At 30.7% G+C, this 57,671-nt stretch carries 51 protein-coding genes, 1 rRNA gene, 1 pseudogene and 1 riboswitch (1 of these 54 running past the window's edge); of the genes and pseudogenes, 43 read left to right on the top strand and 10 right to left on the bottom strand.

Going from position 1 to position 57,671, the window contains the following annotated elements:
- The 12 genes from CLCOS_RS15650 to CLCOS_RS15600 all read left to right on the top strand — a co-directional run.
- On the top strand, positions 1 to 326 hold the 3' portion of the coding sequence (locus tag CLCOS_RS15650) for a hypothetical protein (protein ID WP_063601390.1). Its footprint begins 322 nt before the window's first position; only the last 326 of its 648 coding nucleotides appear in the window; the start codon falls outside the window, past its left edge; its stop codon occupies positions 324 to 326.
- 168 nt (positions 327 to 494) lie between these two features.
- Positions 495 to 662 (top strand): hypothetical protein, encoded by a 168-nt coding sequence (locus CLCOS_RS22515; RefSeq protein ID WP_023162780.1) that lies wholly within the window; start codon positions 495 to 497, stop codon positions 660 to 662.
- Between the two features lie 212 nt (positions 663 to 874).
- Positions 875 to 1,387: a hypothetical protein gene (locus tag CLCOS_RS15645; protein WP_013237257.1), complete on the top strand. Its 513-nt coding sequence runs from the start codon at positions 875 to 877 to the stop codon at positions 1,385 to 1,387.
- A gap of 169 nt (positions 1,388 to 1,556) precedes the next feature.
- Positions 1,557 to 2,030 carry an NUDIX hydrolase gene (locus tag CLCOS_RS15640; RefSeq protein WP_063601391.1) on the top strand — a complete coding sequence of 158 codons (474 nt, stop codon included), beginning with the start codon at positions 1,557 to 1,559 and terminating at the stop codon, positions 2,028 to 2,030.
- Positions 2,031 to 2,119: 89 nt separating this feature from the next.
- Positions 2,120 to 2,470, top strand: a complete 351-nt coding sequence (locus tag CLCOS_RS15635; protein WP_013237258.1) for a hypothetical protein — start codon at positions 2,120 to 2,122, stop codon at positions 2,468 to 2,470.
- Positions 2,471 to 2,808: 338 nt separating this feature from the next.
- Positions 2,809 to 3,297, top strand: coding sequence for a hypothetical protein (locus CLCOS_RS15630; RefSeq protein ID WP_063601392.1), 489 nt, complete (start codon positions 2,809 to 2,811; stop codon positions 3,295 to 3,297).
- A gap of 185 nt (positions 3,298 to 3,482) precedes the next feature.
- Positions 3,483 to 4,757, top strand: coding sequence for a TRAFAC clade GTPase domain-containing protein (locus CLCOS_RS15625; protein WP_063601393.1), 1,275 nt, complete (start codon positions 3,483 to 3,485; stop codon positions 4,755 to 4,757).
- 2 nt (positions 4,758 to 4,759) lie between these two features.
- Positions 4,760 to 5,815 carry a hypothetical protein gene (locus CLCOS_RS15620; protein ID WP_063601394.1) on the top strand — a complete coding sequence of 352 codons (1,056 nt, stop codon included), beginning with the start codon at positions 4,760 to 4,762 and terminating at the stop codon, positions 5,813 to 5,815.
- Between the two features lie 13 nt (positions 5,816 to 5,828).
- Positions 5,829 to 6,611: a YARHG domain-containing protein gene (locus CLCOS_RS15615; RefSeq protein WP_063601395.1), complete on the top strand. Its 783-nt coding sequence runs from the start codon at positions 5,829 to 5,831 to the stop codon at positions 6,609 to 6,611.
- A 94-nt stretch (positions 6,612 to 6,705) separates the two neighbouring features.
- Positions 6,706 to 6,884: riboswitch (cobalamin riboswitch) on the top strand.
- Positions 6,885 to 6,983: 99 nt separating this feature from the next.
- Entirely contained in the window at positions 6,984 to 7,931 is a 948-nt protein-coding gene (locus CLCOS_RS15610; protein ID WP_063601396.1) for an ABC transporter substrate-binding protein, read from the top strand.
- A 25-nt stretch (positions 7,932 to 7,956) separates the two neighbouring features.
- A complete protein-coding gene (locus CLCOS_RS15605; RefSeq protein ID WP_063601397.1) occupies positions 7,957 to 9,006 on the top strand; it encodes a FecCD family ABC transporter permease in 1,050 nt (349 codons plus the stop codon).
- Positions 9,006 to 9,836, top strand: a complete 831-nt coding sequence (locus CLCOS_RS15600) for a heme ABC transporter ATP-binding protein (protein WP_063601398.1) — start codon at positions 9,006 to 9,008, stop codon at positions 9,834 to 9,836. Before CLCOS_RS15605 ends, CLCOS_RS15600 begins: the two co-directional genes overlap by 1 nt.
- On the opposite strand, the gene ytaF is transcribed toward CLCOS_RS15600, so the two are convergent.
- The gene (ytaF, locus tag CLCOS_RS15595) at positions 9,825 to 10,448 is read right to left on the bottom strand and encodes a sporulation membrane protein YtaF (RefSeq protein ID WP_063601399.1); all 624 of its coding nucleotides are present in this window, start codon (positions 10,446 to 10,448) and stop codon (positions 9,825 to 9,827) included. The two genes, CLCOS_RS15600 and ytaF, sit on opposite strands and share 12 nt — an antisense overlap.
- Before the next feature lie 258 nt (positions 10,449 to 10,706).
- On the opposite strand from ytaF, the gene CLCOS_RS15590 reads away from it, so the two are divergent.
- From CLCOS_RS15590 to CLCOS_RS15565, 6 genes are all read left to right on the top strand, one after another.
- Positions 10,707 to 12,227: an Ig-like domain-containing protein gene (locus CLCOS_RS15590; RefSeq protein WP_063601400.1), complete on the top strand. Its 1,521-nt coding sequence runs from the start codon at positions 10,707 to 10,709 to the stop codon at positions 12,225 to 12,227.
- An 830-nt stretch (positions 12,228 to 13,057) separates the two neighbouring features.
- On the top strand, positions 13,058 to 14,008 hold the full coding sequence (locus CLCOS_RS15585) for an MTP-1 family protein (protein ID WP_063601401.1): 951 nt from the start codon (positions 13,058 to 13,060) through the stop codon (positions 14,006 to 14,008).
- 8 nt (positions 14,009 to 14,016) lie between these two features.
- Positions 14,017 to 15,069: a glycoside hydrolase family 130 protein gene (locus tag CLCOS_RS15580; RefSeq protein WP_063601402.1), complete on the top strand. Its 1,053-nt coding sequence runs from the start codon at positions 14,017 to 14,019 to the stop codon at positions 15,067 to 15,069.
- A 40-nt stretch (positions 15,070 to 15,109) separates the two neighbouring features.
- Positions 15,110 to 15,901, top strand: coding sequence for a potassium channel family protein (locus tag CLCOS_RS15575; RefSeq protein WP_013237271.1), 792 nt, complete (start codon positions 15,110 to 15,112; stop codon positions 15,899 to 15,901).
- 226 nt (positions 15,902 to 16,127) lie between these two features.
- Complete coding sequence (locus tag CLCOS_RS15570) at positions 16,128 to 16,319, top strand: DUF2442 domain-containing protein (protein WP_023162790.1); 192 nt, start codon at positions 16,128 to 16,130, stop codon at positions 16,317 to 16,319.
- Positions 16,320 to 16,400: 81 nt separating this feature from the next.
- Positions 16,401 to 19,742 carry a cell wall-binding repeat-containing protein gene (locus CLCOS_RS15565; protein WP_063601403.1) on the top strand — a complete coding sequence of 1,114 codons (3,342 nt, stop codon included), beginning with the start codon at positions 16,401 to 16,403 and terminating at the stop codon, positions 19,740 to 19,742.
- An 80-nt stretch (positions 19,743 to 19,822) separates the two neighbouring features.
- Here the strand turns inward: CLCOS_RS15565 and CLCOS_RS15560 are convergent, their stop codons facing one another.
- Both CLCOS_RS15560 and CLCOS_RS15555 read right to left on the bottom strand, forming a co-directional pair.
- Positions 19,823 to 21,205: an FAD-binding oxidoreductase gene (locus tag CLCOS_RS15560; protein WP_023162793.1), complete on the bottom strand. Its 1,383-nt coding sequence runs from the start codon at positions 21,203 to 21,205 to the stop codon at positions 19,823 to 19,825.
- Positions 21,206 to 21,235: 30 nt separating this feature from the next.
- Positions 21,236 to 22,333: an Ldh family oxidoreductase gene (locus CLCOS_RS15555; RefSeq protein WP_023162794.1), complete on the bottom strand. Its 1,098-nt coding sequence runs from the start codon at positions 22,331 to 22,333 to the stop codon at positions 21,236 to 21,238.
- A gap of 144 nt (positions 22,334 to 22,477) precedes the next feature.
- On the opposite strand from CLCOS_RS15555, the gene CLCOS_RS15550 reads away from it, so the two are divergent.
- Positions 22,478 to 23,038, top strand: coding sequence for a VanZ family protein (locus CLCOS_RS15550; RefSeq protein ID WP_029170080.1), 561 nt, complete (start codon positions 22,478 to 22,480; stop codon positions 23,036 to 23,038).
- On the opposite strand, the gene CLCOS_RS15545 is transcribed toward CLCOS_RS15550, so the two are convergent.
- Entirely contained in the window at positions 23,027 to 23,569 is a 543-nt protein-coding gene (locus CLCOS_RS15545) for a macro domain-containing protein (protein WP_023162796.1), read from the bottom strand. The genes CLCOS_RS15550 and CLCOS_RS15545 overlap by 12 nt on opposite strands.
- A gap of 315 nt (positions 23,570 to 23,884) precedes the next feature.
- On the opposite strand from CLCOS_RS15545, the gene CLCOS_RS15540 reads away from it, so the two are divergent.
- Together CLCOS_RS15540 and CLCOS_RS15535 are read left to right on the top strand one after the other, a co-directional pair.
- Positions 23,885 to 24,679, top strand: coding sequence for an efflux RND transporter periplasmic adaptor subunit (locus CLCOS_RS15540; RefSeq protein ID WP_013237277.1), 795 nt, complete (start codon positions 23,885 to 23,887; stop codon positions 24,677 to 24,679).
- Positions 24,680 to 24,698: 19 nt separating this feature from the next.
- Entirely contained in the window at positions 24,699 to 25,370 is a 672-nt protein-coding gene (locus CLCOS_RS15535) for an HlyD family secretion protein (RefSeq protein WP_023162797.1), read from the top strand.
- Between the two features lie 159 nt (positions 25,371 to 25,529).
- Here the strand turns inward: CLCOS_RS15535 and CLCOS_RS15530 are convergent, their stop codons facing one another.
- Both CLCOS_RS15530 and CLCOS_RS22850 read right to left on the bottom strand, forming a co-directional pair.
- Positions 25,530 to 26,231 carry a metallophosphoesterase family protein gene (locus CLCOS_RS15530; RefSeq protein ID WP_242832275.1) on the bottom strand — a complete coding sequence of 234 codons (702 nt, stop codon included), beginning with the start codon at positions 26,229 to 26,231 and terminating at the stop codon, positions 25,530 to 25,532.
- Positions 26,123 to 26,557 (bottom strand): fibronectin type III domain-containing protein, encoded by a 435-nt coding sequence (locus CLCOS_RS22850; RefSeq protein WP_023162799.1) that lies wholly within the window; start codon positions 26,555 to 26,557, stop codon positions 26,123 to 26,125. Before CLCOS_RS22850 ends, CLCOS_RS15530 begins: the two co-directional genes overlap by 109 nt.
- Before the next feature lie 155 nt (positions 26,558 to 26,712).
- Here CLCOS_RS22850 and lepB point away from each other — a divergent pair, with 155 nt between their 5' ends.
- The 10 genes from lepB (at position 26,713) to CLCOS_RS15480 (ending at position 38,142) form a co-directional block, all read left to right on the top strand.
- The gene (lepB, locus tag CLCOS_RS15525) at positions 26,713 to 27,243 is read left to right on the top strand and encodes a signal peptidase I (RefSeq protein ID WP_013237280.1); all 531 of its coding nucleotides are present in this window, start codon (positions 26,713 to 26,715) and stop codon (positions 27,241 to 27,243) included.
- A 147-nt stretch (positions 27,244 to 27,390) separates the two neighbouring features.
- Positions 27,391 to 28,191, top strand: a complete 801-nt coding sequence (gene proB / locus CLCOS_RS15520; protein WP_013237281.1) for a glutamate 5-kinase — start codon at positions 27,391 to 27,393, stop codon at positions 28,189 to 28,191.
- Positions 28,192 to 28,207: 16 nt separating this feature from the next.
- Entirely contained in the window at positions 28,208 to 29,464 is a 1,257-nt protein-coding gene (locus CLCOS_RS15515) for a glutamate-5-semialdehyde dehydrogenase (protein ID WP_023162800.1), read from the top strand.
- Positions 29,465 to 29,654: 190 nt separating this feature from the next.
- Entirely contained in the window at positions 29,655 to 29,879 is a 225-nt protein-coding gene (locus CLCOS_RS15510) for a YdbC family protein (protein ID WP_063601404.1), read from the top strand.
- Positions 29,880 to 29,891: 12 nt separating this feature from the next.
- Positions 29,892 to 31,907 (top strand): penicillin-binding transpeptidase domain-containing protein, encoded by a 2,016-nt coding sequence (locus CLCOS_RS15505; RefSeq protein WP_023162801.1) that lies wholly within the window; start codon positions 29,892 to 29,894, stop codon positions 31,905 to 31,907.
- 451 nt (positions 31,908 to 32,358) lie between these two features.
- A complete protein-coding gene (locus CLCOS_RS15500) occupies positions 32,359 to 34,062 on the top strand; it encodes a methyl-accepting chemotaxis protein (protein ID WP_013237285.1) in 1,704 nt (567 codons plus the stop codon).
- Between the two features lie 649 nt (positions 34,063 to 34,711).
- Positions 34,712 to 36,316: a S41 family peptidase gene (locus tag CLCOS_RS15495; RefSeq protein WP_013237286.1), complete on the top strand. Its 1,605-nt coding sequence runs from the start codon at positions 34,712 to 34,714 to the stop codon at positions 36,314 to 36,316.
- Between the two features lie 13 nt (positions 36,317 to 36,329).
- Positions 36,330 to 37,058 carry a M48 family metallopeptidase gene (locus CLCOS_RS15490; protein WP_013237287.1) on the top strand — a complete coding sequence of 243 codons (729 nt, stop codon included), beginning with the start codon at positions 36,330 to 36,332 and terminating at the stop codon, positions 37,056 to 37,058.
- A gap of 80 nt (positions 37,059 to 37,138) precedes the next feature.
- Positions 37,139 to 37,693 (top strand): manganese efflux pump MntP family protein, encoded by a 555-nt coding sequence (locus CLCOS_RS15485; protein WP_013237288.1) that lies wholly within the window; start codon positions 37,139 to 37,141, stop codon positions 37,691 to 37,693.
- Between the two features lie 17 nt (positions 37,694 to 37,710).
- A complete protein-coding gene (locus tag CLCOS_RS15480) occupies positions 37,711 to 38,142 on the top strand; it encodes a Fur family transcriptional regulator (RefSeq protein WP_013237289.1) in 432 nt (143 codons plus the stop codon).
- Positions 38,143 to 38,148: 6 nt separating this feature from the next.
- Here the strand turns inward: CLCOS_RS15480 and CLCOS_RS15475 are convergent, their stop codons facing one another.
- Positions 38,149 to 38,472: a hypothetical protein gene (locus CLCOS_RS15475; RefSeq protein ID WP_013237290.1), complete on the bottom strand. Its 324-nt coding sequence runs from the start codon at positions 38,470 to 38,472 to the stop codon at positions 38,149 to 38,151.
- Between the two features lie 223 nt (positions 38,473 to 38,695).
- Here CLCOS_RS15475 and CLCOS_RS15470 point away from each other — a divergent pair, with 223 nt between their 5' ends.
- Together CLCOS_RS15470 and CLCOS_RS15465 are read left to right on the top strand one after the other, a co-directional pair.
- Positions 38,696 to 39,754 (top strand): HD-GYP domain-containing protein, encoded by a 1,059-nt coding sequence (locus CLCOS_RS15470; RefSeq protein WP_013237291.1) that lies wholly within the window; start codon positions 38,696 to 38,698, stop codon positions 39,752 to 39,754.
- Between the two features lie 98 nt (positions 39,755 to 39,852).
- Positions 39,853 to 40,866 carry a rhomboid family intramembrane serine protease gene (locus CLCOS_RS15465; protein ID WP_063601405.1) on the top strand — a complete coding sequence of 338 codons (1,014 nt, stop codon included), beginning with the start codon at positions 39,853 to 39,855 and terminating at the stop codon, positions 40,864 to 40,866.
- A gap of 8 nt (positions 40,867 to 40,874) precedes the next feature.
- Here the strand turns inward: CLCOS_RS15465 and CLCOS_RS15460 are convergent, their stop codons facing one another.
- Positions 40,875 to 42,620 carry an ATP-dependent metallopeptidase FtsH/Yme1/Tma family protein gene (locus CLCOS_RS15460; RefSeq protein ID WP_063601406.1) on the bottom strand — a complete coding sequence of 582 codons (1,746 nt, stop codon included), beginning with the start codon at positions 42,618 to 42,620 and terminating at the stop codon, positions 40,875 to 40,877.
- A 281-nt stretch (positions 42,621 to 42,901) separates the two neighbouring features.
- On the opposite strand from CLCOS_RS15460, the gene CLCOS_RS15455 reads away from it, so the two are divergent.
- From CLCOS_RS15455 to CLCOS_RS15430, 7 genes and pseudogenes are all read left to right on the top strand, one after another.
- Complete coding sequence (locus CLCOS_RS15455) at positions 42,902 to 43,858, top strand: YkvA family protein (RefSeq protein WP_063601407.1); 957 nt, start codon at positions 42,902 to 42,904, stop codon at positions 43,856 to 43,858.
- Positions 43,859 to 43,884: 26 nt separating this feature from the next.
- Positions 43,885 to 44,637 (top strand): annotated as a pseudogene (locus tag CLCOS_RS15450) (ribonuclease H family protein); the annotation flags it as partial.
- Between the two features lie 122 nt (positions 44,638 to 44,759).
- A complete protein-coding gene (locus tag CLCOS_RS22070) occupies positions 44,760 to 44,924 on the top strand; it encodes a YtxH domain-containing protein (protein ID WP_013237296.1) in 165 nt (54 codons plus the stop codon).
- Positions 44,925 to 45,293: 369 nt separating this feature from the next.
- Positions 45,294 to 46,598, top strand: a complete 1,305-nt coding sequence (locus tag CLCOS_RS15445) for a helix-turn-helix transcriptional regulator (RefSeq protein WP_041705024.1) — start codon at positions 45,294 to 45,296, stop codon at positions 46,596 to 46,598.
- A gap of 18 nt (positions 46,599 to 46,616) precedes the next feature.
- On the top strand, positions 46,617 to 47,879 hold the full coding sequence (locus CLCOS_RS15440) for a helix-turn-helix domain-containing protein (RefSeq protein ID WP_013237298.1): 1,263 nt from the start codon (positions 46,617 to 46,619) through the stop codon (positions 47,877 to 47,879).
- 250 nt (positions 47,880 to 48,129) lie between these two features.
- Positions 48,130 to 50,727, top strand: coding sequence for an ATP-dependent chaperone ClpB (gene clpB, locus CLCOS_RS15435; RefSeq protein WP_063601409.1), 2,598 nt, complete (start codon positions 48,130 to 48,132; stop codon positions 50,725 to 50,727).
- 60 nt (positions 50,728 to 50,787) lie between these two features.
- A complete protein-coding gene (locus tag CLCOS_RS15430) occupies positions 50,788 to 51,594 on the top strand; it encodes a polysaccharide deacetylase family protein (protein WP_063601410.1) in 807 nt (268 codons plus the stop codon).
- Positions 51,595 to 51,870: 276 nt separating this feature from the next.
- Here CLCOS_RS15430 and CLCOS_RS15425 read toward each other — a convergent pair whose 3' ends face one another.
- Together CLCOS_RS15425 and CLCOS_RS15420 are read right to left on the bottom strand one after the other, a co-directional pair.
- Positions 51,871 to 52,605, bottom strand: a complete 735-nt coding sequence (locus CLCOS_RS15425; protein WP_063555345.1) for a type 1 glutamine amidotransferase — start codon at positions 52,603 to 52,605, stop codon at positions 51,871 to 51,873.
- 30 nt (positions 52,606 to 52,635) lie between these two features.
- Complete coding sequence (locus CLCOS_RS15420; RefSeq protein ID WP_153042948.1) at positions 52,636 to 53,994, bottom strand: Mur ligase family protein; 1,359 nt, start codon at positions 53,992 to 53,994, stop codon at positions 52,636 to 52,638.
- Between the two features lie 569 nt (positions 53,995 to 54,563).
- Between CLCOS_RS15420 and pckA the strand changes: the two genes are divergently transcribed.
- From pckA to CLCOS_RS15405, 3 genes are all read left to right on the top strand, one after another.
- Positions 54,564 to 56,132, top strand: a complete 1,569-nt coding sequence (gene pckA / locus CLCOS_RS15415) for a phosphoenolpyruvate carboxykinase (ATP) (protein WP_063601411.1) — start codon at positions 54,564 to 54,566, stop codon at positions 56,130 to 56,132.
- 234 nt (positions 56,133 to 56,366) lie between these two features.
- Positions 56,367 to 57,200 carry an undecaprenyl-diphosphate phosphatase gene (locus CLCOS_RS15410; RefSeq protein WP_013237304.1) on the top strand — a complete coding sequence of 278 codons (834 nt, stop codon included), beginning with the start codon at positions 56,367 to 56,369 and terminating at the stop codon, positions 57,198 to 57,200.
- A 395-nt stretch (positions 57,201 to 57,595) separates the two neighbouring features.
- Positions 57,596 to 57,671, top strand: a 16S ribosomal RNA gene (locus CLCOS_RS15405); the annotation flags it as partial.

Genomic DNA, 57,671 nt, shown 5'->3' with positions numbered 1-57,671 from the left:
AAATTGTAGTGAGTACAGGGAAACCTGACATATATTATGACATAAAAGAAGTAAAATCTCTAAAAGGGTTATTTTCCAAGGATAAAAAATTACAGATAACTATAAAGTCAGAAATTCCTCTCCATAAGGATGTATTGTGCTATGTAAAAAAGAGAGATTCTTATCCTGTGAACAATAAGGATGGTATAAGTTTTGATTTTATCTGTGATATTCATGTGGGCATAAATGAGATGCCAGAAATAACAGTAAAAAAAGATGAATATGTAAAAGTATTTATAAAGAATGTTGATAAATACGGTGGTAGTTATAGATTAAAACAGATATAGCTTTGTAGGTTGTAAGTAAAATTTTACTTATTCTCTGGATATTTTACAACCTTCAGCCCGTTAAATATTTTGATAAGTCTAAGTAAAAAATTCTAGAAAATCTAAGAGCTTTATAAGAGAACTCACATTTGTAAGATATTATTAATAATGGATGATAGGTGGTAAAACATGAAAAAGAATAAATTATTTGCATTAATAAATTTCTTAATTATTTTCTTAACATTTTTTATAGGATTTGAGGTTATCAAACTAAAAAGTAATCTAATTAATTATATTATACTTGGAATAGTAGATGGATGTCTATTGTACTTATACCCGAAACTATTTGATAATTAGCAATATTTGAATTTAAAATGAGTAATCTTTGTTAGAAAGGGGAAAAAAATAAAATTTTCCACTTTCAATTCTCAAGTACTCTAAGACATTTTTATTAGCGATTTATGAGAGAGTTCACATTTGTAAAATATTACGAACGATGCAAGAGGAAATGTTAATACTCTGAGACAATTTTGAAGGAATTATAACTGTCAGTAATGGGGGCATGGTAAATGTACAAGACAATAAATAATTTACTCAGTTTTTTTACTATCATAGTTTGTATTGGATTTGGGATGCCGTTCATGGGCTTGCTAAAAGGTAGGAGAGGTACAGACTCTCTTTTTCATTATAACAAAACTATGTATTTCAGGGTTTCATTAATTGGAATAGTTATAGCGATACTATTCATAGTTATCTGCATTGTCTTAAAAAAGAAAATTAGGGCTATGGAATGTAAAATAAAATACCTACCTTCTTATACTGCACCTGTAGTTAAATATACACTATTTAAAAGCAAATATTCAGTTGTCTTTAGTATAGATGGTAAGAAATATAGACATAAATTTGAAGCAATAGGAGTTAAGAAAGTTTATGACTTTAAGCAAGGTTCTTATGTAAGATATAGGATTTATAAGGATGAAATTATTCCTGAAAAATTTTATTTAGCAATTCCTAAGTATGAGAAAGGTATTAAAAACAAGTGGACTTATTTAAGCAAAAATCAATATAGAAAACAATGCTAAGTCACATTAATATTAATTTTTAACTTACAACATTCATAAAAAATTTTAGTACACAAAGGGGATAATTAATTGATTAAAAGATACTTTGACTTAGTTCATAATATTCTTATTATGTGACTTAAAAGTAAATTATGATGAACTAAAATTGGTAATCTTATAGGGGGATAATATGTTTATAAGGAAATCAGCTCGAGCCGCATTAATTAGTAGTGAAAATAAAATATTGTTATTCAAATTTAAATTCCCTAAAATTCAAAGCGAGAAGGTTTTATGGGTAACTCCTGGTGGTAGAGTTGAGGAAGGCGAAAACTTTGAACAAGCATTAAAAAGAGAATTATTTGAAGAGACAGGCTTGGTATTCGATTCAATAGGACCTTGGATATGGACAAAAGAAGTAGTCTTTAATGGCAAAAAAGGAGATTTTGTTAGTTATGAGAGGTATTATCTTATTAGATTAGAGAATACAGATATATCCTTTAAAAACATGACACTCAATGAGGTAAGAACTTTAAAAGATTATAGATGGTGGAGCCTAGATGAGATAGTATCATCGAACGAAGAATTTTTCACGCCACAAATTGGTAATCTTCTTTTGGAGATTATTGCTGGAAATATACTCAATAGTCCAATAAACATTTATTAAATAATATAAATGTGTAATATTCTTTTATTATTGAACAATGGTAAAATATCGTGAACTGAAGATTATTTGAATTTGGGGGAAAATGGTTTATGGAATATAACATAGAATTTTGGAATGTATTAGATAGTCTTGTGCAAGAATCGGAGGTTGTTATTGATAGGCCCAAGGGAACAGTTCATCCCAAATATCCAGATTTCCTTTATGAAATAGATTATGGTTATCTAAGAGGTACTTCATCAATGGATGGTAGTGGAATTGATATTTGGAAAGGAACAGACAAGGAACAAAAAATAGATGCGATAATGTGTACTATAGATTTAATAAAAAAGGATTCAGAAATTAAAATATTAATTGGATGTACTGAGGAAGAAAAAGAAAAGATTTATCATATTCATAATGATTCAGCAAATATGAAAGGTGTCTTAATTAGAAGGTTTTAAATTCAATACAAAGTAAGATATGAATTAAAATTTATTTTTTTTACTGGTGAATAAATAGGAGGATTAGGTTCCAGACATTATTATAAATTCTATATATGTTCTTTGTTATTTTTAAAAGCTTTGTAGGTTGTAAAATATCTTTGCGTATAAGTTCAAATTTTACTTAAAATCACATATAGATCGTAAAGTTTATAACTGAATTTATGTTTTAGAGAATTTAATTCACACTCGTAAAATTATATGTCTAAATTAGTGTGCTTTAATTAAATAGTATAAAATAGTTGTAAAATTAAAGTGGATAAAAAGTGGTAAACACTTTAAAGTGGAGGATTAGTAAAATGAGAAAGAAGAAAAAATTAAATATTTTTGCCTTAATAGTTATAATAATTGGAGGAGGAATGGCATTATATAATAATTATTTCCATAATATTGACTCAAATAGGTATTTATCAAGCATAAATGAAGATAAGAGCATTGACTATAATGGAACTCACAAAAGTGATAAAAATAGTGAAAGTTTTGATTTCAAAAAATTTGATGGAAAGTGGTCTTTAATGCAGTTTACATCTAACAAAGGTAATAAAATAAGTATTAATGATGATACAAAAATCAGTGAAGGAAAATTTTACATTGTTATTTTAGATTCAAAATATAATATTATAGCGAAAAAAAATGAATTAAAAGACAAAGGTAATATAAATTTTACTACGCCTAATGATGGAAAATATTCTATTAGAATTATCGGGGCAAATGCAAGTGGTAATTTTGCCATAAACGTAAGTGCCAGTAATAATATAGATATTTCTCATAAGGATTTTTTTGATTAATCAATAGAATAGAGGTACTAAAGTGATGGATGAAGAAGGAAATTTGAAAGAAGAATTTTCAATAGAAGGTATACATATGTGGCCAAATGGATATTCGGTTATTCTTGAAAATATGAAAAAATATTTATAGTAAGCACTATGTGTTTATTCTCAATTTAGGAGATTTAATATGGAGGAGTGAGAGTATGGGAATCTTTAAATTTTTCAGGAGTGGTAATAGTGAATCTAGAAATACTTATGAGAAGGCAACTTATGAAAGAGGACCTTTTATGATAACATGTCCTTTTTGCTTTAAAAAATTTAAATCAGATCATGTGGTATTCAGGGCTTCTCACTCGGAAAAGGGCGATCCTGAATATGAAAAGGTAGAGGATGAGCTTCTTAATAGATACTATAAAAAGATAGGAAAAGGAACTTTAGGACCAATGAATCCCGTTGTTAAGGCCCAAGTGCTTCCTGAAAGAAATAAGACTAGAGTGGACAAAGTACTGATTGAAATAAAGGATAAATATGATGTAAGTACAGATGAAAGATTATGTCCTTACTGTCATAATGATTTGCCCATAACTTCAGGAAGAGGACCTTCTAAAATTATATCTGTTATAGGAGCTTCTCAAGTAGGGAAGTCCGTATATATGACAACTCTTCTTTATGTTATTGAAAAGTATACTTGTGAAAGAATAGGGGCATCTCTTATTGCAGGAAACTCTGGTTACAATGATGAGATAAGAGAAAATCAAGAGAGAATTTTTGAAAAAAATTTAATGCTCGATCCTACTCCCAAACAGCATGTAGAACCTTTAATAGAAAATTTAAAATTTAAAGAAGATAAAATTCCACCTTTGACTCTTATTTTTTACGATATACCAGGTGAGGGTATGACAGATAAGGCCTATATGGAAAATCATGCAGAACATATAAAAAATTCAGATGGAATAATATTTCTTGTGGATCCACTTCAAATGAGGACTTTGAGGAAAAAGTTAAGTATTGTGAATAGGGAAAAAGGTGACTTTACGGAAAAGTATCAGGAACCGAAGGATATAATAGTGTATTTGTTTGAAAATTTTATATCCAAGGAATCTAAAGAAAAAACGCACATACCTACGGCAGTAGTAGTTACTAAAAGTGATATGCTTAAGAATTTAAAGGATGAAGAATATATAGGAGAGAACAGTAATATATTTAAAAATTACAATCATGAGGGATTTTTTAATTTAAATGAATTTGAAAATATTGATGGTGAAGTTAGAAAGTTTTTATTGAAAGCTGATGCCCCATTTAAAGGTGCCGTGGATGCTTGCTTTAAAACTGCAGGTTATTTTGCAGTATCTTCCCTGGGTTCTAATTCCAATCATCTTGAAATAGATAGAAGCAGCAGTATAAATCCTATTAGAGTGGATGAGCCTTTTTTGTGGCTGCTTTATAAAATGAATTATTTGGATGGGGGCAGGGAATAGATATGATAGAGCAGCAGTATTATACTAGGGAAAAAAGAGGAATATTTAGCAGTACTCCAGGTTATGATACTATTGCAAAAAGCAGTGGACTTGAGGATGAATTCATAAAAGACACTATTCACAGTTTATGCTCTTATACTGCTCCTGCATTTTTAGCCGGAGAAAAAGATTTAAGTAAATATCCAAAGGCACTTTTTTATGCAAATACTGGAGATGGAAAAATTATAATAGGGCAATCAGTTTTTGCAGGGGAGGACTATACCTTAAAAAGAAACAGGTATTTTACTCACTGCTATGTAATATCTGAGAATGAGAGAAAGTTATACATAGAAAATCCTGAAAAAATAATATATGCCTCAGGATTTGTAGAAAATTATGATATGGAAAAGGGAAATTCTATAGAAAGTTTGAGAGAAGTGAAAGTTGATAGAGTCTGTGATGTGTTTAACTCTATAGAAGATTTGTTTTTAGCTGCTTCTATAGATAAAAATACGTTTATAAATATGGTAAAAGCTTGTTTTGATGCAGCTGCTTTTAATAAAAAGATATATATTGTGGTTCCTTATGATGAAAATATGGATAAAGTTATAAAAGGAATACTAAAATACCTGTATAGGGCACTTCCTTTTGCAGTAAGGAGAAAGGTTGGTTTCACAACTTATGTGAAGCAGCCTGAAATAAAGGAGTTTATAAATATTGAATTTCTACTTGAAGGAAGCATAAAAAGGCTTACTCAAGATGTAAAAGCAGGATATGTTTTTGATATAGCAGATAATAATTTTTATCTTGAAGGAATTGATGAAAGATATCATATTTTTATAGACTTTGTTATGAATAATATAGAAAATGAGCAGGCTTTAAATGAATTCTTTATTCAGGCAGATAATGTTTGCTCTAGAGAAAAATTTACCATTGATATGTATGATAATATTTTATGCCCATCTTCTAAAAATGAAGAAGTTAAAGAAAGTACTATGTGTATGGAGGAAAATGAACAAGTTGAACATAAACATAATCTAGTGTATTTTTTAAAGAAGTTATTTTTAAATAAAGATTAGAGGTGACAAGTAGATGCCTAAATGTAGAGAATGTGGTACAGAGCTGGATGAAAATGATAAGTTTTGTGTATACTGCGGTGCAAAACAGGAAAAGGAACGTGAAAGAGAAGAGGATAAAAATGATGATACAAAGTATTATGGAAAAGAAAATAATGACTATAAAAAAGAAGATAAAAAGCATGAGGATAGCTTAAAGAACAGCGATACTTTTGATTTTAGTTCATCTCATGAAACAAAAAAGACAGATAGAAAAGATAAAGATGAATTTACCAGAGAGATAGATGACACTCAACTTAAAGATAAGCGGCCATTTAATTTCAAAATGATAGGTATAACTATTTTAACTATAATTGTATTTGTTGTTGCCTTTAAGATGATATCCTCACTTATAAATAAAGGTCCCGGCAAAAATGTTTCAAATGTGGAATCCAAGCAAAACGTTTCTTCTGATTTGAATAACAATGATGAAAATGATTCAGATAATAATTCAGGAGAATACGTGATACCTTACAGCAATACAAGGGCACTTACTAGTAATGACCTGAAAGGTATGAGTAAAAAGCAGCTGGCACTTGCTAGAAATGAAATATTTGCAAGGCATGGCTACACATTTCCTACAGAACCATATAAGAGTTATTTTGCAAGTAAGTCCTGGTATAAGCCTAATCCTAATTATACCAATGATGGCAAGGAACTTTCTGCTCTTGAGAGACATAATGTAAAGGTGATATTAACAGCAGAAGGCCGTGGGAAATATGTGTCACCTGGATATGATGCAGATTATTATAAGAAGTAAGCTAGAATACTGACTAGTTATTTCTTTGAAAATGCATAGGGTATAAAAAGTAGAATTTGATATAAAATAGGAGAAATGATATACTTATTCTATAATTTAATATTGAATTTTAGGTACTTGATTTTTAAGTTTAAAAGGGAAATAAGTGAAGAGCTTATGCGGTCCCGCCACTGTAATGAGGAGTATATTTATGAAATTGCCACTTGGAAACAGGGAAGGTGTAAATATACAATGAATCAGAGCCAGGAGACCTGCCTAAAATTTACGGATAGCTTACGTGGATAGGCTTTAGAGTAAATTAATTTACTTAAAAACTGTTATCTATGGGTAATAGTTTTTTTAGTTTATTGAATTAATTGGAGGGAGTAACTAATGTTTAAGAGTAGCAAAAAATTTGTTTTACTAATTATGATTACGATTACTGTATTTTTGGCGGGATGTGGAGCATCTAATACAAGCAATTCTACTACAGACAGCAGCAAAAGTGAATCTGTTAAAAATACTACTTATCCTTTAAAGTTAAAAGATTCAACTAATACGGAAATTACAATTCAAAGTGAGCCTAAAAGGGTGGTATCCTTATCACCTAATGTTACAGAAACAATTTATGCATTAAACAAACAAAATATTTTGGTAGGTAGAACTGATTTTTGCACGTACCCTACACAAGCTTCTAAAATACCATCTGTGGGTACTGTAACTGACCCAAGTGTTGAAAAAATTGTTGAACTTAAACCTGATGTTGTAATAGCGTCTAATTTAACTAAACCGGACATTTTAAAAAAGCTGCAGCAGCTTAATATAAAGGTTTTAACTATTTCAAAAAATGAAAGCTTCGAAAATACTTATAATAATATAGAAAATATAGGAAAAATAGTGAATGCTAATAAAAAGGCATATAGTATAGTTTCAAATATGAAAGAAAAAGTTAAAGTTGTACAGGAAAAGGTAAAAGGAAAGAGCACCCCTACAGTATATTATGTAGTAAGCTATGGTACAAGCGGCGATTTTACTGCGGGAAAAGACACTTTTGTAGGCAAGATGATTGAAATGGCAGGAGGCAAAAATGCTGCTTCTGATGTTACAGGCTGGAATTACAGTCTCGAAAAACTTGTTGAAAAAAATCCTGATATACTTATATGTTCCAATAAATTTAATAGCAAAAATGGCATTAAGTCTACAAAGGGTTATAAAGATTTGGATGCTGTAAAGAAAAATAAACTTTTCGAAATTGATGAAGATATTATAAGCAGACAGGGACCTAGACTTGCAGATGGGTTAGAAGCTCTGGCAAAGATAATTCATCCTGAAGCATTTTAAGTATATATAAGAGAGGAATATGCTTATGAAATTTTCCCGAAAAAAACATTTTAAGTTGTTTTTTTGCATTTGCATAGTAATATTATTTTTTTCGGCAGTAATATCAGCTATGCTGGGTTCTGCAGATATATCCTTCAAGGAAACACTGTATGTGATACTAAGTAAAATACCTATTGTGGGAAGTTTAGTTTCTACAGCAAGTATGTCACAAAATCACATGCTCATAATATTACAGATACGTTTACCAAGGATAATAACTTCAGCATTAGTTGGAATGGGATTATCAGTAGTAGGTGCATCCTTTCAGGCAATATTTAAAAATCCAATGGCAGATCCTTACGTACTTGGAGTATCTTCAGGAGCTGCTCTTGGAGCTGCAATTGGATTTATGCTGCAGCTGGATACTTTGCTTTTAGGATCTACAGCTATTACTATGATGGCTTTTGTAGGATCTATTGCAACTACTGTTTTGGTTTATAACATAGCCAGGGTAAAAAACAAGATACCACCAACTACACTGCTTCTGGCAGGTGTTTCTGTGAGCTTTCTTCTATCTTCAATAATATCTATAATAATGGTATTCAACAGGCAGCAGGTTGAAAAAATTGTTTTTTGGACAATGGGAAGTGTTTCTGCAGCAACCTATAATCAAATATTGATGCTGATGCCTTTCATATTCTTGGGTGTAATTATAATACTTTTATTTTCAAGAGATCTAAATATAATGCTTACAGGGGATGATACTGCTAAAAGTTTAGGCATAGAAGTTGAAAATGTAAAAAAAATAGTACTTGCTGTTTCCTCGATAATTGTTGCAGCTTGTGTGTCTATAAGTGGTGTAATAGGGTTTGTAGGACTAATAATTCCCCATGCAGTACGTATGGTATTTGGACCTGACCATAGGGTGCTATTGCCTTTCTCATTGATAATTGGAGCTGTGTTTATGATTATTTGCGATACAGTGGCAAGAACTGTAGCTGCCCCTTCTGAAATACCTGTGGGTGCTGTAACTGCTTTATTTGGATCTCCATACTTTATTTATCTTTTAATAAAATCTAAAAAGAGAGTGATATAATGAATAATTCAAATTTGTGTGCAATTGAAGTTAAAAATTTAAATTACAGTTTTGATGAAGTTGATATACTTCATGATATAAACATAGATTTTAAAAAAAATAAATTTTATTCGATTATAGGGCCTAATGGTTCTGGTAAAACTACTTTACTAAAAAATATTGCTAAAACCTTGAAGCCTTATAAGAGCACAGTTTTTATAAAAGATAAGGATATACTGGATTTAAAAAGTAAGGCACTGGCAAGAAAACTTGCGGTAGTTCCCCAAAATAGCAACTTGGATATGGATTTTTCCGTACAGGATATAGTTTTGATGGGAAGGGCGCCTTATTTTTCGAAACTTCAAAGTGAATCAGAAAGTGATTATAATATTGCTAAACAGGCTATGGAGGTTACTAATACCTGGAGATTCCGTGACAAGTTTATAAATCAGTTAAGCGGTGGTGAAAAACAAAGAGTTCTTATAGCACGGGCACTTACCCAAGATACGGATATAATACTACTGGATGAACCCATATCTAATCTTGACATATACCATCAGATTGAAATTTTGGATAATGTTAAATCACTCAGCAAAAAGATAACAGTTATAATGGTACTTCACGATTTAAATTTTGCAGCACAGTACAGTGACCATGTGATACTTGTAAATAGTGGAAGAGTTGTAATGCAGGGAACTCCTCGGGAAGTACTCACAGAAAAAAACATAAAAAAGGTGTATAAAATAAATGTATGCATAATAAAAAATCCAGTTACCGGCAAGCCATATATAATACCTATAGGACAGGAAAGGGACTGCCCCAATATGAAAAACGGAAATTTAGATGATTAGTTCATAGATACCTAAAATTATAATACTAATGCCAGATACAAAAGGAGCATATTTACCGAAAAATTTAGACAAACAGCTGCTGCCTATAACACATCCTGCAACTAGGCCTGTTGTACTGAGAATGAAGGTAAATATAGTGGCAAGTAATATATTGATACCAGTTATACTTGCGCCTATACCTACTCCAACATTATTTATTGTGAGAGCTAAGGCTAGAAATATAGATTCTTTAACATCTATATAGCCTGAATTATCAGCGTCGGCTATTTCTGGATTGTCCAAAAGATTTTTATAGGGTAAAAGATTATTTTCAGCATTACACAGTTTTTTATTTTCATTACAGTGATCTTTTATAACAGCGTCAATTATAAACCATATGCCCATTAATATCAAAAAACCGCTTCCAATGATATTGGCTATATTTTCAGACATAAACTTAATTAGAAATTTACCTAGAACCATAGATAGAAATGTTCCTGCAGTAGCAATTAAAGCTATTAGAATAGTACTTAATGGACTAATTTTCATTTTTTTAATACCATAGGATATTCCTACAGTGAAACTGTCTATATTTGCGGATAAGGCAAATAAAAATGAAGGCAATAAGTGCATTATGTTCCTCCTATAGTATGGTTACTTCTATAGTATATTCATAATAAGATACAATGCTACCACTATTTACTTTTGCTTTGAAGATGTATCTAATTATGTATTTGTAAAGATAATATGGAACAGATGGAATAATGTACATCGCCCACCTATTGTTGATTTTGGGGAGATAATATGGTAATATACTGGTATATTAAAAGTCAATAGAAATTTGCAAAAAATAGAAAATATTTTTTAGCTTATGTGAAGGGAGAGAAAAAATTGATTAAAAATTTAAAGAATCTTTTAATGTTTGCATCAATTGTTGTAATGTATCAGCTAAATCCGTGTAATATTGTATTAGCGAGTGATGTTTCTACTAATACAACCAAACCCCAGACTCAAGTAGTATCAACTCAAGACAATTCAAAGTCCCAAACATTACAAGACACATCCAAAATTTTAGCATCACAAGAGGAATCTAAATACATATCGGAAAGTAATTCTAGTTCTTCAGTAAGTGAAAGCAGTGGTAATCTCTTGCCAGCAAATGCAGATAATGTGGACAACGTTCCTGTGGATAAAAACTGGATAATTCACTTTAACCAACCTATAGATTTGTCTTCAGCTAAAGAAAATGTAAAAATTATAAACAAAAAAACTAATGCAGAAGTGCCGATAAATATATCTTTAAGTAATTACGATAGTTATATGACTGTATCTACAGTTTCAGCTTATGACCCTGAAAGTTATTATATATTGAAAATTGATAATAACCTAATGGGTAGATATAATAAAGTTTTAAAAACTGCTCTTACCATGAATTTTAAAACTGGGGCAAAAATAGAGAATATAGATGATATCAGTGTGTCAATAAACCAAGGTGATAGTTATAAGCTGCCTGATGAGGTAACAGCAGTTATGTCTGATGGAGGAAAAGTGCAGGTAGGAGTTGAATGGAATGAGAAAGTAAATACTTTAGCTTCACCAGGAAAGTATGTTTATCAAGGACAGGTAAAAGGATATAGTAAGGAAGTTGATTTGTCCTTAACTATAAACCCTTCCACTAAAGATGTGGATAGTATAGCTTCTACTTCCATGTGGATATGGGAACTTCAAAATCAAGTGGATGCTTATGGAGGCATAGATAATTTAATAGCAAAATTAAAATCTATGGGTATAAACAATGTGTGTATTAAATACAACGAAGGTTCCAGTCCTTCAGGTGGAGGCACCAATTTTAGAGATGATTTTTTAAAGTATGTTGGATATTTCAAAGAGGCAGGATTTAAAGTAGGAACATGGGGTTACAATCATTTTGATGATGTTCAAGGTGAGGGTAATTTAATTATAGAAGCATTAAATAACAGTGATTACTATGTATTTGATGCAGAAGATGCTGTAGAAAATAAAGCTGAGCAGACAGAGGAAATATGTGAGCTTATAAGAAGCCAGTGCCCTAATGCAATAATTGGGTATACATCTTTTCCAATAGCCAGTTATCATCAGAATATAGCTTATTCAGTTTTTAACAAATACTGTGACTTTTCAGCACCTCAATGTTATTGGGGAGAAATGCAGTGGTCCGTAAATAGATGTTTGGATCAAATGGCTACAGATTATAAAGCATATGGATTGGACAAGCCAATATATCCTATAATACAAACTTACAGTATAAATTATGAAGATTATACTGCATATAGTAAATATGGCTATAAAGCTACAGGTCTTTGGTCTTTGGATGATATAGGACAAACCTTTGTCCAATATATAAATGATATGGGAAGCAAATTTAATAATTAACTTATAGAGTTTCTAAACGAAAAATAAACTTATGCTCCGAATATTTTTACAACCACAAGCACGGTTAAATATTTTGATAAGTCTAAGCAGAAAATTTAAGAAAACCTAAGGGCTTTTGAAAACTCGTACCTCAGACAATTCAAAAGTCCTAAGTTTTTTCATAAATTTTCAACTAAGACTTATATACAAAATATTTAAATGTGCTTGCTTATTGTAAAATATTTCTACGCATAAGTTTATTTTTTAGTTAGAAAATCATGATTTCTAAAAGATTAAATTTGAAAAAGATATATTATATACTCAACTTTTGCAGTTTAAAAATATTGTGAAGCAATTTTTTTGAGAGGACAGAGGACAATTGACATAGGACAGTGAAGGAGTATTTTTCTCCGATACACTACGAAAAATCTTTAATTTAAAAGAAACTCATGTTTTTTTGTTTCTAAGAAGTACTTTCTGAGCAAGCAATTATCTGAAGATCACAGATTTTAGAGCCTGATTAAGCGATGTTTTGCATTAGCAAAACAAGCTTAAAAATAAATTAGTTTTATGACGTAAGGAAGAAAACTCACCTTCATTGTCCTCTGTCCTCTGTCAATTGTCCTCTTGAAAAAGTTGCTTCGCAATTTGCTTATTATATTAAGTTAAAATTTTGTATGTGGTAAAGTATGAGTTATATACTAATAAAATTAGGTAAAAGTTGCAAACGAAAAAAATAAAGCCAGGAAGTGAAATTATGCTTTCTGGTTTTATTTTGGTAAAAATATAGAAAATTGAAAAAATAAGAATTATAATATAATTAGGTTAATTAAAACTAAGAAGGTGAAAGTATGCGTGTTACTTGCGATAAATTATTGAAGGAGTATGATAATAAAAAATCAACTAAAATAGCTAAGAGAGTTAAATTTATAGGAATATTTAACAAGGATGTCTATAATATAACAGCACCCTTTTTAAGCAATGGTAGAACAGTAATAGCTGGTAGAGTTGAATCAAAGAGAAGCAGCGATTCCATGGTTCTTTTTTTTGAAAAATATGAAGATGCATGGTGTCATATAATAGAATCACCTATTATGAATTTGGAAGACCCATTTTTCACAAAGATAGGTAATGAAATGGTAGTAGGCGGAGTTGAAGTGTTTAATGATATAAATGATCCTAATAATCTTATATGGAGAACTATGATATATAAAGGTAAGGACATTTTTCATCTTAAGCTTTTTTTTGTAGGACCTGAAGGAATGAAGGATTTACGCATAACTGAGCTAAAAGATGGTACCATAGGTGTATTAACCCGTCCTCAAGGAGCTAAAGGTGGAAGAGGAAAGATAGGATTTGCAAAGATTAAAAGATTAAATGATTTGAGCATGGGAGTTATTGAAGATGCTCCTATTTTAAATGATTTTTTTAATGATGATGAATGGGGAGGAATCAACAGCATATATCCTATTGATCAAAATAATATAGGACTTTTAGGGCATATAGCAAAAGTAGACGAGAAGGGAATGAAGCACTATTATTCCATGACTTTTGTACTTGATATAAATTCTATGGCATATAAAGACGTACAGATAATTGCAAGCAGAAATGATTTCTTGCCGGGACCTAGTAAAAATGAAACGCTTTATGATGTAGTCTTTAGTGGAGGACTCACATTTAAGGGTAAGAAAGCCATTTTGTATGCAGGAATAAGTGACATTGAAGCACAGACACTTGAAATAGATAATCCATTTTATGATTATATGAATAAAAATCCAGAATTATACTTCGATAATTTATAGGAGGAAAAATGGATATAAGAAGATATAAATATAATCCAATTATAGCCTGCAGTGATATAACTCCCTCTAGTAAAGACTTTCAGGTTATAGGGGTGTTTAATCCAGGGGCAGCAGAGTGTAATGGAGAAGTGGTTTTAGCTTTGAGAATAGCTGAAAGAGTTGAGCAGGAAACGGAAGATTATATGAGAGTCCCCCTTTTAGATGAAAATAATAAGCTTAAATTTGTCACAATAAATAAAAAAGATGAAAACTATGATTTTAGTGATTCAAGAGTTATAAAAAAGGTAGGCAGCAATGTTGATTTTGACTATCTTACTTCTATGTCACATATAAGAATTGCAAGAAGCTGCGATGGTGTAAACTTTAAAATAGATGAGGTTCCTTTTATTTTCCCGGAAAATAAATATGAAAGTTTTGGAGTTGAAGATCCAAGAATAACTAAAATAGACGATAATTATTATATGACTTATAGCGCAGTATCCAAGTATGGTATTGTAGTGGAGTTAGCTGTAACTAATGATTTTAAAAGTTATAAAAAATTAGGTAATATTTTTAATACTGAAAATAAAGACGCAGTGATTTTTCCAGAAAAAATAGGTGAAAAGTATTTTGCACTAAATAGGCCGGTATCAAAGAGTACCGGCAATCCTGTAATATGGATATCTGAATCGGATAACTTGATCAACTGGGGGAATCATAAAATATTGGCATGTACTAGAGAAAGCTCCTGGGACTCTTCTAAAGTAGGGGCAGGTATACCTCCTATAAAAACAGATGAAGGATGGCTTGAATTATACCATGGGGTAGATGATATGGAACATTATTCTATGGGAGCACTTTTACTTGATACAAATTGCCCGGAAAAAGTTATTGGACGAAGTAAAGAGCCCATTCTTAGACCTGAAGAAAATTATGAAAAATCGGGGTTCTTTTCAGATGTTATTTTCCCTTGTGGATCTGTTTTGCGGGAAGATGAATTATATATATATTATGGAATATGTGATAATTCTATTGGACTTGCGATAGTAAAAATAAAGGATATTTTGAATACACTGGATTAAAAATATTTTTACAGAAGAGAAACTTATCTGGGGGAAAGTTATGATCCATAAAATTTCTAAAAAAAGCTTAAAATTAATTTACAATGTTTTTATAGGAATACTGTCTTTAAGCATTATAATTATACTTATATTTGAAGATGCAGGGAATCTTACAGCTAGAGACCTGGATACAGTTCACAAAATAGATAATATAATATGGATGATTTTTGTAGTCGACTATTTTACACGACTTATAATTTCAGACAATAAAAAGACTTTCATAAAGAAAAATATTATAGACTTAATTGCCATAATACCATTTAATATGATATTTCAAAGTTTAAGGATAGTTGAAAGTACAAAATTATTTAAAACTTTAAAATTAATAAATTTTTTAAGATCTTTACGGGCTCTGGCATTCTTCTTTAAGTTTCAAAAATGTTTAAATGAATTTATAAAAACTAATAAATTTAATTATATACTTCAACTTACCATAGTCACTATACTTATGGGAGGAGTGGGGATGCATTTTGCAGAAGGCAGGACACTTGGAGATTCAATTTGGCTGAGTTTTGTAACTACAACTACAGTGGGATACGGTGATATTTCTCCCTCAACCACAGCAGGAAGGATAATAGCATCCATTTTAATGCTTACGGGTATAGGATTTATAGGAACGCTTACAAGTACCATTTCTGCATACTTTATAGATAGGAAGGCTAAAAAGGTACGTAAAAATTTTAAATACAAGGTTTTGGATACCATTAAGGAAGAGTTAGATGACTTTGATAGTTTGTCTAATGAAGATATAAACAACATCTGCAAAACATTGATAGGCTTGAAAAATAAATAGCATAATATAAAGAAGGTTATACATGATTAATGCAATATGTATAACCTTTTGCATATGCAATTAATGTAGATATTATACATAAAATTGATAAAATCTATATAAAAAATACGCCAAAAGGAGTATATGCAAAAAAAAATTACCTGCTACAATCGGAGTTGTATGGAGAATTTCTTCATAGTTTTGTAAAATATTTGGATTAAAAATGAAATGAAAGGAGGAACATCAGGTGAGCAGTATAGTAAATGTGATTCTAAATAATGATTACACACTTCTCATAGAATTGGAACACGGCAATAAAATTCTGTTTAATATGCAGAGGATAATAAAAACAATGCTTTACTCAAGTCTAAAAGATATTGAACGCTTTAAAAATATAAAAGTGGAGGACAAAATAATTTTATGCCAGCCTGTATATTAATTATCACGCAGCCTATAATGATTTTTGCTACAGTTTCTCCATCGGAAAATTTCTAAACAAACTCAATAAAGGGGAGGAAAAATGAATAAAATAAAGAATTTGATTTTTGGTATGCTATGTATTTTAGTTATAATGTGGATAAGAAGTTCATCACTAGTTTATGCAGCTGATGTAAGTGTAACTTTACGATTTAATAGTGATGGTATTTTAACACAACCTCAACAAGTAATGATTTCAAACAGTGGAGATTTTTTTAACAATGAAACAGGCATTCAGAATAGGGGAAATAGCAATGATGGAAAGTGGATAAATTATACATTAGTATCAGGACATAACTATATGGAAGTTGATAATTGGAAGTTAGCTGATGGCAATTGGATAAGTGATAATAACTGGGATCATAGTAGTAATCTAAGACGTGTATATATTAAATTTAAAGATTCGTCAGGAAAGGAATCTGGCGGTGTTTCCCAGACAATAGATAGTACTGGTACAGAAATTATTGACTATACAAAGATAAATGGGGGAGATATGTATACCAATAGTCAAAATGTAACAGTTAATTTTAAAGGAGATAGCATGTATGGATATAATATCGATGGAATAGAAAATGTTAAATGTGGACCTGTTAGTCTTTCTACTGATGGCGGACAAACATGGGGTCAGCAAGAAAATTACAGTGCATCAGACTGGAGTACTCCATGTACTTTACCCATAGGTGATGGAATCAAATATATAAATATATATGGATCTATCTCTACTGTTAGTGCAGGAGATCTAATAATAGCTACAACAATATCCATAATATTGGACAAAACTCCCCCGAGTATTAAAAATGTAAGTGTTACGCCGCAAGCATGGACTAATCAGGCTATAGTAACAGCTAATTTCTCAGATGCAACTAGCGGTGTAGCAAAAAAGCTTTATGCCCCGGGAATGAAGGATATAAGCTATTTTAAAACTGCAGGAGCTGCAGTGCAAACTATTAATGGAAATAGTTTTTCTGTGAATGCAAATGGAGAATATTCAATTTATGCTGAGGATGGAGCAGGAAATGGAACGGTTCAGGTTGTTGATGTAAATGGTATAGGTATGGCTATGGTGAAGTTTTTAGGGGGAAATGGAAGCGAAAATGTAAATGTAAATGTTAATAATTTAGTTATAAACTCATATGGGTCAAGTGGATACGAGTTTAAACTTCCCAATACAGTAAAAGACAATATAGTAAAAGCAGTAAATGATACAAAAGCTAGTGAGGCAGTCATAAGTGTAGAAAGTAAAAGCATTGATGTAACATTTCCTGAAATCTCAAGTATAACTGATGCAGATCTGGAAAATGGGATAACAGTTTTAGTCACTGTGGGAGCAAATAACAATATCAGCCCAGGACAATATATAGCAATTTTAAAAATGACACCAGGCAGTACAGACAGTAATTTTGATTTAACCTTTTCAAACATAAATCCAACAGTTGCAAGTTTTGACAAATATACTAGTTCATCAAATTACAAGGACATTCCAGTAACCATGACACTAAATGGAGGTACATTGAGCAGTATATATAATGGGTTAGCAAAGCTTACTTCAGGGACAGACTATACAGTAAGCGGGGATACAGTAACCATAAGCAAAGCTTATCTTGCAAAACAAACAGCAGGAACAACAGTATTAACCTTTAACTTCAGTGCAGGAAATTCACAGACGCTGTCCATAACAGTGGAAGATACGACTCCGGTAGAAACAAAGGGGACAGGTACTGTAGTAGATGAAACAGGGAAAGCAGTTAAGACGATAGATACTGAAATAACTACTGAAGCTGATAAAACCAGGATGCTTTCTGTGAAAGCACAGGATATTTTACTTGTAAAGGAACCTGATGGAACAGAAAGTCCGATAAGTGATTTATCAAAGATTGGCTTTTCTTCTGAAGGAAATGCAAGGGTTTCAATTTCTCAAGATGGAACCATTAAAATAACAAATTTGAAAGACAGCACGGATTCAAAAATTGATGTAACCTTTGACATGGGCAATGGCCAGAAAATAATAATTGGAACCATTGATATTAAGGTTTCTCAAAATGGAGATGTAAGTCTTGCAAGCAGTCTTATTGATCCTTATGGAATTATAACAGATGTTTCTACGGGAAAAGTTATTTCAGGTGCAAATGTAACTTTGTATTATGCTGACACTGCAAGAAACAAGGCTTCTGGAAAAACTCCTGGTACTGCAGTAAAACTTCCAGTTATAGCTGGATTTAAGCCTGCAGATAACAGCAATCCACAGACAAGTGATTCAAATGGTGCCTATGGATTTATGGTGTATCCTGATACAGATTACTATATAGAAGCAGACAAAAGTGGATATGACAAATATACAAGTACTACCATATCTGTAGATAAGACAATTGTAAAATACAGCTTTAGAATGAATGCAGCTTCATCCAGCTCAAGCGGCGGCTCTGGAGGCAGTGGCGGTGGAACACCATCCCCTGCAAAGGAAGACATAGAAAGGCTGTGGGGACAGAGCAGAATAGATACTTCTCTTGCAATTGCAAAGGCAGCCTACAAGGATAAAGTATCAAAAGTTATAATAGCATCAGGAGACAACTATCCAGATGCACTTTCAGGAAGTATACTTTCTTATAAATTCAAGGGTCCAGTAGTCCTTGTCAGAAATAATGAAGACGATGAAGATAAAGTACTTCAGTACATTAAGTCAAATATGAATAAGGATGGAACTGTATATATTCTCGGGGGAAGTTCTTCTGTAGAGGATGGCATGGAAGAAAAGATAGTTAATGCAGGTTTTAAAAATATAAACAGGCTAAAGGGCAGTGACAGATATGAAACAGCAGCAAAAATAGTAGATGAAGCTGGAGTAAAAGAAGGAACTCCGGTAATCATAGCATCAGGTGAAAATTATGCAGATGCACTTTCTATAAGCAGTGCAGCAGCAATTAAGCAGTATCCTGTACTTATGGTAAAGAAAGATGAAATACCGGATGCTATAAAGAATGAAATCTCAACAATAAAACCTACTAAGGTATTTATAATGGGAATGGAAGGAGCTGTAAGTGAAAAAGTTCAGGATGATATTTCAAAGCTAGCTAAAATAGACAGCAAAGATATTGTACGAATAGGCGGGCAGAATAGATTTGATACATCCCTTAAAGCAGCACAGTATTTTAACTCCCAGGGAAACAAGGTATGTATAGCATCGGGAAATGACTTTGCAGATGCACTTTCAGGAAGCAGTTATGCAGCAAATATGGGCGAACCTATAATACTTGTAAATAACAGTTTAACAGATGATGAAAAATCATTTTTACAGGGTATGAAACTAAATGGTGCCTCTATTTTAGGAGGAACAGGTGCTGTAAGCAGTGAAATTGAAGATGAAGTTTCCAAACTTATAAGTAAATAAAGAAAAGAGAAATTCTCCATATGTTGCATGGAGAATTTCTTGGTTTATTTGGAAATGTATATAGATTTATTCCATAATTCTTAATCTACTATAGTACCTGGATTTAAAATTCCATTAGGATCAAATGCTTTCTTAATGCCTTCCATAATTTGAATTTCTCTTTTGGTAAATTGAAGAGGCATATATTCTTTTCTGGTTTTTCCAGTTCCATGTTCTGCAGTTATTGTTCCACCATATTTCAATGCAATTTTGTACATTTCCTGTTTAAATTCTTCATAGTAAGAAGGCAATTTACCATTGTCACTTAGTATGAAATTATGAATATTCCCATCGCCTATATGGCCAACTGCTGGGATTTCAGTATGGTATTTTTCAGATAAAGCAGATATATCGTCAAAGAAATCAGGCACTGCGGATGGTGGAACTGCCATGTCAAGTCCATCAGCTACATGGTCTTTAAAAGGAGTGTAGGCATTGCTCCTTATGGCTAAGATTTCCTTCTGATCCTTTGAAGTTTCAGCTATAATGCTGTCTACTGCATTATGTTCCTCACATATTCCTACGATTTGTTCACTAGTATCATAAAGTTCATCTTCAGTTTTAGCGTCCAGCATGAGCATTAAATCCACAGAGCCTTTGGTTGCAGGCCATTTAGTACCAAGGTGCTCTGCAGCTTTTTCTGAAATAGGTCTGTCCATGTATTCAATAGCTAAAGGTGTAATTCCTTCTTGAAGTATTTTAGGAACGCAGTCGCAGGCATCCCTTCTTGAATCAAAGGAAACTATGAGTGTACCTGTGTATTTATTTTTTGCATACAATTTTAAAGTTACTTTTGTAATCACACCAAGAGTCCCTTCGCTCCCAATCATCATCTGAAGCAAATCATAACCCATGTTGTTTTTTATTAATTTTCCACCTAAAGTGGCTATTTCTCCTGTAGGAAGAACTACTTCTAAAGCTTTAACATGATTTCGCATAATTCCATGTTTTACAGCCTTTGTACCTCCTGCATTTACAGCTACCATTCCTCCAATTTGTGCCCCTTCATCGCCGGGATGTATTGGGAAGAATAACTTATCCTGTTTATTTAATTCTTCAAGTAAATTTGCTAAAGTTACGCCAGACTCCACTGTAATCATTAGATTCTTTTTATCAAATTCCACGATCTTATTTAATCTTTCCAGAGATAAGATTATACTTGGTTTTATGGGAACTGCTGCACCACATACACCTGTACCACCGCCCCTAGCAATTACAGGTATCATGATTTCATTTGCATATGTTAGTATTTTGGATATTTCTTCTGGTGAACTGGGTTTAACTACTACACAATCTTTTGAGGATTCAACGCGAATTAAAGCTTCTGTTTCATCCTGCAAGTAACTTTGCATCTGAGATAGATCATCCGTAACCCAGTCTGCTCCGGTAATTTTTTTTAGATTTTCAACTATTTGTGAATTCAAAAATATTGCCCCCTTTTTAATAATTTACAATTATACTACTTTAGTTACATAGTCACTAGCTTTTATGCTAAAGTAGTCACATATGTCGTATATTTCTTTAAGAGTAGTGTCGTTTACTGGAATTCCATTTTTCATTTTATCCTTATAGGATTCTACTTCTTTCTCACCATGAGTATATATTCTTGTGGCGCCTTTTGCTTTCTTTGAATTTCTAAGTTCATTTAGGTAGCTGGAAAAGTTCTCTTCAATGGATTGTTTATCCCCAAATATACCATAATCCACTGCAAAGAAATAATGACATGTTCCAGATCCATTTTCCCTATCTAAGCTAACTTTATTTGCAGTAAATCCTCCAGATAAAATTGCTGTAAACATTTCAACTGCAAGTGCAAATCCATAACCTTTATGTCCTCCAGTTGATTCTTTTGATCCTCCAAGAGGAAGCAGTCCTCCTCCAGAATTTTTTCGTACATTAAGAAGTACATCTAAGGGATCTGTAGTATCTTCACCATCACTATTTAAAGCTAGACCAAGGGGAAGAGGTTCATGCCTTTTGTTATAAACTTCAATTTTTCCCCTAGTAACTACGCTAGTAGCCATATCCATTAAAAATGGGTAGGGTTTAGCTGGAAAAGATATGGCAATAGGATTTGTGCCAAGCATAGCATCTTTTCCAAAGGTTGGTACCATTACAGCTGGAGAGTTGGTCATTGAAATTCCAAGAAGTCCTTCCTCCTCAGCCATTTTGGCATAGTAGCCTGCAATACCATAGTGATTTGAATTTCTAACCACTACCATACTCATTCCTGAAGTTTTAGCTTTTTTAATTGCCAGATTCATAGCTTTTTTACCAATTAGCTGTCCCATACCGCCCATGCCATCTATTGTTGCAGATACAGGTGTTTCCTTTACTATTTTTATTTTAGAATTGATATTTATAAGACCACTTTTTATTTCACTGTAGTACTTTACCAGCCTTTGAATACCATGGGATTCAATTCCATATAGATCTGATAAAAGCAAAACGCTAGTTATGGTTTCACTATCTTCCCGGTTGAATCCAAATTTCTCAAAGACCAAATTACACAGCTTTTTTATATCTTCATATTTAACTTTGGTGTATGACATATTATTCCTCCATTTAGCAAATTTACTTTAATACATAATAGTGTTACTATAGCAAATTATACCTCATTTAAATATAAAATAGAAGGTGCTTGTTACCTAAATTTGAGGTATAATAATTGCATTAAAACAAAGAAGGTGACAAGTATTAAAAAGATAATTTTGATTATTTTATGTATTCTTTGGATGGGATTTATATTTTATAACTCATCAAATAATGGTGATATCTCTAACCAAAGAAGTTATAACATATTAGACAATTTAAGAAAAGAGTACAGACAAATCAAGGAAAACAAAATTGTAAGTAAGGATGTAAATGGCAATGTTCAAATTAAAATTCAAAAAGGGCAAGTTAAAAGTACATATGTGAATCCTACAGGAAATAGAGAAGAGAAACTGAATTTAATTATAAGGAAAAATGCTCATGCATTTGAGTACTTTATACTTGCTATTTTAGTCAGTGGAGTGTTATTTGAATTTAATGTAAAAGGGGCAAAAGCTTTAATATACATAATGTTTGTATGTCTTTTTTATGCTGTTACGGATGAATTTCACCAAGCGTTTGTGCCTGGTAGAAGTTCTCTTGTAAGTGATGTACTCATAGATTTTTTGGGAAGCTTGATTGGAATTTTTATTTTTTACACAATTTATTACTTGGTTCATAAAATAAAATCAAGACAAAAAGGAAGCCTAATTTCATTTAAGTAGGTATTTTTTTGATTTTTCAAGGAAAATGTTATAGGTTTTTTCGTCGAAATTGCACATTACAACTTTATTTAAACTCGTATCTTTATTTGTGAAAAACTTTATGGTAGTTTCAAGAAGTATTTCTGCACATTTATCTTTTGGAAAGCCGAATATACCGGAACTTATGGCGGGCATGGATATAGAATGTAAATTATAGCACTCTGCCAGATTGAGCACACTTGTTACAGCTTTTTTAAGCTTCTCATTTTCATTGCCTTCACCCATTACAGGGCCTACAGTGTGTATAACAAATTTAGCAGGTAACTTATGTCCATATGTTATGACTGCTTTTCCAGTAGGAACACTTCCAATTATTGACATAAGTTTATTGCTATCATTTTGTATTTCAAATCCACCAGCAGAGACTATGGCTAGAGCTGCCCCGCCTCCATGTTGTAATTTGCTGTTTGCAGGATTTACAATGGCATCACTGTGTTCTTTTGTTATATCTCCTTTTTTGATTTCAATTGTGTTATTACCTATTTTAATCATATACTAATCCCCTTTCAGAAATTTTTTGAGTAGTATATATGAAATTGTATAGTTCTGTTGATACAATTATATACCTTACTCTACAATTAGCAATTTAACGAGCTGAAGGTTGTAAAAACATTCGAAGTATAAGTTGATTTTTTACTTAGAAACCCTCATATAAATAAAGTTGAAGATTTTCTGGATATTGGAGGAAATGCTTACTAAATTTATTTTAAAGTTTTAGACTAAAGTCCTTTATTTTAAACAACATTAAGCTTATAATAAAAATGTTAAAAAGTTATTTTACAGTGCCTACATAAGAGGAGGATGGAAATGAAAAAAATTATTTTAGTTTGTTTAGTAGTTATGGGAGTGTTTTTAGGTGGCTGTAGTTATAATAAAAATTCAGCTCCTACCAAGACGATTACAAATTCCAATGAGCAGAATGATAAAGGTTCATTTATAATGGGAGGAAAGATTGCAACAAATGAAGATACTCAAATAACTTCAAACATTTCAGCAAGGGTTTCAGAAGTATCTGTAGACATAGGGACAAAAGTAACAGATGGACAAGTTGTTATAAAATTGGATACCCAAGATCTTCAGAATCAAGTTGATCAAGCACAAAATGCATTAAATGCTGCAAATTCAAATTTAACTAGTGCACAAAGTAGTACGTATAATAGTACAAGCTTAACAGGTAGTTCTACATCGTCCAATATAAGTACTTATCAAAGTCAGGTAAATCAGGCACAGGCTGCATTAAAATCTGCTCAAAATTCGCTTAATAATGCTACTATTACATCGCCTATTGCAGGAACAGTTAGTGCTAAAAATGTAAATGTTGGAGATATGGCTTATCCAGGTAAACCGCTTATCTCAATAGTTAATTCTGATAAATTATATGTAAATGCATATGCACCATCTTACATTTTAAATAAGATTAACGTTGGTCAAAATGTAATTATTAGAGTACCTGACCTTCCAGATCAGGATTTTCAAGGAAAAGTAACTGTCATAAATTCTAAGGTAGAGCCGCAAAGTTCAGATATTTTAGTACAGGTTAGTATAAATGGTAAAAATCCATCTTTGAAACCAGGTATGTTTGCGGAAATAGGATTAGAGTAGTGAAAAGGGGGGATACAGCGTGGTTAATAAAATAGTTAGTATAATCAAGAAATATAAAATAGCAGCTATTGGAATATTAGTAGGAATTGCAGTAATATTGTGCGGTATAATATCTTATTTCTGGTATGAAAACACTTATTATATTTCAACAAATGATGCAGTAGTGGGTGCAGATGTAGTTAATGTAAATACTCAAATTCAAGGTAAATTACTAGAGTTTGATATAAATGAGGGCGATGAAGTTAATAAAGATGAGATATTGGCCAGACAGGAAGTTACAAATACCCCGGATTCAAGTATAGATTCATCTTTAGTGAGAGCTCCTATAAGTGGTATAGTTGTGAAAAAGCAGAGTACTCAGGGAGAATTTAAATTAGCTGGTCAAACTATAGCTACTGTAGCAGATGAAGATAATGTTTATGTAACTGCAAATATAGATGAAAAAGAAATTCAAAATGTGAAAGTTGGTCAAGCTGTTACTGTTAAGTTGGATGAATTTAATGGTAAAAAGTTTAATGGAAAAGTAAAATCCATTGGATTAGTATCACAAAATGGTTTAAATCAATCTTCTAAAGATAAAAATGGTGAGTTTAAAAAAGTAAATCAAAAAGTGCCAGTTAAAATTCAGTTCAATAAGACTAAGGGATTGGTTTTAGGAACTAATGCAAGTGTCAAGATTCGTGTAAAATAAAAAAGTTTGTGAGAATTTTAAACGAAAAATAAACTTATGCTCCGAATATTTCTACGCATAAGTTTATTTTTTAGTTAGAAATTCTATTTAGAAATTATATAATGCACAATTCACAATTAAGGATGATTTTCTGATGTCACAGAAAATCTAAAAGTTTAACTACTTATTTATCATAATCATGTTAAATTGGGTATTATAGCTGCAATTAAAACCTGCTTTAGATAAAGCATCTAAACTCACATTTTTACTAGGAGAAAGATCTTTGGCATTGAAACTATAGGTTTGCTTATCTATAGTCAATTTCATTGAAGCTGAATCATAGCTTCCACCTAAGTACATAGTTATATAATTTGGATTTACATAAGCTTTACCTTTTATGATTTCAGCTTGATTACTTCCAAATGCAATTGGTGTTCCATATATAACTAACCTTGGATCAGCACCTATGGCTGCTAATTCATCATTATTTGAAGATTCTTCATCTTCCTGGCTATCTAACATAACGAAATGAACATTTCCGTAATCGTAAGAATATACTTGCCCTTTGAAACCATCAGGACCGTTCATCGGAACTTTAAATTGATTTGTAAAATATTTAGGTTTAGTTGAATCCCAGCCAACTGCATTGTAGGTTTCGTGATTGCCTTGAACTGGCATTTCAGGTAAATTGTCAATAACTCCTTTAGCAGCATTAAACCAGTTGTTCCAATGCCTATAATCTTGGCCCTTTTCAACTAAATCACCAACATTTATCATGAAATCTGCATCTTTATTTTTAGAATAGGCATTTTGAACAGTCTTATTCCAAGGAGCATAATTTGGAACATCAGCATTTCCACTTTGAGAATCCCCAAAAACAATAAATTTATACATCCAGTATTTATATCAGTGCTTGATGTAGAAAAATCTTGTTTAGTAGCATTAAAAGTTTTTGTTTCTCCAGTAGTCAAGTTTTTATATTGAACTAATCCTTTAGTTACATTTGTACTAGTTCTCCAGGTGATTGTTTGTGTAGTTTTAGGGTCTTTAGTCCAGGTTAAAGTAATGTGATCAGGTTTTACAGTAGAATTTAAATTAGTATTAATAGTTGTATTATCGTAAGCTGCATGAACTGAGTATATTGGAGCTATTGTTGATGTGGCAGCAATAAGTGCAGCTATTATCATGGATAAGTATTTTTTCTTCATAATATCCCCGACTAACTTAATTTTCCATTTGACAATCTTATTATATATTTTCCAAATTAAATGGATATTATATAAAGTTAACTGTATGTTAATTTATATTATGCTATAATAAATGTTAATTATAATTTTTGTAATATTGAAGGAGAGTATGATAAATGGAACATAAGGGAGTTTTAAAGAATATAGGCGGATATGTATTTTATATTATATTAGCAGTTGTGTTTGCATTGACATTTAGGACCTATGTTTTTGCAAGAACAACTGTGATAGGACCTTCTATGCAGCCTACATTTCATGATAAGGATTCTGTATTTTTAGAAAAAGTAAGTACTGAAACCGGTCATATAAGTAGAGGAGAAATTGTTACTTTTTATTCTAAAGACGAAAATAATGATGATTACATAAAAAGAGTTATAGGAATAGCTGGAGATAAGGTTGAAATAAAAGATGGAAAGGTATATTTAAATGGACAACTTCTTTCAGAAGATTATCTTCCTAAGGGAACAATTACTGAACCTAATTCTCTTATTACACAATATGTAATCCCTAAAGGATATGTTTTTGTACTTGGAGACAATAGGGGAAATAGTACTGACAGCAGAATACTTGGACCAATAAATTTGAAAGACATAAGAGGACATGTTATCTTGAGAGTATACCCTTTTAATAATATCAGGGCATTTTAAAACTGGTAATATGCATAAATTTAAGTGTAAATAGGTAAATATATAACTTAATTTTTGCAGTTTAAGAAAATTTGCTAAGCAACATTTTTAATTCTTAACTTGTGAAGGTTGAGTATGTAAAGTTAAATTATTTGTGGGGAGTAAAAAATGAACATTAGAGAAAAATATTTAAAGGATGCTAAAAAAGTTGTAGTTAAGGTAGGCACTTCTACTCTTATAACCGAAGATGGATCTTTGGATTTGTATAGAATAGAGGAAATAGTAAGGCAAATTTGTTATTTGCAAAATCAAGGTAAAAGTGTAGTTTTAGTAACTTCTGGAGCTATTGGTGTTGGATTTTTGAAATTGGGACTTAAAACAAAGCCAAAAGACATATGTGAAAAGCAAGCTGCTGCGGCTATTGGCCAGGGAATACTTTTGAATATATATGAAAAGATGTTTTCAGAACATGGCAAAATAGTTGCTCAAATTTTACTTACAAAAAATGATCTGGATATTGTGGACAATTATACTCATGCCCAAAATACCTTCACAGCACTTTTAAAACGTGGAGTAATACCCATAGTTAATGAAAATGATGCAGTTGCAGTAGAGGAAATAAAATTTGGTGATAACGATACTCTTTCAGCTTTGATTGCAAAGACCATTCATGCAGATCTTCTCATACTGCTCTCAGATATTGATGGACTTTATAGTTCTGATCCTCAATCAGATAAAGATGCCAAATTAATAAGCTGTGTTCCTAAAATAACTAAGGAAATTGAAGATTGCAGTAAGGGATCTCACAGCAATGTTGGAACAGGTGGTATGTATACTAAAATTAAGGCGGCAAAAATAGCAGTATCATCGGGGATATCTATGATAATAGCAAATGGATCCCAAGATTCTGTTATAGAAGATATAGTTTCAAATAAAGAAATTGGAACTTTATTTGAAGCAGAAAAATAAAAGGAGGCTTATAGAGATGGATGTAGGTAGTTATGTTGTAGAAAAAGCTAAAACTGCAAGTAGGGCTGCAAGAATATTATCTAATATGGGTCCGAATTTAAAAAATAGAGCTTTAGATGATATGGCAGAGGCACTTCAAAACAACAAAGAACTTATTTTACAAGCTAATAAGTTAGATCTGGATAATGCTAAAAAATCAGGTAAAGGTAAAGCTTTTATCGACAGACTTGAACTAAACCAAAAGAGAATAGATTCTATGGCAGGTGGACTTATTAAAGTTGCATCACTTCCAGATCCTATTGGTGAAGTGTCTAAAATGTGGAAAAGGCCTAATGGACTGCGTATTGGAAAAGTGAGAGTACCTCTTGGAACAATAGGAATAATATATGAAGCTAGGCCAAATGTAACTGTGGATGCTGCTGCACTTTGCCTTAAAAGTGGAAATTCAGTTATTTTAAGAGGAGGGAAGGAGGCAATAAACTCCAATGTAGCTATATACAATACAATAAATAAAGCTGCTGTTAGTGCCGGACTTCCAGAAGGGGCTATTGAATTTATAGATATAACTGAAAGAGAAGCAGTGGAAACTTTGATGAAACTTAACGAATATGTAGATGTACTGATACCAAGAGGGGGCAGGGGACTTATCAATTCCATAGTAAAGAATTCTACAGTGCCTGTAATCCAAACTGGTATAGGAAATTGTCACGTTTATGTGGATGAAAGTGCAGATTTAAGCATGGCAGAAAATATAGTGTTAAATGCAAAAACTCAAAGACCAGCAGTTTGCAATGCTATGGAGACATTGCTTGTACACAAAAACGCTGCTGAAAATTTCCTGCCTCATTTGGGAAAAACCTTAAAAAGTTTGGGAGTTGAAATAAGAGGATGTAGTGAAACGAAAAAATTGATTCCCTATGCAAAATTGGCAACGGAAGAGGACTATGATACAGAATTTCTAGATTTGATATTGGCTGTAAAAGTAGTGAATTCGCTGGATGAAGCAATGGATCATATTTATAAATATGGAACAAAACATTCTGAAGCTATAATAACAAATGATTATAACGCATCTCAAAGATTTTTAAATGAAGTTGATGCTGCGGCAGTTTATGTAAATGCTTCTACTAGATTTACTGATGGTGAGCAGTTTGGATTTGGTGCCGAAATAGGTATAAGTACCCAGAAGCTTCATGCGAGAGGGCCTATGGGATTAAACGAACTTACTACTTCAAAGTATGTAGTCTATGGAGAAGGACAGATACGAAAATAGGGATTTCTATCTGAACTTAGTTGGAGAAACAAATTCCCACTAAGTAAGATTCATTGATTGAATTTAAATTAAACTTCTGAGGATTTGACACTCAGAAGTTTAATTTTTTATTGAAATTCTTAAATAGATGGTATTCTGTAATTATGGTATAATATAGAAAATAAATTTTTGATTTTGAGAGGTGTATAAAATGGCAGGTATAAAATATGAAATAAAAGAAAATAAAGGAGTATTATCAAAATCCCCTAAAGGATGGAAGAAAGAATTAAATTTAGTTAGCTGGAATGATAGAACTGCTAAATATGATATAAGAGATTGGTCACAAGAACATGATAAAATGGGAAAGGGAGTTACCCTAACTGTAGATGAACTGAGGGAGTTAAAAAACATATTAAATAATATGGATTTGTCTTAGAGGTATGATTTTATGAAATGTAAATTTTTATGGTGTATTTTCATAGCATTATCTATATTTACAGTCACTGCGTGCAGCAGCAAAAGTAATATGGTAAAAAATAGCTTAAATGGTTACATAGATGCATGGACAAAATGCAACTATGATTTAATGTACAATAAGATGGATAAAGATAGTAAATCTAGGATTGCTAAAAAAGATTTTGTGAGTCGTTACAATAATATTTACAGTGGAATAGAAGCAAAGAATATAAATGTAAAGATTGACAGCAGCAGTGACATAAAATATGAAGATGGAGCTGCAAAAGTTCCAATAAAGGTAAGTATGGATACTGCAGCAGGTAAATTAGATTTTTCAAACAGTATAAGTTTAAAAAAAGAAAAGGATAATGACAAAACAGATTGGAAAGTAGTGTGGAGTCCTTCTAATATATTTCCGGATTTAAAAGAAGGGGATAAAATAAGAATAGATACTGTACAGGGAAAAAGGGGTACGATTTATGATAGAAATGGCAATCCTATAGCAGAGGATGGTAGGGCAGCACAAATTGGGATTGTACCTGAAACTTTAGAACAAAATGGTGAAAAATCTAAGGAAAATATAGCTGCCCTATTAAACATTTCAAAAGAAGATATAAATAAGAAACTCTCTGCATCTTATGTAAAAAAGGATATGTTTGTACCTATAAAGATAATACAGGAAGACGACAGTAATCTAGCTGTACTTCAAAGAATTTCTGGAGTAAAAGTGCAGTATATAAAGGAAAGAGTGTATCCGTTAAAAAATGCAGCTGCGCATTTAACAGGGTATGTACATAAAGTTACTGCAGAAGAATTAAAAACAAATAAAAATTATGGACCTGATGATATAATAGGTAAATCAGGATTAGAACAAATATATGAAAGTACTTTAAGAGCTCAAAACGGATATGAAATTTATATTGTAGATAAAAATAATAAGAAAAAAAAGACTCTCATAAAGAGAAAAGTACATAATGGAAAAGATATAAAACTTACTATAGATTCTAAAATTCAAAGTTTACTATATAATGAATTGCAGCAAGATGCTGGCATGGGTGTTAGCATGAATCCTAAAACGGGGGAGGTTCTAGCCCTTGTAAGTACTCCTTCTTTTGATCCTAATGATTTTGTAATGGGTATGTCAAGTGATACTTGGAAAACTTTAAATGAAGATAAGAGAAGACCTTTATACAATAGATTTCAGAGCAATGTAGTTCCCGGATCTGTTTTCAAGCCTATTACAGCAGCAATAGGTTTAAAGGATGGTAAATTAAATCCACAAGTGTCTAAAAATATTTCTGGACTTAAATGGCAAAAAGACAGTAGTTGGGGAAAGTATTATGTTACACGAGTAGAGGATTATGGCGAGCCTAGCAATCTTTTGAATGCTCTTGTTTATTCAGATAATATATATTTTGCAAAAACTGCACTGGATATTGGAAAAGACACTATGGAGACAGAACTTAAAAATTGGGGGCTAGGTGAGGGAATGCCTTTTGAGTATGGACTCTCTAGATCACAATTAGCTTCAAAAGGAAATATAAAAACAGAGGTGCAGCTGGCAGACAGCGGATATGGCCAGGGAGAAATTCTATTAAACCCAGTTCACTTAATGGCAATGTATGATTCTTTTGTGAATGAAGGGAATATTATAAAACCATACCTTATATATAAAGATAATGCCAAGGCACAGATATGGAAAAAAGATGTATATCCTAAAGAAGATGCAAATATTATTTTAAATGACCTAGAACAGGTAGTTTCAAACCCTAAAGGGACAGGACATGAAGCATATATACCTGGAATGGCTTTGGCAGGAAAGACAGGTACTGCAGAGATAAAGGCTTCACAGGAGGATACTAGTGGAACGGAAGTTGGATGGTTTGCTGCAGTTAATGTAGATAATCCAAAGCTTTTAGTAATAGCCATGGTGGAAAATGCTAAAGAAAAGGGAGGAAGCCATTATGTGGTCCCTATAGTCAAAAGTGTTTTTGAGCAAGTAAGATAGGGCTATATCTTGTTTGATGATTACCTACTATAACATTTCTATGAATTTTGTGAAAGCTACTAAATAATATTCACTGATAAGTTTAATTGCAATGTAGAATATAATTTAAATTTTTGATATAATAGTATATAAAGGAAATGAATAAATTTTTAATTTATTTAAGATTAAAGAAATTAAAAACAGGACAAAAAGTCGGAAGCAGTGCTCTGACTTTTTTTAAATAAATTATATAAACGTTTTCATCAATGAATCTTACTTAGTGGAAAAAGTAGATATCCCCAATCTTTGATTTGATGACAGTCGCTTTCTCTTTAGAGTTTTGCTTCTCCCACTAAGTTTAGATGAATTATCTAGGGCGTAGCTATGGTTAGCTCCCACTTTGATAAAAGTGGGAGTGTTACAGTAGGTAGCCATCAGATAAAGTTATATTATATTTTCAGGGGGAGTGTAAATGAAAAATCTAAAAGTTAGGGGTAAAATAAATCTTTTAATAGTATGTATCATTTTGATTTTAAGTGCTTCAGTTCTTATATTAGTACATCATAATTTGAGTAATATAACAGATGAAAGCTATTCCAATCAATTGAAATCAAATTCTGGTATGGCTTTAAAGTTATTAGATGAAAAATATAGTGGAGCATGGAAAGAAAAGGGTGGCAAATTATACAAGGGGAGTAAACTCATAAGTGGAGATACTAAATTTGTAGACTCTATAAAAGCGGAGACAGGTGAAGAAGTTACTATATTCTTAAAAGATACAAGGATTTCTACGACGGTAATGAACAAAGGAAATAGAGCTGTAAATACAAAAGCTTTATCTGAGGTTTCAAATAAAGTGTTGAAATCTGGAGAAGACTTTAGGGGAGAAACAAAAATATTGAATGTACCCTATGAGGTAATATATAAACCAATCAGGGATAATGAAGGAAATGTACTGGGAATGTTTTTTATAGGTATTAGTAAAAGTGTAATAAATAATCAGATATTTCAAGTTTTTAAAAGCATAGGTATTATTGTGTTACTAATAGCTATATTGTCTGTTATAGCAGCAAATATTTTTGTATCTAAGATAACTAAAGTATTACTTTATTCTGCAGAGTATATGAATACTTTATCAAAAGGAGATTTTACTAAAGAAGTTCCTAGAGAATACTTGAATTATAAAGATGAAGGAGGAGTTTTAGCCAAAGGTATAGAAGGTATGAGAAAATCTGTGAATAATTTGTTGTATACTATTAGAAATGATTTTAAAACTATAGTTGATGAATCAAATAGCTTGGTTCTGATTTCTAAAGAATTATCTGGATCTTCAAGTGATGTATCCCAGACTATAAATCAGGTGGCAGGAGCAAATACAAATCAGGCACAAGAATTAGTTGCTGTAAATGGGGTTATAGATTCCTTTAGCAATGAATTGTCTAAGATAGTAGAGGATATAAATGAAATAGATAGGAGCTCTAATGAGATAGACAGTATGGCAAAAGAAAATAGTGAAAAACTGCCTAATATAGAAAGGTCTATCGCAAAGGTAAATGATTCTTTTAAAATGTTTAAGGGAGATATAACGGAGTTTAGCAGTAATGTGCTGAAAATAAATGACATAACTAATATTATAAACAGTGTTTCAGATCAAACTAACCTGCTAGCTTTAAATGCAGCTATAGAAGCAGCTAGGGCTGGAGAAGCTGGAAAAGGTTTTGCAGTTGTGGCAGAGGAAGTAAGAAAATTAGCTTCACAAACTAAGGAGTCTTCTACAAGTATAGATAGCTTAATTAAATTGCTTTCTAATAAAATAGGAGCCATAGTAAAGGAAACTTCAGAGATGGACAATGAAATTGTAAATCAAACTAAGTCTATAAATGAATCTATAGAAGCTTTTACTAATATAACTTATGCAGTTAATAATATAATACCTAAAATTCAAAAAGTGAATGTATCTGTAGACAACCTTGAAAAAAGCAAAGATAAAATAGTGAGTAGTGTAGAAGAAACCTCAGCTACTGCAGAAGAGATGGCTGCATCTACTGAGGAAATAGCTGCTTCCAGTGCTGAAATGAGTAAGTCTGCAAATAAAGTATACGAAGTTGCAGAAAACCTTGAAAGTATGACAGAAAATCTTAAGGGCAATATAACTAAATTTAGGATAAATAATTAATATGCCAACTTTGCACATATAAAATTTTGACTTAATGTAAAAAAATTAAATAGTTATTGTATAGGCAAAATAAAAAATGGCGGAACTTTAAGATTCTGCCATTTTATTTTAAGTTGATGAAATGATATAGGTTATTATAGATACTGCTAATATTAATGCTATAAAAAAAATTGTAGTAGCAGTTTTTATATGCCTTTTATGTAATTCTATTGGAGAGAGTTGTTCTTTCATGTTATAGCTCCTTTTATTATGTAATTATAATAATAAATTTAATATCATTTATTATGCAATTTAATTATATAATAAATAAATTGATATTTCAATATTATGAATTGTTGTAAGATAATATATTACTACATAGTGTGGAATTATATGTGATTAAATATCAATAATTAAGTTTGCCGTAACTATATCCTCCTAAGCTATAGTAAGCAAAAAAGATAAATTTCAATGGAAGTAAATGTTCAATAATGATATAATTAGTTCATTAATTATAGAGTTTCTAGATTGAAAGTTGAATTATTCTCCGGATATTTTTACTAAGACTTATGTATGAAATATTTAAATGTACTTCATTATTGTAAAAATGTATCTGCGAATAAGTTCAAATTTCAATTACAACCTATAATAATTTTGGGAGGATTACTATATGAAAAGTAACTCAATGAGAAAATTAGATATGAGATTATATGCAAAAAAATTATTTGTAGTATTTTGGACTATGTTTTTTTTACTTGGCTTTTCATTTACAGCATCGGCAGCAGACTCGTCACAAGTACTGAATCAAGTGAAAAACGATATTAAAACCTATTATGTAGGCAATATACCAGACGGGGTATTAAATGCATCTAGTATAGATGAAGCATTGAAAAAACTTAATGATCCATATACTGAGTATTTTTCTAAAGAGGAAGAAACAAATTTTTTAAATTCTATAAATAATAAAATTTACGGAATAGGCATATATATGTCTCAGGTTCCTTCAGGAATAAAAGTAGATTCTGTAGTTGCGAATTCTCCAGCAGAAAATGTAGGACTTAAGGAAGGGGATATTATAATTTCGGCTAATTCCCATTCACTTGCCAATATAACACTTGATCAAGCTTCTTCATATATTAAAGGAGACGAAAATACAAATGTTAATCTTGTAATTCAAAGGCAGGACAAGGTATTAAGCTTTTCTGTAAAAAGGGGAGAGGTAAGTATTCCAATAGTAGATGGAAAAATGTTGGATAGTAATACTGCATATATTCATATAGCATCTTTTGGAGAAGACACATCACAAAAGTTTAATGAAAAGTTAAAAGAGCTTCAAGCAAATAAACCTGCAAGGTACATAATAGACCTGAGAGATAATGGTGGAGGATATATGGATTCTGCCCTAAATGTAGCAGGAAATTTTATAGGACAAAATTTAGCACTTATAGTTGAAGATAAAAATGGTAAAAAAACAGGTTACCTGGCAGGAGAAGAACAAAATATAATAGACAAGCCTACTATATTTTTGGTAGATAAATATACTGCCAGTGCTTCTGAAATATTGTCTGCAGCAGTGAAGGATTATAAAAAAGCCTTTTTTATAGGAAATACTACTTATGGAAAAGGTGTGGCACAGCAGATGTTTGATCTTTCAGATGGAGGAGCATTGAAATTAACTGTAGAAAAGTTTTATTCCCCTGCAGGTAATATAATACAAAAAGTAGGAATAAAACCTGATTTTGATACAGGTAATGAGAATTCTTTGGCAGTAGCGCAATTATTGTCGGGACAGTGTAAAGATGGAACAGATGAAAGAGGATTTTTAAAGGTTACAATAAATAATGAAAAATTTTATATAGATTTAAGTATTGCTAAAAATGAGGAATATTGGTCTGCTTTTAAGTATATAGTGAATAATATAGATAGATCACAAATTTGTATAGGCACTAAAGATGGATGGGCAAAAGTTCCAGAAGAATACTTTAGCAATGTATATAAGTTTTTTTATCCAGAAGATAAGGTTTTAGATACAATGCAGCAGGTGCCGCAGGATAAAGCATTTACTGTAATTTTTAACAAAAAAATAAGTTCTGATATGAAAAATAAAATAAATATGGAAATTATAAATGGTACTACTGGTAAAAGGGTTGCTTTTAAAATAGGCAGCGTAGAAGACAACAAGGTGGTTATTGTGCCACAAGAAAAGTTAGAAAAAGGTAAGACTTACTATATAAAGGTTAACGACACTATAAAGCCAGTTACTGTTAAAAATTAGTGAAAGGTGAAAAATGGAAACAACTCATAGACTTTCTTCATTTGAATATAAGGTAATAAAGAAGGATATAAAAAACATAACTATTAAAATTAATGGAAAAGGTGAAGTATATGTAATAGCACCTCTTAATGTTAGTTATCCATCCATAGAGAAAATAGTTGAGAATAAAATGGAATGGATACAGGAAAACGTGGAAGTTACAAAGAATAGAATTTATAACATGAAGTCTATGGGGCTGTTAGATGGAAAAAAGCTTTTATGGATAGGGAATTTTTTAAAAATAGAAATGCAGCAGGCAGACATAAAAAAATGTTATGTAGAAATTGCAGAAGATAAAATTATAGTTTATGGCAAAGCTGTTTTATTAAAAAATGAAGAAAATATTAAAAAGAGCATATGCGAATTTTATAAACAAAGGGCTAAGGTGATTTTTAGAGAACGAGTGGATATTTATCACAAAAATCTAAATGTTTATCCAAAAAAAATAACAATTAGGTGTCAGAAGACTAGATGGGGAAGCTGTTCCTCTAACGGTAATATTAGTTTCAATTACAAAATATTAATGGCACCTATGGAAGTTATAGATTATGTAGTTGTGCATGAACTTTGCCACCTGGTATATATGGATCATTCTAGAGATTACTGGAGATTAGTAGAATCTATAATTCCACAATACAAAAACAGAAGGAAATGGCTTAAATGTAATGGATATATGCTTAATTTTCCAGAAAAATACATATGAATAGTAAGTAAACTTATAGACATTAGAAAAATAATAAAGTAAAATTAAGTAAGTAATTTTAATTGTGAAAGGAAAATAATATGAAATTTTATTTTTTACTTTTGATTGCAGTGGCACTTTCTTTAGATGCCTTTGGTGTCTCACTGTGTGTGGGATTGAATGGCGCAGTGGAGAAAAGAAATAAGTTTCAACTTTCTTTTTCATGTGGATTTTTTCAGTTTTTTTTTGCTATATGCGGTGCTTATGCAGGCTTTTTATTTAATACATATATTGCATCTGTTCCCCAGGTAATTGGAGGAGCATTAGTATCTATAGTAGGCATCTTTATGGTTAAAGAAGGTTTGGGGAGTAAAGGAGAATGCATACTCATTAAACCAGGAATGATTCTAGTGCTTGGAGTTTCAGTAAGTATTGATGCAATGGTAATAGGATTTACAACTTTAAATAATATAGCAAATAGGATAGATCTACTTATTAGCACTGTGTTTATAGGATTAATTACCTTCATTATGTGTTTATTTGCTTTTTTTATTTCGAAGTACCTCCAGAAAATACATATTGTAAGTAAATATGCAGATTATATAGGGGGAGTAATACTTATTATATTTGGTATTAAAATGATGTTTTTTAAGTGAAAATTTGGGGTGAATTTATGGATGTAGAAAAGTACTTGAGAAAACGTAGAATAAAAGTTACAAAAGCAAGATTAAATATTTTAGATATATTATCTAAGAGTGAGAATGCTATAACTGTTGATAATTTATTTGAAAAGTGTAGAGAAAGAAACATAAATGTAGATTTATCCACTATTTATAGATCCTTAGAATTGTTTGAAAATAAGAAAATTGTTAGAAAATTTGATTTGGGTGAAAATAAATATAGTTACGCTATAATGAGAAAAAAGCATAAACATATATTGGAGTGTAAAATATGTCATAAGGAAGTAGAAATAGACTGTCCTATGCAGCAAATAGAGGAAATTATAAAAAGCAAAACAGGCTTTGTATTTGAGGATGAAGAACTGGATTTTAAATTAAATGGAATATGTGCAGATTGTAGAAAGAGAAAAAGTAGTAAAAACTAAAGAGTTTTATTTTAAAGTTATCTGTGCAGGATATACTTTTTTTATTTTCCACACTCCTCGTGCGTTTTTTTGTATAAATACGGTATATTCTAGTTTTTCATGAGGCATTTTAGTAGACATACCAGAAACTTTAATAAATGCAACTGTTCCATTGGAAAAATACATATTTATATCACCCATGTTGCACAGCTTATATTTATTAAAGATGCCAGTAGTAAAATAGTTTTTAACTGCGTAGTTGATATCTCTGCACTTATAGGACACATATACTTTTTCCACTATTGTAACAGTGAGTAAAATACTTATAAATATAATAATAAATTTTTTCATAATTCTCCTCCATATAATGGAAATAATGCTTTCATTATTATAATATACAAATTTACAAAATAAGTAAATACATATTTTTATTTATCTAGAAAAATATTTTGTAGAGTTATGATTTATTTGAAGGCTAAGGCATTTTTAATTTTAAATTATTTAAATTTTTACGGTTGTATGGTATTATTTTATTAACAAACATTACAATGTAAAACTTTATTGGGGTGAAATTATGAGACTGGAATTTATAGATAGGGTTATGGAAGAAGATGTGCTTGGAAAGAGTATATTAACCTGTGAAGGACAAGTTTTATTACGAGCAGGAGTAAAGTTGAATAGTAACTATATAGATAAATTAAAAAAATTAGGTGTATTTTATGTATACGTCGAAGATGAAAGATTAGAAGATGTATATGTCGAAGATGAAAAATTGTCGCAACTTAAACAGTCCACTATGAAAAGTATGTCAAAAGTAATGGTAAATCTAAATAATTATGATGAAAAAGGATTAAGACATTCTTTAAAAACAGTAGAAGAAATGATTAATTACATAGTTGATGTTGGAGATGTTAATAAAAGCCTTTATGACATACAGACGTATGATAACTATACTTTTGTACACTCAATAGATACTTGTGTTATGGCTTCTTTTTTAGGAATTTCCGCAGGATACAATGAATTTGATATAAAGGAACTTGGTGTGGGAGCTATCCTACATGATGTAGGAAAGACAAAGGTGCCTATAGAGATATTGAATAAAAAAGGTAAGTTGACGGATGAAGAATTTGCTGAAATAAAAAAACATCCTGTATACGGTTCAAAAATCTTAAAAAAAACGGTTGGTACATACAGTCCTATAATTAAAATAGTTGAACAGCATCATGAGAGGGTTGATGGTAGGGGGTATCCTTATGGACTTACAAACAAACAGATAACAAATTTTGCAAAGATGGTTTGCATATGTGATGTATATGATGCTGTTAGTAACGATAGGTGTTATAGAAAAAAGTTTCGCCCTAATGATGCTTATGAACTTATACTTTCAGGAAGTGGAAGTAGTTTTGACCAGGAAATAGTATCCTATTTCAAAAATACATTTGCTGTTTATCCACTTGGATGCTGCGTTAAGTTATCAAATGGAGTTAAGGGGTATGTTGTAAGGCAAAATAGAGGATTTCCGGATAGACCGGTGATAAGGGTATTACAAGATCCTGAAACTGGAGATAACATATCAGGTTATGAAGTCGATTTACTTAAAAATCTAAGTATAATCGTAGAAGAAATAGTATAAATGGAATTAAGTTGAGAAAAATAAGTTACACAGTGTGTTATAGATATCAAAATATTTATGATAATATACTGTGTATTCGTTTTTTTGAGGAGAAAAATATGAGTTCATATATTGATAATTTAATAGACAAGTTATGCAAAAACTATAATTTTAATATTATAGAGCTAGAAGGTATAAATGGAACATGCAGTAAATGGGCGTTATGCAGAGAGCAAAATTCTATTATGCAGGTAGTTTTCTTTTCTAGGGTGGAAAGTTATAGAAATATAAATGCTGAAGATATAAAGTTACGTTTAAAGAAACTGTTTGACAGTAAAAGTGTAAGACTTGTACAAATAGTGTTACATAGGGAAGTACATGTCACAGTGGATGAAAATAATAATCCACAATGTGGATTAATTTTTTTAAATCCTTATTTTAATCAAATAACTTTGTATACTCCTGATTTAGAGCAATTAGCTAAAGAAATATATAATTGTATGATTTATGTAAAACAAAGTACTTTAGCAAATAAGCAGTCAAAAAATATATATAAAATGAAAGACCTAATTGTAACGTGGATCATAATAGCTTTAAATGTTGCTGTATATGCGGTAACTGCATACCTTTCTGGAAATATATTTGACAGTAATGTAAATGTACTTGTATTTATGGGAGCTAAGGTTAACTCACTTATAGCTTCAGGTGAGTATTATAGACTTTTTACTTGTATGTTTTTACATGCTGGAATAGTTCATTTAGGAGTAAATATGTATTCACTTTATATAATGGGTTCTTTTGTTGAGAAAGTGTATGGTAAAGTTAAATACATAGTGATGTACCTTATATCAGGTTTAGTTTCCTCGGTATTTAGTTTTATGTTTTCGCCATCTATTTCAGTAGGAGCGTCAGGAGCAATATTTGGACTTTTAGGTGCGGCATTGGTATTTGCTATAAAAATGAAACATAAAATTGGTAAGGAATTTTTAATGAATGTAATATCTATAATTGTGGTAAACCTTATAATAGGATTTTCTATAGCAAATGTAGATAATTTTGGACACTTAGGAGGGCTTGTAGGAGGAGTAGTCATAACATATTTTATTGGGCAATGTAAAAACATTGCCCAATAAATAAATTGCTAGTTAAATAAGTTTTTTAAATCATTTGAAAATAAGGTCTCCTTTTCCATAAGTAACTGAACTGTGGCTTTAAGACAGTGCCTATTTTCAATAAGAATATTTTTTACATCATTATATATTGAATCTGTAAGACACTTACACTCTTTGATAATCTCGTTTTGATTTATATTTAAATCTGATAGCTCCCTCATATTTAAAAGACCTAAAGTGTTTCCCATTCCATACTGAGTTACCATTTTAAAGGCTATGTTTGTACTATGCTGAAGATCATTATAGGCACCTGTGGTTACGTAATCTGCTCCAAAGATAACTTCTTCAGCAGCTCTTCCACCTAAAAGTACCATTATTCTTTTACGTAGGTAATCTTTATTTTGATAGAGCTTGTCCTCAGGTATACTTAATGTATAACCTCCAGCTCCCTTAGTACTTGGAATGATTGTTATTTTAGAAATCTTTTCATTTGGAAGTACTTTTGAGGATACTAGAGCATGGCCTACTTCATGGTAAGCAGTTATTCTTTTATCTATATCTTTTATATAATCCCTATCTTTTTTCTCATACCCTGTTAGTACTATGGAAAAAGCTTTATCAATGTGCTTGTTTTCTATATAAGTACTATCTTCTTTACAGGCGAGTATTGCAGCTTCATTTATTAAGCTCTCAATTTTTGCACCTGAAAAGTAAGAAGTTTTTTGAGCCCACTCATGTACATCTATATTGTCTACAGGTTTGTTTTTTAAGTGGAGAGATATAATTTTTTCCCTTGAAGAAACGTCAGGAAGAGTTACTTCTATATGTCTATCAAATCTTCCAGGTCTTAAAAGGGCAGGATCTAGCATATCTAACCTATTGGTGGCAGCTATTATTACAATTCCCTCTTTTTCATTAAATCCAGACATTTCCGTAAGAAGAGCATTTAAAGTTTGATCTCTTTCATCAGAGCCTCCGGTACTTCCCGAGCCATCCCTTTTTTTACCTATAGCGTCTATCTCATCTATAAATATAACTGCTTTTCCAGATTTATTGCTTTTAGCTTTTTTAAATAGCTGTCTTATACGGCTGGCACCTACACCTACATATACTTGTACAAAATCAGAGCCTGAAACAGCATAAAATGGAACTTCTGCTTCACCTGCAATAGCTCTTGCAAGGAGAGTTTTTCCGGTTCCTGGCTCACCAAATAATAAAATTCCTTTTGGCATTCTTGCACCATAAGACGCATATTTTTTAGGATTCTTTAAGAAATCAACTATATCCTGGACACTCTCTTTAGCTTCCTCATTTCCAGCTACACTTTTAAAATTACAATTAGAATCTTCTATGGCAGAAGCATCCAAAGAATCGAGAGATACTATTTTTTTAGAAGATTTGTTAGAAAACTTAAGTGCCATAAAAACAGCTGTCATAATGGAAATTATAAGTATAGCAGTAGGATAAGCTTGTCTGTTATTTACAGTATATTGCTCAGATACACTTATTCCATCGTTTAAAAGTGTTTCTTTAGAATTAGGGGTTCTAGGATTATCCGTATCATATATGCTGCCATTTTTTAATTTTACTCTTATTTGAGGGGAATCTGTCATATATACTGTTGAAACTATTTTCTTTGATACATCTTTTTGAAACGAAATATATGACTTATAGGGTATAGAGCTGTTAATATAATTCATAAATAGTAACATGCAAAGAGATAAAATAGAGGTTAAAATAGGAATTATTATAAACTTATTTTTTATCTTTTTCATTTAAGTTCTCCTTTCTTGAGATAGATTATTTACAGTGATTTATATGAATTAACTTAAAATTATAAGTTCTATAGTCAAATTTTGTAAAAACGAACGAAATATTATAAAATCATATAATGATATTATAATATTTTTATAAATTAGTCTAATTAAAATCATAAATTTTGCTAAAGTAATTTATGGAACTAGTATGGGAATTCTAGAATTATTTATTGCAGAAAATTTAATTTACTGTATACTTTATAATAAGACGTTTGTAAATTTAGAGAGGAGATTTATATATGAAAGTGTCCTTTGGAAAAGCCATTTTGACAGAACAAGACATACTTGGTATAGTTCATGAGTATGTGAATATAGAAGGACTTAATATAGAAAAGATAAGTATAAATGAAATAATAACAATAGAGGGGACATATAAGAGCAAAATATCTGTTAATTTTCAAGTTAAGATGGGAATAGGAAATATAAATAACAATATAATAAATTTAAAAATATTTGATGTACATGTGTATAAGTTTAGGGTATTTAAGAATGTAAAAAATATTGTCCTTAAGAAATTATTAGATAACTTTTCTCCTTATGGGGTAGAGGTGGACAGAGATACAGTAAGAGTGGATTTAAATCTGGCAGTAAAGCTGATACCTTACTTTAATCTTAAATTAAAAAAAGTAGAAATACTTCCTAGAGCACTAGAGGTAGAAGCAGAAGATATAAGATATGAGGAAAAAAAGAAATTTCCAAACATAGAGAAAAAGAAAAGAAGTATGCTTATTCTAGATAAGTATCATAAGTTTAGAAAAAAAGTTGTAAGTAAGGTGCCGCAAAAATATGAAAAAATCGTAGAGTATGGGATGCTTGTACCGGATATTATAATGTTATTTATAAGATTATTTAAGGACAAAAGGGTTAAAATAAAGGTTAAGATTATGCTGTCAGGCGTAATAGCTTACCTTGCAAGTCCTATAGATATAATACCTGATTTTATACCTTTTGTTGGGAAAATAGATGATGTTGCTCTGGCGTTTTTTGCACTTAATACTATAATAAATGAAATACCAGAAGAAATCATAATTGAAAATTGGCAGGGTAAGGAAAATATAATTCTGGTTACAAGAGAAGCAGTACAATATATTACAAAAATAATTGGAAGTGCAAATGTTTCTAAGGTTTTAAATCAGCTAAGCAATGTATTCAAATCATCTGAAAGAAAAGAAAAAGAGGGGAGAAGTGTTACATAAGGGATTGATATAACACGTAAATTGATATGGTTAAAAAAGTATATGCTATAAAAGAAGGATATGATTTTGAAAAAAATGAAAAGGTTCAAAATATTATAGTAAACACCTGGGGAGAATGTCTAAAACGTGTAAAAGGTGTTAAAGGTGCTACATATAAGAGTTTTAAAGATACAAATTCAGCTTTGGAATATTTAAAAGGAGAGGATAAGATTTTAAAAAAGTCTGAGGGCAACTATCCTAAAGATTGTTTACATGTATATGTGGATGGAAGTTATAACATTTCAACGGAGATGTATTCTTATGCATTGGTGGCAGTTAAAGGTAATGTAGTTTATTATATAGAAAGCGATTCACATTCTTGTGAAGAAGGTAAGAATATAAGGCAAATATCTGGAGAATTAAAAGCAGCTGTTAGAGGAGTACAATATGCTTTGTCTAAGGGAGAGAAAAAAGTCGTTTTGTTCCACGACTATGAAGGAACCTGCAAGCACGCCCTTGGGCTATGGGAGAGAAAAGAAGCCTCATCTATAAAATATTACGAAGAAATGAGCGAGCTTATGAAAAACATTGAGGTTATATTTGTTAAAGTAGATAGTCATACTGGGGATTTGTTTAATGAATTGGCAGATGAAAAGTGTAAGGAAAAGTTACAAATAGAATCAAAAAAAAGTGTTCAAAAATGGTTAATGAATAATGAGATAAAGACAGCTAATGATGAGGTAAAGAATGAGATATTAAAAATTGCATCTAAAGGTGAAAAAAATATAAAGGTTATTGATATATGAAAATGTAAAAATTAAGCTGTTTAAAAAAAATAAATTTGCATAATCTATCTAAAGAACATAAAAAATCATAGTTCTGTAAAAGAAAAAGCATTTTTTAAAGAGAGGAGTGTAATAAAATGCGTGGAAAGTTTGTAGCAGGTGCAGTAATTGGTGCAGCAGTAGGAATGATGGTAGTACCAGAATTAGATAGATCTAAAAAGAGAATGATAAGAAAAACTTCTAGATACTTAAGAAATACTGCAGGAAATATGTACGGTGGAGTTATGAATTGGATGAGATAGTATAGAATCCTAATAAGTACAATGTAAAATGTACGCTTTTAATAATAAAGATGTGCATTTTACATTGTTTTTTTATTAATTTAGACTATATTGTTTAGGTTTGTGGCAATATGCTTTTATTTTTTAAAGTTTTCATATTATAATTAAAAATATGTTATAATGATACTAATATAGGATAATATTTTAATATGGTTTAAAAATTATCCTAAACAAAAATCTTCACATTACATATAACTTTAATTATATGTAATATTTAGATATTGTTATCCCAAGGTGTAGCTTTTATTTTTTATATATTGAAAAAAATGTAACATATTGGAACAAGTAGGCATGAAACAAAAATTGTGATTAATAAAGGAAGAGTGAATGATGGAAATACTTTCTTTAGGAGAAAAAATAAAGAGAAGAAGAAAAGAACTCAATATGACTTTAAAAGATTTGGCAGGGGATAGAATTACACCTGGACAAATAAGTTTGGTGGAATCAGGAAAGTCAAATCCTAGTATGGATTTGTTGGAATACTTAGCAGGTGAATTGAATACTTCCATTGAGTATTTAATGGAGTCAGAAGAAACTCAAGCACAAAAAATATGTACTTATTTTGAAAATATAGCCGAATCTTATATAATAAGTGGAAATTTGAGTCAATCGGAAAAGTATATAGAAGAGGCTATATATTATTCAGAAAAGTATTCCTTACAATATGAAAAAGCAAAGAATTTATATTTAAAGGGGACAATCTATACAGCGAGAAAAGAATATCCTATTGCTCAACAGCTTTTATTGTCTGCTAATGTTGTTTTTATAAAAAATAATAAATATGAAGAAATTATAAAAACTTTTATAAGTTTGGGGAAGATTACAATAAGCATGAAATCATATCATGCTTCCAGCAGTTATTTGCAGCAGGCGGAGAATGTATATAAGGAAAATAATATAGGAAATGATTTCTTGCTTGGACAAATATATTATTATACAGCTTGTATAAATTTTAAATTAGAAAATATGGAGGAAGCGATAAACTATTCTTATCTGGCAAATGAGAAGTTTAGGCAGATAGATAATAAGGAAGAATATGCTAAAAGCTTATTTTTACTTGCAGAAGAGTATAATAAAAAGGGAGATATAAATAATGCAATAAAGTATTCTAAAAAAACATTAAATGTATACAGAAAATTAGAAGATGTAATAAATACTGCAAGAATTGAAAATAATCTAGGTAAACTTTTTGGAGAGTTTAATAATATTGAAGAATCATTTATACATTTAAATAAAGCAAAAGAGTTGCGAATGAAATGTAAAGATGGCAAAATTGTGGACACACTTATAAATATATGTGAAAATTATATAAAATTAAAGGATATTATAAATTCAAAGAAAGTTCTAGAAGAAATAAGGGACAAGATAGACGAAAAAAATAATAAATCATTAGTATATTATTACATGATGAAATTTAGAATAAATATGATTGAGTGTAATAAAAAAGAAGCAGAAAATACATTAATTGATGCATTGAATTTTGCGATAAAAATGAATTATACTAAAGAAGCTGCAGATATATCAATAAAACTTGGAAAATTCTATGAAGATAGCAAGATGGATAAGGAAGCAGCTAAGTATTTAAGTGAAGGTGTTGAAATTTTTAAAAGAATTGGAATATTAAAAGAGTATTAAATAAAATAGGTGATAATTATGGAGATACTTTCTACTGGAGAAAAAGTTAAAAGAGCACGCATATATAAGGGATATACTTTGAAGGAACTGTGTAATAGTAAGATATCAATTTCTAAAATGAGCTGCATTGAAAATGATAAAATAAAACCAGAAGATTGGATTTTAGAATTTTTATCAGACAAACTTGAAATTAGTTTTGAGTATCTGAAATTAGATATAAAAAATCAAATAATAAAAAATATAGATGATATTGAGAAAAAACAAGATAAAAAAAATTATGAAAAAAATTTAGTATATAATTTTAAATTTGCTGAACGGTATAACTATGATAATATATGTTTTAGGATAATACATCTCTTATTTAACTATTATCTAGAAAAAAGTGAATTAGAAAAGTTGTATAATATAATTGTAAAGTATTATGAATATTTACAAAAAAATTTTTCTAAAGAAAAAGCAATCCTGTATTATATGGATGTTGGCAAATATTTTTTTAAAACAAAAGAATTTTCACAGGCTATAAATTATTATGATAATGTGTTAGACATTGCAGCAGAAACTGGTAGTAATGAATTACTAGGAAAAATTACATATAATAAAATAATTTGTTTTATTGCTCTTAATGATTATGAAAAGGCTTATGAATTGTCTGATACGATTACAAAATTTATAAACATGATAGATGGAGACATAAAAAAAGCAAAAGTTTATCATATTTTAGCAATACTTTCTTTAAAAAATGATACTGAAAAATTCAAAGTATATGAAAAAAAGGCAAATGAATTTTATAAAGATAATTTGAAAGATAAATCCACATCTATGGTTGAATATGCTGAAGTTATGTTTACTTTAAATATGAGTGAGAAGGCAGTATTTTATATAAATGAAGCATTGAAAATACATCCTAAAGAGCATGCAGAGGAATTTGCTAATTTTGTAATCAAAATAGTAGGTATTTTGATAAAAAATCAAATTTGGGATATAGTTGAAAGTATATGTAATATAGCTTTAGATTGTTCTATAAAGTTAAATGATATAGTTCTTATAGAAAGAGCATACTATTATAAAGCGTTGATATTTATAAAAAAAGGTCAGTTAGCTGAAGGGGAAATGTATATGAATCTTTCGCTGGATGCTCTATCGAAATTTCAAACAAATATCTGCATGTATGAAAGATATATGGAAATAGGATGTATGTATTATGATATGAAAAAGGTTCAGGAGGCTCTTAAGTATTTTAATATTGCCATTGATTTAAAACAAAAATATAATTTTTTATAGGTTTACTTATAAAACTGAAAAAATTATATTTTCTTGTTTAATAAACAGAGTTCTAAGCATCAGGTGGAGTTTTAACTACCTGATGCTTAGAACTCATTATCCAGGGACATAGCTGCTCTAATACTCACACTTCTCCAAGTGTCAGTATTAGAACGGGTAGTTATCATATAAATTAAATTAATCTAAAGAGGTTTAGAAAGGAGGAGCTGCGTTAAAACTTGTTTTGAGTTTTGCGTGACGTATTTTTATTATGAACATAGATAAACTTACAATAAAAGTTCAAAATGCAATGAATGAAGCACAACTTACAGCAGTGAGATATAATCATCAACAGGTAGATGTGATTCATATGTTTTCAGCTTTAGTATTTGAGCAAGATGGACTTATTCCAAATATATTTGGAAAGATGTCTGTAAATTTGAAATCTCTGGTAAAGGAAACTAAAGATGTTTTAGACAAGATGCCTAAAGTGCTGGGAGAAGGAGCACAAAGTTCCTCCGTCTATGCAACTAGAAGATTTGAAGATGTTTTTTTGCAAGCAGAAAAGATAGCTCAAAAATTCAAAGATTCATATATAAGTGTAGAGCACGTAATGCTTGGTATCATGGAAGTTCACTCTTCTGACGTAGACGGTATACTTAAGAAATTTGATATTACAAAGGATGCATTTTTAGAAGCCTTGTCTCAAGTAAGGGGAAATCAAAGGGTTGAAACTCAGGATCCAGAGGGAACCTATGAGGCACTTGCAAAGTATGGAAGAAATCTTGTGGAAGAGGCAAAAAAACATAAACTTGATCCAGTTATAGGCAGAGATGAAGAAATAAGAAGAGTTGTTAGAATACTTTCGAGAAGAACTAAAAATAATCCTGTACTAATAGGTGATCCAGGGGTAGGAAAAACTGCTATAATTGAAGGTTTGGCAGAGAGAATTGTAAGAGGAGATATACCAGAAGGCTTAAAGGATAAGATAATATTTTCCTTAGATATGGGAGCATTGATTGCTGGTGCCAAATTTAGAGGAGAATTTGAAGAAAGATTAAAGGCCGTATTAAAAGAAGTACAGAAAAGTGAAGGCAAAATAGTGCTTTTTATAGATGAAATTCACACCATAGTTGGAGCTGGGAAAACAGAAGGTTCTATGGATGCTGGAAATCTAATAAAACCAATGCTAGCAAGAGGTGAATTGCACTGTATAGGGGCCACTACTTTTGATGAATATAGAAAATATATAGAAAAAGATAAGGCTTTAGAGAGAAGATTTCAACCTGTGGTTATAGATGAACCTACTGTAGAGGATTCTATCTCCATACTTAGGGGGCTTAAGGAAAAATTTGAAATCTACCACGGCATAAGAATTCATGATTCTGCTATTGTGGCTGCCGCAAAGCTGTCAGATAGATATATAACAGATAGGTACCTTCCAGATAAGGCTATAGATTTAATTGATGAAGCTTGTGCTATGATAAGAACTGAAATTGATAGCATGCCAACTGAAATGGATAATGTTAAAAGAAAAATATTTCAGCTTCAGATTGAAAAAGAGGCACTTTCCAAAGAAAAAGACACTGCTTCAATGGAAAGACTTAAAGCAGTAGAAAAGGAGCTTAGCAATCTTAAAGATAGAGACAATGAGATGACTGCTAAGTATGAAAAGGAAAAGGCAAATATAACTGAGGTTAGAAATTTAAAGAAACAGCTAGATGAGGCAAGAGGACAAATTGAAAAAGCAGAGAGAGAATATGATTTAAATAAAATTGCAGAATTAAAATATGGTGTTATTCCTAAACTGGAAAGTACTATAGATGAAAAAGAGCAATCTATTAAAGAAAACAATGAAGCTGCAATGTTAAAAGAAGAAGTTACAGAACAAGAAATTTCTCAGATAGTATCTAAATGGACTGGAATACCTGTTTCAAAATTAGTAGAAGGGGAAAGACAGAAATTAGTAAAATTAGAGGATGAACTTGCAAAGAGAGTTATAGGTCAGAAGGAAGCAGTTACAGCAGTTTCAAATGCGGTACTTAGAGCAAGAGCGGGTATGAAAGATCCTAAAAGGCCAATAGGTTCTTTTATATTTTTAGGACCTACAGGTGTAGGTAAAACTGAACTTGCAAAAACTTTAGCAAGGACACTGTTTGATAGTGAAGAAAATATAATAAGAATAGATATGTCAGAGTATATGGAAAAGTATTCTGTTTCGAGACTTATAGGAGCTCCTCCAGGATATGTAGGATATGACGAAGGAGGTCAGCTTACAGAGGCAGTGAGAAGAAAACCATATAGTGTAATATTATTTGATGAAATAGAAAAGGCTCATGAAGATGTGTTTAATATATTCCTTCAAATATTAGATGACGGAAGGCTTACTGATAATCAGGGTAAGGTAGTTGATTTTAAAAATTCTATTATAATTATGACTTCTAACATAGGAAGCAGTTATTTATTACAGAACAAAAGCAGTAATGGAATAGATAAAGAAGTAAGAAACAAAGTAATGAGTGATATGAAGTTTAAGTTTAAACCTGAATTTTTAAATAGACTAGATGATATAATAATGTTTAAGCCCCTAAATACAGAAGAAATTAAGTTCATAATAGATATATTCCTAAAGGATATAGAAAATAGACTTAAGGAGAAAAATATATCCATACAAATAACCCCAAAAGCAAAAGAAGTTATGGCAGAAGAAGGTTATGATCCTGTCTATGGAGCAAGGCCTTTAAAAAGATATATAGAAAACGTTCTGGAAACATCTATTGCAAAGAAGATAATTAATGGAGATATATATACAGGCTGCAGGGTAAGAGTAGATTATGAAGATGATAAGTTTAAAATAGAAAAACTATAATTATTTATTAAAATAAAGGTTACCATATATGATAGAAGATTAAAAAAGAGGGTGTTTTTTATGAAAAAGCCTGTCTATTCAATCATATATGGTATTTTTATCTATTTATTTGTAATTGTTTGTATAAGTTTAATATGTAAATGGGATTGTGTAAAATATAATTTTACGGGAGAGAGAAAAAATATTGTTTTAGCTAAAGATAATGCACCAACGTATTCTAAAGAAGTATTCTTAACTTTTGATGATGGTCCTTCTGTAAATAACACTACAAAGATATTAAATATATTACAACAAAATGGAGTAAAAGCCACTTTTTTTATAGTAGGTGAAAAGGCAAAAGAAAATCCTTCTATATTAAAGCAGCTAAGTGACAGCGGTATGAGTATAGGAGTGCATACATATTCTCATAATTATAAAGAGATGTACAGCAGTTTGGATGCATATTTAGAGGATTTTCGAGTTTGCAAAAATATAATAAAGAATATAACGGGAAAAGATTCTATAGTATTTGTGAGGCTTCCAGGGGGGTCAGATAACTTAGTAGCAAGTGTAAGCAATTTAAATATTATAAAGAAGACTTTAAAGGGAAATGGAATGAAGTATGTAGATTGGAACGTGGTTTCAGGGGATGCAGATAAACGTTTTGTGTCCAAAGATATTATAAAACAAAATGTAATAGATGGATGCAAGAATAAAAAAATTGCAGTAGTTTTAATGCATGATTCTTACTATAAAACTTCTACAGTAGAAGCACTGCCAGACATTATAAGCTATTTAAAAAAAGAAGGATTTGTTTTTAGAACTTTTGATGGTATAACTTTAGAAGAGGAGTTTAGAATGACAGATAAAGGAATCATTAATAGATGACTAAAATTATAGAGAGTTTCTAAACGAAAAATCAAATTATACTCCGGATATTTTTACAACCTTCAGTTCGTTAAATATTTTGATAAGTCTTAGTGAGGTATTTTAGAAAATCTTAGAAGCTTATATATGTCTGAGGTACGAGTTTATATAAGCTTCTTTAGATTTTCAAAATGCCGAACTTTAGACTTATTAAAAGTTTTTAGTGTGATGAAATTTGTTAGTATATGGCTGGTATAAGTAAACTTTCAAGCTAGAAATTCTACATAAAGATGTAGATTAATTAGATTTATTTTTGGTTTCTCTTTCTATTATAAACTTTTTAGCATTTAATTCTAAGGTATCATCTAGAGGGTCAAGTTTTGTATCACCATATTTTTTAGAAATAGCTGTAGATATAAATCTATCTGCTAATTCAGGATTTTTAGAAAGGAGAGAACCGTGGAAATAAGTGCAAAAACAATTTTTGTATATGCAGCCTTCGTATCCATCTTCTCCATTATTACCATAACCTACGATTACTTTTCCAAGAGGTTCTAAATCTCCTATATAAGTTCTTCCAGAATGATTTTCAAATCCTACATAGGTTTCTTTAAATTTTTCGTTATATATAACGGTATTTCCTATAAATCTATTACTGCCTCCCTCTGTATATATATTAAGTACATCAAGACCTGGTAGCTTTTGGCCATCGGGTGTAGAATAGTATTTTCCAAGAAGTTGATAGCCTCCACAAATTGATAAAAATACTTTACCCTCTTCAATGTAACTTACGATGCCTTCTCTTTTATTTTTGACAAGGTCCTCCGATACTATAGACTGTTCATAGTCCTGACCACCACCAAAAAGAGTTATGTCATATTTAGAGCTGTCAAAGGGATCTCCAAGAGATATATTAAATACATTTATATCTATACCCCGCTGCTGTGCCCTATATTTTAATATGAGTATATTTCCTAAATCTCCATATACATTTAATAAATCAGGATATAAGTGACATATGTTTAATTCCATTTTAGATACACTCCCTATTTCTCTAATATTTTACCACAGCTTTTTGATATATCCCTTGAAATTGAGAAATTTCCTGAAAGTTATCATGGCAGTATAAGTGGCTAATACATATACTGTGTTTGACTTACAACTTTTTATTTCATCAATTAGATTTTCATAGTGTTTACAAATTATAAAGTTATCTTGGGGTAATCCTGCTACTTTTAATCTTACAGCCATGTCATAAAGTCTTATACCTGAAATCATTATTTTATCTATATCCAGTGAAGACAGCTTTTCAAAATTCACGTCCCATATCCAAGATACATCTCTTCCATCTGCATAATTGTCATTTAGAAGTACAGCTAGGTTAAAGGTCCTGTTGTCAAGGCTTAAAGTATTTATAGCTTGATCATAACCGGCAGGATTTTTTACTAAGATTATTTTAACTTCTTTACCTTCTATATTTATGACTTCCTGTCTTCCAAAACTGCTCTTTTGTTTTTTTAGAGAATCATATATACAGGAAGTAGATATTCCACAAACCATTGCTATAGAATAAGCACATAGGGCATTATACATATTATATGTACCTGGTTGATTTATATAATATTCCTTCTCATTAATTACTACTAATGATCCATCTGGAGTTTGCTCTTTTATTTCATCTAAAGTATAATCCAATTCAGGTCTTTTATATCCACATTTTTCACAGTAGTAATCGCCCAAATGATTATATGTAAGAAAATTATATTTGTAAGGATTTTTGCATTTTTTACAGAACTTAGCGTCTGCATTAGTATCTACTTTTTTTACATTTGTTGGAGAACAATTAAATCCATAATAAATAGTTCTGTTTGGTAAATTTAGATCTCCAAGAAGAGATTCGTCTCCGTTAAGTATTAAATTTGAAAGAGGTACTTTTTTGATACCTTTTAGAATTTTGTTTAATGTAGTGTAAACTTCTCCATATCTGTCAAGTTGATCTCTAAATAAGTTTGTTACAGTTATAATTTCTGGAGTTATATAATCTGTAAATAAAGGAACATTTGCTTCATCACATTCTATAACTGCATAGTTTGTCTCACTACATTTTTTAAACGAATAATTTTCTATAAAACATGAAACTATACCTGTCAGCATATTTGCACCTGTATTGTTTGTAATTACACGTTTTTTCCCATCCTTTAGCATGTTGTAGACCATACTTGTGGTTGTAGTTTTACCATTTGTACCTGTTATAAGTATAATTTTATAATCCTTACATATGGTTTTAAGAATGTTCTTATCTAATTTTAAAGCAACTTTTCCAGGAAAATTACTTCCTCCTTTAAATAAAAATTTTGATAATTTTATTACGATCTTGGAAATAATAATACTAAAAAAAGATTTTATGTTAATTTTTAACACCACCTTCAACTTAAGTAAAGCATTTGTTTATTTACTTTACATATTGTTTGTCATAAGTCTATAGGCCCTAAATTTAAGATTGAAGTCTATTATAGTACACAACAAATACACGAGTAAGTAAATAACTCTTAATATTATAATACAATATTATAATTTTTACATTAAAAAGTTGTAAATTTACTGTATTTCTTAAGCTGAATAATAGAATTTGGAAATAAACATCCACAGCAATGTATGATTTATAAATGTATATATATAAGACTGTTAAAATTATAATATAAGGGCATAGTTAAATAAGTTATAATATGGAAGTGATTTATCAAGTGGTTTTGCAAGTTTGAATAAGATAAAATTCATTATAAACCTAACTTATAAATAAAAAGTATAGCTCATATTCAAAAATACATAGAATTAATGTAGTACATATAAAAATACACAAAGTATATAGTGTAGTATTACAGGTATAAATATATAAAATACTTTATAATTAAATTTAAAATAATTTTTTTATTGCATTTTTCTATAAATGGTGTAATATATAAATATAAACTAATTTAGGGGGAAACATCATGAATATTGACTTATCATATTTAAATATTAATAAATATAGAAATATGTATAAAAATTTATCACCATCAGAATTAACGGAATTTTCAATTAAAAGAGGAGAAGGATTTTTATCAAATAAGGGAGCTCTTATGATTAATACTGGAAAGTACACAGGAAGATCTCCTAAAGATAGATTTATAGTTAATCAAGAAAGCATTAAGAACAAAATAAACTGGGGAAATGTAAATCTTTCTATAGAAGAAGATATTTTTAATAAAATGTATGATAAGATTTTAAATTATATAAGTGATAAAGACATTTTTGTGTTTGATGGATTTGTTGGAGCTTTAAAAAAATATACCCTTCCTATAAGAGTAATATGCGAAAGGGCATCCCAGGCGTTGTTTGCAAATCAATTGTTTAGAAGACCAACGGAGGAGGATTTAAAGTGTTTTACTCCTGAATTTAATATTATATCGGCACCTGGATTTAAGGCTAAGGGCAAAGAAGACGGTTTAAATTCAGATGCCTTTATTTTAGTAAATTTCGATAAAAAAATTATATTAATAGGGGGAACCAGTTACTCGGGAGAAATAAAAAAATCAGTATTTTCAGTAATGAACTTCTTGCTTCCACAAAAAGGAGTCATGCCTATGCACTGTTCTGCTAATATAGGACAAGATAATAAAACTTGCTTATTTTTTGGATTGTCAGGAACAGGAAAAACTACTTTATCAGCAGATGGTGAAAGAAGACTGATTGGTGATGACGAACATGGATGGTCTAATGAAGGTGTATTTAATTTTGAGGGTGGATGTTATGCTAAAACTATAAGACTTGATAAGGAAAAAGAAAGTCAGATATACAATGCCATAAAATTTGGAACTGTAGTTGAAAATGTAGTGGCAGATGGGAATAGAGTACCTGATTATAATGATGCTAGATATACTGAAAATACAAGGGCAGCATATCCTATAAATTATATAGATAATATAGAAGAAAGTGGTGTAGGAGGAAATCCAGAGACTATAATATTTTTAACCGCAGATGCTTTTGGTGTAATGCCACCTATATCAAGGCTTTCTAAAGAAGCAGCAATGTATCACTTTATGTCTGGATATACTAGCAAGATAGCTGGAACTGAAAGAGGAATAATTGAACCTCAAGCTACTTTTTCCTCTTGCTTTGGTGAACCGTTTATGTTAATGAATCCTGCTGTCTATGCAAAATTGTTAGGCGAAAGAATAGACAAGTATAACACTCAGGTATATTTAGTGAATACTGGATGGCTATCTGGAGGATATGGAAATGGAGATAGAATAAAACTTTCCTATACAAGGGCTATGATTAGAGAAGCTTTGAAAGGGAAGTTCAAGGATGTTGAATTTGTGGAACATCCTGTATTTAAAGTAATGATGCCTAAAAGATGTCCAGGTGTACCTGATGAAATATTAAATCCTAGAAATACATGGGAAGATAAAGAAGCATATGATGAGACAGCGAGAAAGCTGGCGCTGAAGTTTAGTAAAAACTTTGAGAAGTTTAAAGATGTTTCCGAAGATATAGCAAAAGCTGGGCCTGAAGCTTAAACTATTTATCATAGATAATCTAAGTGAAGTTTATATGGAAATGTTTAATAGAGTACAAAAAATGGGATTTGGTGATGAGTTGATTTTATTTTCATCACTAAATCCTTTATTTATATATGAAATAAAAGATAATTTTACTTATGTAACAAATTATTAATAATATATATGCTGTGAAAAAGCTTACGGTAATAGTATAATAATACTTGTTTATAAATTTAATAGGGAGTGAAGTTAATGGAATTATTATTTATTATTAAAGCTGCTGCTATTGGAGTAGTCGAGGGAATAACAGAGTTCTTGCCAATATCTTCAACAGGTCATATGATAATAGTAGGAAATCTGATAAACTTCAAAGCACCAACATATAATGGTGCTTATATAGATATGTTTGAAGTAGTAATTCAGCTAGGTGCCATACTTGCTATAGTAGTACTTTATTGGGATAAGATTTTTAATTCGCTTAAAAATCTTAAACCGGGCAAATGGGGATTTAAACTTTGGCTTACTATTTTAGTTGCTTTTATACCTGCTGCTGTTTTAGGATTGCGTTTTAATGATTTAATTAAGAGTAAATTATTTAATCCAGTTACTGTTGCCTGTGCACTAGTATTTGGTGGTTTCCTTATGATATATATGGAGAACAAATACAGGAAAGGAAATAGTACAAATACAATTGAAAATGTAAACCTCGTACAAGCATTTAAGATAGGATGTTTTCAATGCCTTTCACTTTGGCCAGGAATGTCTAGATCTGCGTCCACAATAATGGGTGGATGGGTAAGCGGACTTACAAATGTAGCTGCAGCAGAGTTTTCCTTTTTCCTTGCTATACCTACTATGATAGCAGCATCAGGATGGTCACTTATAAAAGTAAATGTATCTATGAATATTTCTCAAATTATTGCTCTGGCAGTTGGATTTATAGTTTCATTTATAGTAGCGTTAGTTGTAGTAGAAAAGTTTATAAATTTTTTAAAGAGAAAACCAATGAGAGTTTTTGCTGTATATAGAATATTTATAGGAGCAATAATACTTATATTGTATTTTGCTAAAGTTATAAATATTTAATGCTATGTAAGAAGATGTAAGGCTTGACTCAATCCATACATATAAATGAGTCACTATTTATAATTTATAATGGACAATCAATAAAGATTTTTCTGTGTTATCAGAAAAATCTTTATTGATTGTCCATTATTGCTAATTGTCAGACACTATCAGATACTAATTGTAGTTAGAATATATTTTTTAAATTATGAATTTATATTTTAAAATAGTATTGACAGAGTTAGAAATACATGATAAACTAAAAAAGTCGTCGAGATGAGGCGGCAAAATGATCCTTGAAAATTAAACAGAGGAAGATATAAGTACAACTTATTTAGAATAAACCAGCAATTCTTTTGAGCTGCGAGAGCAGCTAAAAAAGTAATTTCGTAATAAGAAGAGTCAATACAAACTTTTAAATTAAGAGTTTGATCCTGGCTCAGGACGAACGCTGGCGGCGTGCTTAACACATGCAAGTCGAGCGATGAAGCT

Source organism: Clostridium coskatii, from assembly GCF_001675205.1.
GTDB classification, from domain to species: Bacteria; Bacillota; Clostridia; order Clostridiales; family Clostridiaceae; genus Clostridium_B; species Clostridium_B ljungdahlii.
This window is presented reverse-complemented; position numbering and strand designations above follow the sequence as displayed.

What these genes read in the sequence shown, in the direction of transcription:
- CLCOS_RS22515 (WP_023162780.1), top strand. Translation starts at nt 495, where the DNA reads ATGAAAAAGAATAAATTATTTGCATTAATAAATTTCTTAATTATTTTC.
- CLCOS_RS15645 (WP_013237257.1), top strand. Translation starts at nt 875, where the DNA reads ATGTACAAGACAATAAATAATTTACTCAGTTTTTTTACTATCATAGTT.
- CLCOS_RS15640 (WP_063601391.1), top strand. Translation starts at nt 1,557, where the DNA reads ATGTTTATAAGGAAATCAGCTCGAGCCGCATTAATTAGTAGTGAAAAT.
- CLCOS_RS15635 (WP_013237258.1), top strand. Translation starts at nt 2,120, where the DNA reads ATGGAATATAACATAGAATTTTGGAATGTATTAGATAGTCTTGTGCAA.
- CLCOS_RS15630 (WP_063601392.1), top strand. Translation starts at nt 2,809, where the DNA reads ATGAGAAAGAAGAAAAAATTAAATATTTTTGCCTTAATAGTTATAATA.
- CLCOS_RS15625 (WP_063601393.1), top strand. Translation starts at nt 3,483, where the DNA reads ATGGGAATCTTTAAATTTTTCAGGAGTGGTAATAGTGAATCTAGAAAT.
- CLCOS_RS15620 (WP_063601394.1), top strand. Translation starts at nt 4,760, where the DNA reads ATGATAGAGCAGCAGTATTATACTAGGGAAAAAAGAGGAATATTTAGC.
- CLCOS_RS15615 (WP_063601395.1), top strand. Translation starts at nt 5,829, where the DNA reads ATGCCTAAATGTAGAGAATGTGGTACAGAGCTGGATGAAAATGATAAG.
- CLCOS_RS15610 (WP_063601396.1), top strand. Translation starts at nt 6,984, where the DNA reads ATGTTTAAGAGTAGCAAAAAATTTGTTTTACTAATTATGATTACGATT.
- CLCOS_RS15605 (WP_063601397.1), top strand. Translation starts at nt 7,957, where the DNA reads ATGAAATTTTCCCGAAAAAAACATTTTAAGTTGTTTTTTTGCATTTGC.
- CLCOS_RS15600 (WP_063601398.1), top strand. Translation starts at nt 9,006, where the DNA reads ATGAATAATTCAAATTTGTGTGCAATTGAAGTTAAAAATTTAAATTAC.
- ytaF (WP_063601399.1), bottom strand. Translation starts at nt 10,448, where the DNA reads ATGCACTTATTGCCTTCATTTTTATTTGCCTTATCCGCAAATATAGAC.
- CLCOS_RS15585 (WP_063601401.1), top strand. Translation starts at nt 13,058, where the DNA reads ATGCGTGTTACTTGCGATAAATTATTGAAGGAGTATGATAATAAAAAA.
- CLCOS_RS15580 (WP_063601402.1), top strand. Translation starts at nt 14,017, where the DNA reads ATGGATATAAGAAGATATAAATATAATCCAATTATAGCCTGCAGTGAT.
- CLCOS_RS15575 (WP_013237271.1), top strand. Translation starts at nt 15,110, where the DNA reads ATGATCCATAAAATTTCTAAAAAAAGCTTAAAATTAATTTACAATGTT.
- CLCOS_RS15565 (WP_063601403.1), top strand. Translation starts at nt 16,401, where the DNA reads ATGAATAAAATAAAGAATTTGATTTTTGGTATGCTATGTATTTTAGTT.
- CLCOS_RS15555 (WP_023162794.1), bottom strand. Translation starts at nt 22,333, where the DNA reads ATGTCATACACCAAAGTTAAATATGAAGATATAAAAAAGCTGTGTAAT.
- CLCOS_RS15545 (WP_023162796.1), bottom strand. Translation starts at nt 23,569, where the DNA reads ATGATTAAAATAGGTAATAACACAATTGAAATCAAAAAAGGAGATATA.
- CLCOS_RS15540 (WP_013237277.1), top strand. Translation starts at nt 23,885, where the DNA reads ATGAAAAAAATTATTTTAGTTTGTTTAGTAGTTATGGGAGTGTTTTTA.
- CLCOS_RS22850 (WP_023162799.1), bottom strand. Translation starts at nt 26,557, where the DNA reads ATGAAGAAAAAATACTTATCCATGATAATAGCTGCACTTATTGCTGCC.
- lepB (WP_013237280.1), top strand. Translation starts at nt 26,713, where the DNA reads ATGGAACATAAGGGAGTTTTAAAGAATATAGGCGGATATGTATTTTAT.
- proB (WP_013237281.1), top strand. Translation starts at nt 27,391, where the DNA reads ATGAACATTAGAGAAAAATATTTAAAGGATGCTAAAAAAGTTGTAGTT.
- CLCOS_RS15515 (WP_023162800.1), top strand. Translation starts at nt 28,208, where the DNA reads ATGGATGTAGGTAGTTATGTTGTAGAAAAAGCTAAAACTGCAAGTAGG.
- CLCOS_RS15510 (WP_063601404.1), top strand. Translation starts at nt 29,655, where the DNA reads ATGGCAGGTATAAAATATGAAATAAAAGAAAATAAAGGAGTATTATCA.
- CLCOS_RS15505 (WP_023162801.1), top strand. Translation starts at nt 29,892, where the DNA reads ATGAAATGTAAATTTTTATGGTGTATTTTCATAGCATTATCTATATTT.
- CLCOS_RS15500 (WP_013237285.1), top strand. Translation starts at nt 32,359, where the DNA reads ATGAAAAATCTAAAAGTTAGGGGTAAAATAAATCTTTTAATAGTATGT.
- CLCOS_RS15495 (WP_013237286.1), top strand. Translation starts at nt 34,712, where the DNA reads ATGAAAAGTAACTCAATGAGAAAATTAGATATGAGATTATATGCAAAA.
- CLCOS_RS15490 (WP_013237287.1), top strand. Translation starts at nt 36,330, where the DNA reads ATGGAAACAACTCATAGACTTTCTTCATTTGAATATAAGGTAATAAAG.
- CLCOS_RS15485 (WP_013237288.1), top strand. Translation starts at nt 37,139, where the DNA reads ATGAAATTTTATTTTTTACTTTTGATTGCAGTGGCACTTTCTTTAGAT.
- CLCOS_RS15480 (WP_013237289.1), top strand. Translation starts at nt 37,711, where the DNA reads ATGGATGTAGAAAAGTACTTGAGAAAACGTAGAATAAAAGTTACAAAA.
- CLCOS_RS15475 (WP_013237290.1), bottom strand. Translation starts at nt 38,472, where the DNA reads ATGAAAAAATTTATTATTATATTTATAAGTATTTTACTCACTGTTACA.
- CLCOS_RS15470 (WP_013237291.1), top strand. Translation starts at nt 38,696, where the DNA reads ATGAGACTGGAATTTATAGATAGGGTTATGGAAGAAGATGTGCTTGGA.
- CLCOS_RS15465 (WP_063601405.1), top strand. Translation starts at nt 39,853, where the DNA reads ATGAGTTCATATATTGATAATTTAATAGACAAGTTATGCAAAAACTAT.
- CLCOS_RS15460 (WP_063601406.1), bottom strand. Translation starts at nt 42,620, where the DNA reads ATGAAAAAGATAAAAAATAAGTTTATAATAATTCCTATTTTAACCTCT.
- CLCOS_RS15455 (WP_063601407.1), top strand. Translation starts at nt 42,902, where the DNA reads ATGAAAGTGTCCTTTGGAAAAGCCATTTTGACAGAACAAGACATACTT.
- CLCOS_RS22070 (WP_013237296.1), top strand. Translation starts at nt 44,760, where the DNA reads ATGCGTGGAAAGTTTGTAGCAGGTGCAGTAATTGGTGCAGCAGTAGGA.
- CLCOS_RS15445 (WP_041705024.1), top strand. Translation starts at nt 45,294, where the DNA reads ATGGAAATACTTTCTTTAGGAGAAAAAATAAAGAGAAGAAGAAAAGAA.
- CLCOS_RS15440 (WP_013237298.1), top strand. Translation starts at nt 46,617, where the DNA reads ATGGAGATACTTTCTACTGGAGAAAAAGTTAAAAGAGCACGCATATAT.
- clpB (WP_063601409.1), top strand. Translation starts at nt 48,130, where the DNA reads ATGAACATAGATAAACTTACAATAAAAGTTCAAAATGCAATGAATGAA.
- CLCOS_RS15430 (WP_063601410.1), top strand. Translation starts at nt 50,788, where the DNA reads ATGAAAAAGCCTGTCTATTCAATCATATATGGTATTTTTATCTATTTA.
- CLCOS_RS15425 (WP_063555345.1), bottom strand. Translation starts at nt 52,605, where the DNA reads ATGGAATTAAACATATGTCACTTATATCCTGATTTATTAAATGTATAT.
- pckA (WP_063601411.1), top strand. Translation starts at nt 54,564, where the DNA reads ATGAATATTGACTTATCATATTTAAATATTAATAAATATAGAAATATG.
- CLCOS_RS15410 (WP_013237304.1), top strand. Translation starts at nt 56,367, where the DNA reads ATGGAATTATTATTTATTATTAAAGCTGCTGCTATTGGAGTAGTCGAG.